Raw genomic sequence first — 57,671 nt, 5'->3', positions numbered from 1 at the left:
GGTTGCGAAAATGAATCCTGCTGAAGTCATCAAGCGGGAATAACCGATTTTATGCGTATATTTGTTACATTATTCAATAAAAACAGCTTATGAAAAACAGTACATTTGTTGCATCGGCTTTATCAGCCTTGATGCTGGCGGCTTGCCAGACAGGACCTAAAGTCGTAGAGAACCCACTGATTGAGAGTGCCAACAGCATGACACTTGATATCGCGAAAGTAGAACTGACCGACACCGCTACGGTGTTGCATGTGGATGCGTATTTCCGGCCGCATTATTGGATTCGCATCGATTCGAAAACTTATCTGCGGGCAGAAGGTAAAAACTATGCTTTGACTGATGCACAAGGTATTACACCCGATTCGCTCTTCTGGATGCCTGAGTCGGGAGAGGCTTCGTTTGTACTTTCTTTCCAGCCGTTGCCCAAACGGACAAAGTCTTTCGACTTCATCGAATCGGATTGTGCCGACTGCTTTAAGCTGTTTGGCATAGACCTGACCGGGAAGAAGAGTTATGATACTCCTGAAGGCATTCCTGCCGAAGCTTTGCAGATAGACGGGAATGCAACCATGCCTGCACCTGTCTTTAAGAGTGGGGAAACGACGGTTGAAGTCCATTTGCTTCATCACCGGAAAGAACTGGGAAAGGAACAGGCTATGTATGTCAACACTTTGACAGGCGGGCAAGAGGAATATACGGCAGCCATTGATTCGGTAACCGGAGTAGTGACATTCAAATTTAGCCAATATGGTCTGGCTGAGGCTTTGTTCCCGATGGCTGGTTCGGTATTGCTTGCTCCCGGCGAACATGTCACGGTGTATATAGACCAGCGGTTCAGTGGCCAACGTATCGTTGCCAGTCGAAAAGGTTCGGAAATACAGTCGTTCCGGACATTGTATGCAGATGGTACGTATGCCAATCTTAATAACCTGGTTAATAGCCGGACGGATTGGCCCGCATGGTCAATGAATCTGTATAGCGGCAAGTTTGGGGATTACAAGATGAGTGCGGAAGCGTATGAAACGTATGTGGTAAATCGGTATAAGGAGTTGTCGGATAGCATTGCGTCGGATAGCCTGCCATCTTTGATGAAAGAATGGATGCTGTTGTCCTTGAAAGGCGAAGCAGTTGTGGCTATGATGGATGGAGACCGGGGACGTGAGTTCAATTACCGCTACTTGCATAACGACTGGGACAGGCGGAATCCCGTGAAAGGAATCGACCCGATGAAGCCTGAAAGCATCTTAGGGCTTACCAAGTTATTCGATATAAACGACCCGCAACTGTTAATGGGGGCACGAAGCTCTGATTATATCGGTAGTGTGGCGTATGCGGATGAAGCTTGGATAAAAGCTGCCGGCATTCAGACCGGACTGGTACCTTCGTTACGGAAGTTTATTCCGCTTGTCGGGAAAGCACAGGCTGGGACGTTGACCGAAGCCGATATGAAAGTATTCGGTGCGGAAGACAATCCGTTTTATGCGGATGCATTGAGAGCGATGCAGCAAGAGACGTTAGCCCAATTAGAAGCTGTAAAGGATAAGGCGGTTGTTGAGCGGACTCCCGATGTACCGGTTGAGAAGTTGTTCGATGCCATTGTATCTCCCTATAAGGGCAAGGTGGTGTTGGTAGATTTTTGGAATACGTGGTGCGGTCCCTGCCGTGCGGCTATCAAGGCTACCGAGCCGCTGAAAGATACGGAACTGAAGAATGATAATCTGGTTTGGATTTACATTGCCAATGAGACATCGCCCATTGTTAAATACAAGACCATGATTCCTGATATCAAAGGCAAGCATTTCCGCCTGAACGATAAGCAGTGGGAGTATCTCGCCAAAAAGTTCAAGATAGACGGCATTCCTTCGTACGTATTGGTGGATAAAGACGGATCGTACCGTTTACGTAACGATTTGCGCGACCACGATTTGTTGTGCAAGACATTGGCAGAGAAAAGCCAGTCTGAATAATAAATCGGTGTAAAGAGTTGTATCTGGCGGAAAATGATGTAAAGGGAGTTCCGCAAAGTACCGGTAGATACTTGTTAAGAAACGAATATATACTTCATTTGCCGATGAAGTATATATTCGTTTGCAGTTTCAGTATATATGAAACTGCTTTCGGAGATATCTTCGTTTTTCAATCCTGCTTACTGGCAGCATGCAGCATTGTCACTTATTTTCTGTGCAATCTGTGGTGAAAGCAAAATGCCATTAGAAAGCAATGCCTTCGGGCACGATGCTTTCAATGCGGTTCTCCACTTCGTCGGGCACTTTGGAAAAGAAATCCAGTCCGGTTTCTTCTTCTACCTGGTCTACCTTGACCATATAGTTTTTCAGATTCTGGTGATGTGCTTTGTTTTCGAACAGGAAGCCCATGGCAATGGGGTTTTTCCGGTTGTAGATGAGCACGACTTTAAAGAAACGGTCGGGTACAGCCACCTGGTGCTTTCCGATTCGTTTGGGTGAAGAAGTGTCGTAGATGGGACCGCAGGCGATGTATACGGTGCCGTATTTCTTTGCCCATTTGCGGCAACTCTCTTCCAGGTCGCCCCAGTCATCGCGGTTTAGTTTGCGGTTTTGCGGGCAGATGTTGCTCATGTAGAACGATTCTTTCATTGCCTGTTTGCTCCATTTCATGTCGGCTGCCGGGGCCATGTGTCCGCGGTCGTAGCCCGAATGGGTGTAGTCGGAGGTCTCCACGCGAGGTTCAGGCAGACTGGGGTCGGGCAGGAACTGATTGGTGCGTCCTTCTTCTCCCGTCGTTTCCTGGCGCGTAAGTTCCCATGCCACCCAGTTGGGGGTTTTATAATGATGGTTGTAAGACACGGTATATCCGGTATGGGTGATGATGGTTTCGTCTCGCTGGCGGATGGTTTTCGGTATCTCCAGTTGTAAGGAGTATCTGCCATCTGGCGCTTTGGCATTTGTGTTTTCAGTGACACTTGCTTTATCCGTCAGTGTTCTGATTGTTTCGGAGCTGAATATTTTTCCATCGTTCTGGTAGAGGTAAAGAGCTCCGATAATGATTGCTGCCAGCAGGATAAAGCCTTTCAGTCCTCCTCCTGCTTGTTTTTTACGTTTTTTTGCCATATTACAGAAGTTTGAAACGCATCCGGAAGATGCCGTCTTTATAGTCGTGGCTGATGATTTTGAACATACCTATTTCGGATGTGTTGGCTACGTGCAGTCCGATGCAAAGGCATTCATCGTAATCGCCCACTTTCACAATGCGTACGGTGTCCGAAGCTCCTTCGGGCAGGCGTTTCAGGTCGAATCGTTCCTTGGCTTCTTGCTGGGTGATGAATTCGGTAGTGATGGGCAGGTGCCGGGCTATGACTTCGTTTACGGTTGTTTCGATGTGGGTTATTTCTTCATCGGTCGGGGCTTGTGGCAGGGCAAAGTCGAGTTTGCTTTTCTTGCGTTCAATGTGTGCCGATACGGCTCGGCCGCATCCGAAGAGGTTGACCATGGTACGGTTTACGATGTGTTCGCACGTGTGCATGGGCGGATATTCCGTCTTGTTGTGTTCGTTCAGTTGAGGTTGTTCCATAATTCTTTTTTTGCGTGGTGTATTTTTTGGGTGCATCATGACACACAGATTACCCGGATAGCATAAAAAATGTCAGTCTGCGTTATCTGTGTGTCATTAAAATGCACAAATAAATTATAATTACTTGTTCATGTTGCTGTTGGTCAATGTCTTGCCTTCGTATTCACCGGTCAGTGCATTGAGGAAAGCTTCTATTTTTTGTGCTTCTTCGGGCGATAGTTCTTGTCCTACCTGGTATTTTGCCATCATGGTAATTGCCTGGTTAAGTGTTTCTACACTTCCGTCGTGGTAATACGGATAGGTCAGTGCCACGTTGCGCAAGGTTGGTGTCTTGAAGCGGTATCGGTCTCGTTCTACCTTGGTTTGTGCCCATCGTCCGTTGTCTCCATCTGTCAGTCCCGACTTTTGGGTCAGTTCCCGGTCTTCAAAGTAGTTGGCGCGTTGTCCCATCAGTTCATAACTCAGCCCACCCATGCTGGCACCGGCATGGCATGTGGCGCAGCTATATTGCTTGAACAGGTTATAGCCTGCTATCTGTTCGTCGGTCATGGCAGACTTTTCACCTTTCAGATAGCGGTCGAAAGCCGAATTGGGTGTTACCAGCGTTTTTTCGAATTCGCTGATGGCGTCAGTGATGGTGGCTTGGCTCAGCCCTTCGGGATAAACCTTTATGAAGTCTTTTACGAACGCTTTGTCTTCGGAAAGTCGTGCTACGATTTCATCGAATGACTGGCATCCCATTTCTACGGGGTTCAAGGGAGGTCCTCCGGCTTGTTCTGCCAATGTCTCAGCACGTCCGTCCCAGAACTGTGCGAAATTGAAGCAGGCATTATATACCGTCGGGGCATTTACTCCGCCCAGCTGTCCTTTGATACCTTCCGAGTAGCGTTTGTTGTCTACTCCGGCGGTGTTCAGGCCGTGACAGGTAGCACACGAAACGGTTCCATCGGCAGAGAGCCGTGTGTCGTGATAGAGCAGTTTGCCTAAAGCTGCCTTTTGCGGATGATAAGCGATGCTGTCGGGCAGAGGACGTACGGGTTCGTTGACAAATTCGGGTGCTGCCAGCGGGTTGTGGAAATACCTGGCACGGATGCTTTTGATAGCTGCCAGCATCCGGTCGCGCTTTTCAGGGGTGATGGACGAGCCCCAATGTACGAGGTAATACTCTTTCATCGGCATGGAACCGTCGATGATGCATTGCTCTACTTTGTTGAGGTCTACTTCATTGGGTACCGATTCGTCTTTCATGGTGCGCATGAAAGGCAGGATGTCGAATGTGGCATAACCTTCTTGCACATGCTTGTTTATCATTCCTTTGATGACAGGGAAGTGGGCATAGAAAGGCAAATCCGGTGCCATTGAATGGCAGGAGGCGCATCCGCCGTCTGTCAACACTTGGACCACTTGCTCGTTTGCCGTTAAACTGGCAGACGGAGCATTGTTTACAGCTCGGTAGATGACGGCGAGCAGGGCTATTACCGCCACCACGGTTAAAACAATGATTGAACTTTTTTTCATGTCGTTTTTTTATGTTATTGAGTTTTTATATTTATGGGTTGTTTCCTATAGGGTAACTATTTTGTTATTCACGGGACACAGCTGGCAATCTGTTATGCTTTTGTCAAGTATATACGTGCATACTGTTTTGTGCCGAGGGCAGGTAGTTGACACCATACCAACACATCTGCATGCACAGGAAGCCGGTTGCCAATAACAGGACGTTCCACTTCTGGTGCCGGGGCTTGCCATAGAGACGGAGGTGAAGGTAAAGCAGATAGATGCTCCATGTGACGGCGGCCCATGTTTCTTTCGGGTCCCAACTCCAGAAATATCCCCATGCTTCTTTTGCCCATAGGGCACCGCTTAGCATGCCGAAGGTCAAGAAGGCCAGCCCGATACATGTCAGACGGTCGATGGTGGGTTGATAGCGGCCGGTATGTTTTATCACACCTGCCAGGGCAAGCAGGAAGGCACAGCCGAACACGGCATAGGCAAAGATGTAGACTGTTACGTGGGGCACGAACCAGTAACTTTGCAAGGCAGGCATCAGTGAGCGGTCGTGCTGTTCGGGGTTCATCAGATTCATGATGACGAATACAAGGGTGAGTAGGGTGGAAAGGGGAAGTATCCACCTGTAGTGCCAACGTCGGTAGGTAAGCAAGCCGCATAGCATCAGGAAGAAAGAATACCACAATCGGGTTTCTCCTTGGGTACGGAGCGGCGGACGTTGCAACGAAATCCAAAAGCAAATAATGAAGGCTGCATAGATACACAGTCCGGTACAGGTCAAGGCGAAAGCTTTCTTGCTGAATTCCGTGCTACGGAATGCCGCGAAGGCACCTCCCACCCATAGCAGTGTTGCACTAAGGGCAAATCCGATAAATTCGTCCCATGTCAGCATGTTTCATCACCTCCTTTCTTTGGCAGGGCAGGTATCCCTTGTGTAAATAAGAGTACGCAACCAGCTATCAGCATCCAGATTCCTGTCCATAAAGCATACTTCCAAGGCTCTTTCACCAGTTGCAACACGCAATAATGTGGTTGTTCGTTTGCCGGTACGTGTTCGTAATCTGTCAGGTAAAGATTGTCCGTCCACGAAAGTGTGTAAGGGTGATTTACTTTCAAGGTAGCACTTTTGTCTCCTATGATTACTTGGGCATTGTAGCTTTGTGGGGTTCCATCGGGATGATAGGCTATATCGAATGTCTGCAACTGCATGGAATCTTTCAGCAAAATGCTTTTTCCGTGTCTGTCGAATGCTTGCCGGGTCGGTTGGTCTTTGGTGACCAGTATCCTCCATTCATGTGTGTCGGCACTTCCCGCCATTCCACCTCCTAATGCAAGTAGCAGTCCGATGTGGGTCAAGGCAAAGCGCAGCTTGTGTGCCCGTTTTCTGCACATGCCCCGGTAAATGACGATGAGCAGGTGGGCAAGTAAGGCAATGAGGGTGAATACCGTCCACCATGAATCGGGGGTCAGTAACGTACCGAGGCCCATCAGCAGGCATGAAACAAAGGTTATCCCCAATAACAAGAATGTGGTGGCAGGTGCTGATAAAACCAGATAGCCAGCCGACTGAGGTTTTTCTTTGTGAAGAATCCACAGGCTTGTCACCCCCAATAGCAGAAGGGCGGCATTTACAGGGAAGGCGAAGAATGCTATCTGGCATTTACCGAATGTCAGCTGGCAACCGAGTGCCACGGCGAAGTATGTACCCCAATATCGATATAACGTCGCTTTTTTCATAAATCCGTCTGGCTTTATTTGTTCCGATGCAAAAGTACATATTAATGTAATAGGTTCTTTCTTTGCCGATGATTTATTTTAACGGATATCTGCCAATATCCCATGTAGGGGCGTATGCGATATGCCCTCTACCATGTGTCATATACAAAATGCTCAATTAGTACCGCAGGAAGCATAGACAGTTTCTTAGAATCTGTCGTTTAAGGTATATTTTGAAGTATTTTTCTAGTTGAAGAAAAAATTTTTTGCCGAAAATTTGTTGTGAAAGAAAAAAAGACTTACCTTTGCACCGCAATCAGGAAAATAACGGTTGCAAGACCAAGTTGGTGCCATAGCTCAGTTGGTAGAGCAAAGGACTGAAAATCCTTGTGTCACTGGTTCGATTCCCGTTGGCACCACATGATAATTGGAGAGTTACAGGTGATGTAACTCTTTTTTTTATGCTCTTTTTGAGGCTGAGTGACCCCCTTAAACAGGAAATTAAATCAAATAAAAAGCTCCCTATCATTATCCGTATTCTGAATAATGATAGGGAGTTTTTTATTGTGCGATGAAGGTTGTTGCAGATGGAATGTTCTTAGAAGCTGTTTTGAATTTCTCCAAAAAGTTTTTCTTGGCTTGATGTATCTGTTTTCGTGTGTGCTTTGGGCGATTTTTTGGTCCTTTCCGCTCCTGTTCTTCGTCAGATAGCCCGCTATCTTCCTCATCACAGAAGCGAAAATGCCTCAAAAACTCATCCCAAATCATCGCACGATAAATTCAAAACAGCTTCTTATGACGGATCAGTCTGAAGAACCAATACTGAAGAATCTGCTTGTTTTTATATTATTCATCGACATATATGGATTCTTTACCAAATGTTCACGCGTTTTTCCGGAGCTACGTAAAGTGGATCGTTCGGAGTGATGTTGAAAGCATCATACCAAGCCTGGATATGAGGCAGGGCACCGTTTACACGCCATTCGCCCAACGAGTGAGGATCGCTCTTGGTATATACACGAATCTGTTCGTCGCGGATGTTTCCTGCCCATAACGTAGCATAGGCAATGAAGAAACGTTGTGCAGGTGTAAAGCCGTTTTTATCTTCCAATGGGGCATCTTTTGTGGCGTTTTGGAATGCCAGGTATGCGATGTTCAAACCTCCGTGGTCGGCAAGGTTTTCACCCAAGGTGAGCTGGCCGTTTCCGTGTAATCCCGGAAGTACTTCGATGTTGTTGAAGAAGTCCACCATTACTTGTGCACGTTCTTTGAAGCGGTCGGCATCTCCTGCTGCCCACCAGTCTTTCAGATTGCCTTCCTTGTCGAACTGACGTCCTTGATCATCGAATCCGTGAGTCATTTCGTGTCCGATTACTACGCCGATAGCACCGTAGTTGGCAGCATCATCGGCTTCCATGTTAAAGAATGGTGGTTGAAGGATTGCTGCCGGGAAGCAGATTTCGTTAGTAGAGGGATTGTAGTAAGCATTGACAGTTTGCGGTGTCATCAGCCATTCATCGCGGTCGACTGGTTTTCCCAAACGGGATATCATGTCGTTGAAGCCCCAGGCAGCAGCACGGCATACGTTTGCCCAATACGAGTCTTTCTGGATTTCAAGTGCTGAATAGTCTTTCCACTTGTCGGGATAACCCACTTTCACGCGGAAAGCATCCAGTTTTTCATGGGCACGCATTTTGGTGCTGTCGCTCATCCATTCTTGTGCATCGATGCGCTGTCCCAGTGCTGTTTGCAGGTTTTTTACGAGGTTGACCATACGTTCCTTGGCTGCAGCGGGGAAATATTTTTCGACATACATTTCGCCTACCAGTTCACCCAATAAACCATCGACGCTATTAACGGCACGTTTCCAGCGTGGTTGATTGGCTTGTCGTCCGGACATCACTTTACCATAGAAGTCGAAGCGTGCAGTCACGAAATCATCACTCAATGTGGGAGCTGCAGCGTCAAGCAGGTTGTATTCCAAGTATGAAATGCTTTTGGAGAGCGGCAGGGTATTGATGAGCTTCGCTACTTCCTGAATGGGTTCTATTTGTTCTACGTTCAGTTCGGCAGGTGCTTCGATACCCAAAGCTTTCATAAAGGCATCCCAGTCAATGCCGGAAATCTGCTTCTTGAGTTCGGCATATGTCATTTTGTGGTAATTGGCTTCGGGGTCACGCAGTTCGGTTGCACTTTTCGATACTTTGGCAATGGCAGTTTCTATTTCCATTACGTCTGCCACCTTCTGTTGTGCATCGGTTTCAGTAAATCCGGCAAGGGTGAAAAGTTTTGCAATGTATTTTTTATATTGCTCGCGGATGTTTTGGGTGATGCTGTCATTGTCGAGGTAATATTCTTTTTCGCCCAAGTTGATGCCGCCTTGTCCCATCTGGAAGATGTTCAGCACACTGTTTTTGGGATCGGCATAAACGTAGTAGCTGAAGAAAGTGCCTATACCTGCTGTACGTCGCATCTCGACTGCCATCGGGATGACCTGGCTTTTGTCAGTAAGTGCGGCTATTTTTTCAAGCATAGGTTTCACTGGTTCGCATCCTTGCTTGTTCAGTGTCACACTGTCCATTGCCATATTATAAAGGTCACCGATTTTCTGTGCGGCGGTTCCAGGTTCGTTTTGTTTGGCTGCAAGTTCTTCAATCAGCCCGCGCAGCTGCTTCTGATTGTTTTCTGCCAGTTGGTCGAATGTGCCGTAGCGTGAATATTCAGCGGTTAGCGGGTGTGCGTCATTCCATCCTCCGCAGGCATAACGGAAGAAATCGGTACCGGCGGATACGGTAGTGTCCATATTCGCCAAATCAATGCCCGAAGTGTTCGTGGCATTCTTTTGTCCGGTGCAGCCGGCCATTGCCAGTGTGGCAAAAGCGGCTACTGCTACATAATGTTTTGTTTTCATATTGCTATTTTGTTTAAAAACTTAGTTTTGTCTTTATCATTACGAGTAAAAGAATTATGGGGGTGTTTTCCCTGTCAAGTGTAGGTTGAGAATTTATTTCAGTTCTTCCAGTTCAAGTGAAATGGTTTCCCATTCGGTCTCCGCTGCGGCTATCTGCTCTTTCAGTTTCTGATGTTCCTGGTAGAGTGACATGTCGGCTGCACCTTCGGGTGTTGCCATACGGTTTTCGAGTGCCGACACCTGCTGTTCCATTTTTTCGATAGATGTTTCCAGTTCTGCTACCTGTTTTTCCAGCTTGCGTATCTTGCGTGTTTGTTCTCGTTGGGCTTCGTAAGAAAGTTTGCCTTCACTGGGAGGGTCTTTTTCTTCCTTTTTCTTTACACCTTCGGCTGTAGATGCGGAGAGATGAAGTTCATTCAGATTTTCTATTTTTTTCTTCTGTAAGAAATCGTATATGCCGCCGATGTGTTCTTTCACCAGTCCTCCGCCGAATTCGTAGACTTTGGTCACCAGTCCGTCGAGAAACTCACGGTCGTGCGAAACGACTATCACAGTGCCGTCGAATTCGCGTATGGCTTCTTTGAGTACATCTTTCGAGCGCATATCAAGGTGGTTGGTAGGTTCGTCGAGAATAAGCAGGTTGACCGGTTCGAGCAAGAGGCGTATCATTGCCAACCGGCTTCTTTCTCCTCCCGAAAGCACTTTTACTTTTTTGTCGGAAGCTTCGCCTCCGAACATAAATGCGCCCAGGATATCGCGTATCTTCAGGCGTATGTCTCCTTTTGCCACGCGGTCGATGGTATCGAATACGGTCAGGTTCTCGTCAAGTAGTTGTGCCTGGTTTTGGGCAAAATAGCCGATTTGCACGTTGTGTCCGATGGTGAGTTTTCCTTCATAGGGTATTTCGTCCATGATGCACTTGACGAGTGTGGATTTTCCTTCGCCGTTCTTGCCCACGAATGCTATTTTTTCACCTCGATGGATGGTAAGGTTCACATCGTGGAATACCACATGGGAACCGTACGCTTTCTTCAGGTTTTCGCATATCACGGGATAATTGCCCGAGCGGATGGCGGGTGGGAACTTGAGGTGTAAGGATGAGTTGTCTTCTTCGTCCACTTCGACAGGTACGATTTTTTCGAGTTGCTTGATGCGGCTCTGCACCTGTACAGCCTTAGTCGCCTTATAACGGAAACGTTCAATGAAGTCTTCAGTGTCTTTTATTTCTTTCTGTTGGTTTTCGTAGGCACGGAGTTGCTGTTCACGTCGTTCTTTGCGGAGGACAACGAACTGGTCGTAAGGTACCCGATAATCATAGATATGTCCGCACGATATTTCGATAGTGCGATTGGTGACATTGTTGATGAAAGCCCGGTCATGGCTGACCAGTACTACGGCTCCCGGTTCCATTTTCAAGAATCCTTCCAGCCACTGAATGCTCTCGATGTCAAGATGATTGGTAGGCTCGTCAAGCAGAAGCACGTCTGGATGGCGCAAAAGCAGTTTGGCAAGCTCGATGCGCATACGCCATCCTCCGCTGAACTCACTGGTAGGACGGTCGAAATCAGAACGGGCAAAGCCCAAGCCCACCAAGGTGCGTTCCAGCTCAGCCTGGTAATTATTGCCTCCCATCATTTGAAAACGTTCGTTTTCGTGTGTAAAACGGTCTATCAGTCCGTGATAGTCTGGCGAGTCATAATCGGTACGGTCTGAAAGTTCCTGGTTCATCTGTTCCAGGTGTTTTTTCATTTCGAAGATATGTTCGAATGCCATTTCTGCTTCGGCACGTACCGTACGTGTATCGCTCAGCACCATAACCTGGGGCAGATAACCGATGGTAACTCCGCGCTGTACCGCTACTGTGCCTTCGGTGGGACGTTGCATGCCGGCAAGTATTTTCAATAAGGTAGACTTGCCTGCACCGTTCTTGCCTACTAGGGCAATGCGGTCTTTCTTGTTGATAACAAACGATACATCTTTGAACAATGGAGTTACTCCGAATTCCACTTTCAAACCTTCTATAGAAATCATATAAATGCCTAGTCCTTTAGTTCTTGAGTTTGTAAGTCCTTAAGTCTTTTCGTTTTGCAAGCTAAACTTAAAACTTCAAAAACTTAAGAACTTACAAATTCATCTACTCATTATTCAGTATAGCGTTCGATGGTCTGTTCGCGGTCGGGACCTACTGATACGATTTTGATGGGAGTACCCAACTGGTCTTCAAGGAAGGAGATGTAGGCGTTGAATTCTTCGGGGAATTCGTCTTCACTAGTCATCTTGGTCATATCGGTCTGCCAGCCGGGCATTTCTACATATACCGGCTCTACACCTTCGGTGATATCGTAGGGGAAATAGTCGATTTCTTCTCCGTTCACTTTGTATGCTACACAAGCTTTCACGATGGGGAAGGCATCGAGTACATCACTCTTCATCAGGATAAGCTGGGTGACTCCGTTGACCATAATGGCATAACGCAATGCTACGAGGTCGACCCATCCACAACGGCGTTCGCGTCCGGTCACTGCCCCATATTCATGTCCAAGGTCGCGGATAGTTTTTCCGGTTTCATCGAACAGTTCGGTAGGGAATGGTCCGGCTCCTACGCGGGTACAATAAGCTTTCATGATGCCATATACTTCGCCAATCCGGTTGGGTGCCAGTCCCAGTCCCGTGCAGGCTCCGGCGCAAATCGTATTGGAAGAAGTAACAAACGGATACGAACCGAAATCAACATCAAGCATCGTACCTTGCGCACCTTCGCACAACACACTCTTGCCTTCATTCAGGAGGCGGTTTATTTCATGTTCGCTATCCACCAAGTGGAACTGGCGCAGGTATTCGATACCTTCCATCCATTGTTTTTCGGCTTCGGTTATATCATACGAATAGTTCAGGCTTTGGAGAATTTTTTCGTGACGTGCTTTGGCAGCTGCGTATTTCTCGTCAAATCCATGCAGGATGTCGCCTACACGCAGACCGTTGCGGCTCACCTTGTCGGTATATGTCGGTCCGATACCTTTTCCGGTGGTGCCTACTTTCGATGCTCCCTTGGCAGCTTCATAAGCTGCATCCAGCACCCGGTGGGTAGGTAAGATGAGGTGTGCTTTTTTCGAAATGTGCAGGCGTTCTTTCAGCGGATGTCCGCTTGCTTCAAGTGCTTCTGCCTCGCTCTTGAATAAAGCTGGGTCCAGCACCACGCCATTACCGATGATATTGACTTTATCGCCTTGGAATATCCCTGACGGAATAGAACGGAGTACATATTTTTGACCTTCAAATTCCAGTGTATGACCGGCATTAGGTCCTCCTTGGAAACGAGCAACAACATCATAACGCGGGGTCAGTACATCTACGACCTTCCCTTTACCTTCATCGCCCCATTGCAAACCTAACAATACATCTACTTTCATATAATCTAATTTTTAAGTTTTTGAAATTTTTCTTCTTTTCGCTACCATACACTTGTTGCATAGCCCGTATATATATAAGGAGTAGTGAGAGGCATGAAAACCTTTCAGTTTGGTATCTACGATGGCTTGTTTCAAGGTTTCATCTTCGAACTCGGAAACCTTGCCGCACGAAGTGCAGATCATGTGATGGTGAGTCTCGTTGTTGTACGAACGTTCATACTGCGATGTATTGCCGAACTGGTGCTTGATGACCAGTCCTGCATCAATCAGTAAGATAATCGTATTGTATAGCGTGGCACGGCTGACACGGAAACGTTCTTTTTCTGCCATATATGAATATAGCATCTCGATGTCGAAATGTCCTTTGATGGTATAAATCGTGTCGAGAATGGCATATCGTTCGGGTGTCTTGCGATGCCCGTTCTTCTGCAAATAATCAGTCAGAATCTGTTTTACCTTTTCTTTTATATTTTCTTCCATCCGCTCAGTCTCTTTCTGGGTCAAAGGTAATCTTTTTTACGTAATTTAGAAAGGCTACAAAGAAAAATTTCTATAAGAAACTGTCTTGAATTTATCATGTGCTGATTTGGGATGAGTTTTTAAGGCATTTCCGCTTCTGTAACTGGCGTTTTCTTTACCGGCTTTAACTTCTGCAAGTCCCGTATCATTCTTCTTTGTTTTTCTGTAGAGTGAACACGAATTCCAGTCCTCCACTCGGATTGTTCTTGGCGAAAATGGTTCCTCCGTGGAAGAGTACAGCATTTTTTACGATGGCAAGTCCCAGTCCAGTGCCTCCAAGCTTGCGCGAGCGTCCCTTGTCTATCCGGTAGAAACGTTCGAAGATGCGGTTCAGGTGTTCTTCGGGTACGCCTACTCCTGTATCGGAAAAGCTGAAATAGTAGTATTTTTCGTCTTCGCGGAAACAGTTGATGCGGATGGTCACACCGGTTCCTGCGTATGCAATGGCGTTGTCCATCAGGTTACGGAAGATGGAATAGAGTAGCGAACTGTTTCCGTTGATGATAAGTCCGTAGGGCACTTTGTTGATGACCGTGATGTGTTTTTCTTCCAATGCCAGTGCCAGCTCGTTCAGCATATTCTTCAGCATCAGGCTCAGGTTTACCTGTTCGCGTTCTACCAGATTCGGGGCTTCATCCATGCGTGTCAGCACCGAGATGTCACGCAGCAGGACGGTGAGTCGGTTGCTTTGCGCATAGCTTCGTTCGAGGAATGCCTGCATTGTTGCCGGAGGCAGGTTGGGGGTGTTTAGTATTGTTTCCAGGTATCCCTGTATGCTGCTGACTGGTGTCTTCAGTTCATGGGCGATGTTTTGGGTGAGTTGCCGCTTCAGGCGTGCCTGTTGTTCTTCCTGTGAGATGTCGTTGATGGATATTTCGAATGAGTGATCTTGGAAAATGATGCATTCTACCGAAAAAGAACGTCCGTTCTTGTCCACATGAAGCGATAGTTTTTTCTCTTCTTTGCTGAAGTTTCCGTCGTTGCGGTTCAAAAAGTCGGTAATGGGATGCAGTTCGGCAATGTTGAACACTTCTTCGGTCGAGGTCAGGTTGTGGTCGGAGATCGTGTTGGCATATTGGGTAAAAAGGTTGTTTACCAGTATTTCTTTTCGCTCGCGGGTGAAGACCCCCAATCCTTCATGTGAGGTTTGCAGGTGCGATATCAGTTTCTCGCGTTCGATATACAGAGCTTCTTTGGCACGGTGCAGGCGCTGGTATATCTTGATGATGTGTTGGGAGATTTCGCCCAGTTCGTTTTTGGGGAACGATTCAGAAATGTCGATCGGTTCGTTGCGGTCGGCACGTAGGGCGAATTGTTGCAGTCGGGTGATGGACATCCCCAACTTTCGGGTGTAGCGGTAGAACAGGATGACCAGCATCAGGCTGATGGTCAGTGTAAACCATACGAATTCCGAGTCGGCTTTGAGGTGCTTGCTTAGGCTTACGTTGTAGGGCAGTGCTGAGCGGATGATGAGTTGTTGTGAAGGATAATAGTGTGCCGAATAGAAATATTCTTGCCCTTCGATGCTGGCAGAGATGCGGTTGATGTCATAGCCGCTTCCATACATCAGTGCGTCTTGCACCTCTTTACGGGTACGGTGGTTCTCAAACTTGCTTACATCGGGTTGGATGTTGTCGTATATCACTTTACCTTGGGTGGTAATGATGGTTACACGGATATCGGGAATGATATGGGTAACAACGTATTGTTGCAATGAATCGGTATCGAGGGACTTGCACGAGGTGATGAAGTCATACATCCGGTTATTGTAATTCTGTAATTGCATGTTCAGCAAATCGCTCTTGTATGCTTTTTCACGCTGGTATTGAAAAACGAGGAAGCACGTCGCGAAGATGACGAACAGCAGGATGACCGACAGGAAAAGCCGTTTACTGAACGGTAACAGACGGTATATCAGTTTAGTCATAAGCTTTTTTTTAGGTACTAGTTGACTAGGTACTAGGTAGCTAGGCTCTAGATACATCGGCAGAATTGTTTAAACCTAGTACCTGATTCCTAGTGTCTGAAAATAATTTATTCGCATTCGAAGCAATAGCCGTATCCCAGACGGGTAACGATATGTTTGCCGTATTCGCCGATTTTCTTGCGCAGGCGGGTGATGTTAACGTCTATCGTGCGGTCGAGCACGTACACCTCATCGTTCCACACCTTCGAGAGGATGTCCTCGCGAGAGAACACACGTCCTGAGTTTTGGAGCAGCAGCAGTAGGATTTCGAACTCTTTCTTGGTGAGTGAAACTTCTTCGCCGTTGATTGTCACCTTTTTCTGTGGCACATTGATGACCAGTCCCTTGTATTGCAGTTCTTCACTGTCTTTCAGCTGGAGGTTGGCGGTGCGGCGCAATACGGCTTTCACGCGCATGATGACTTCGCGTAGCGAGAATGGCTTCGAGATATAGTCGTCAGCACCTAGGTTGAAGCCCGTGATGGTATCGTTTTCCGTGTCTTTGGCGGTAATGAAAATGATGGGGATGTTGGCGGTGTCTTTGTCTGCCTTCAGCATGCGCGCCATCTTGAATCCGGAAATTTCGCCCATCATCACGTCCAGCAGCAACAGGTTGTATTGCGTAAGGTCCAGTTTCAGGGCCTCTTCTGCCGAGTTGGCAGTATCGACTTTGTAACCCTCCATTTCGAGGTTGAACTTCAGGATTTCGCACAAATCGTCTTCATCGTCTACTACAAGGATTCGGTATTCGTTCATGGTTCTGTTTTTTTAGTTAATAATTAATAGTTAATAATTAATAGGGTATAATGGCGATATTTGCCTTTATTAACTATTAATTGTTAATTATTAATTAATAGAAAATCTGTGTAATCTGTGGTGAAAAATTCACTTGCAAAGATGAGGCTTTCTTGTTTCGGTATTGTGAAATAGGTATTACAATCCGGTTACAAAGTAGGGCGGGTAAACTCTCCGGCAATGGGACGGCTCAGCTCGTTGCGCACCTGTTGCGGGGTAAGCCCGTGCCCTAACAGGAACATCAGTTTGGTGAGCACACTTTCTACAGTCGAGTCGTATCCGCTGATGACGCCCGCGTCCAGCAGGTGCAGGCCGGTTTCGTAGCGTGCCATTTCCACCATGCCTGTAGGGCATTGCGAGATGTTGACGATAATGATGCCGCGCTCCGTAGCTTCTTTCAGCAGGCGGATGAACCAGGGCTTTTGCGGGGCATTGCCCGAGCCGTAGGTCTTCAGCACCACAGCCTTCAGTCCCGGGGTGCGTAAGACGCCCTGTACGATGTTTTCCTGTATGCCGGGGAAGATGGTGAGGATGATGACATTGGTGTCGAACACGAAGTGGGGGTGCATCGGCACATCGGGATGCGCTTTGCGGATGCGGTCGTATTCATACTTGATGTGGATGCCTGCCGTAGCGAGCGGGGGATAGTTGTACGAGCGGAAAGCGTTGAAGTTCTCGGCGTTGATTTTCGTCGTGCGGTTTCCGCGCAGCAGCAGGTTTTCGAAGAAGATGCACACTTCGGGCACCACTGCCGTACCGTCGGGATGCTTTGCTGCGGCAATCTCGATAGAGGTTATCAGGTTTTCTTTTCCGTCGGTGCGCAGCACGCCGATGGGCAGCTGGCTTCCTGTCAGGATGACCGGTTTGCTCAGGTTTTCCAGCATGAAGCTTAGTGCAGATGCCGTATATGCCATGGTGTCCGTTCCGTGCAGGATGACGAATCCGTCGAAGTTATCGTAATTGTATTGGATAATCTTGACCAGTTTTGCCCACAGTGCCGGTTCCATGTCCGATGAGTCGATGGGTGGGGTGAACTGGTACGAAGATATCCGGTAGTTGAACCGCCGCAGTTCGGGCACGTTTTCCTGAAGCTGGTCGAAGTTAAAGGCTTCCAAAGCCCCTGTTTCGGGGTTTTCTATCATACCGATGGTTCCGCCGGTATATATAAGGAGTACGGATGGATAGTCGGACTTAATCATAATTCGTGTCTGTTTTGTGCATGCAAAGGTACGAAATAGCGTGCGAAATCCGAAATGTTTTCTATGGTAAATAACAAAATGTTTGCCTTTGAGTGAGGAATTGAAAGCCCAGATGGGTATTATTGTGGCTAATTGATAGCTTATATCTCAGTCAGCTAAATTTGTAAATCAGTGTAGACAAGAAATGAATTTGTAATTCCGGATAGAATCATAGCAAGGCGCATCCGGTTGCGGAAGCCTGCGGATAGAGGTGCGTCGGCAACGCATATAGGTCCATCCGCTGTAAGATTATTAATCTTCAGGCTGCAAGATTATTAATCTTACAAGCGGAAGATTATTAATCTTACACCAGACGAGGTTGTCCCGTGTCTTGGGCAAAATGCGGATATTCATTAAAAATATTTCTTTGCCTGCACACTCCACGTGCAGACAAAATCAGGATGAACCATATAACAGACCTGATAACTTGCCGGCGGAAAAGATTTGTATGCACCAGCAACAAAATCCCCTTGCTGCTGAAGATGAAAAGGCATGACACGCAAGTGTTCCCTGAAATCGACTTCTTCTTCTCCCATCAGCTTGTAGAGCGTTTCCTTTGCCGACCAGTGCAAGAGCATATAATATAAGGTGGAGGTACGTGAATCTCCGGCAAACCCTTTTACCGCTTCCGTCTCTCCGTCCAGCTCTTCGGCACACATGAAACGGCCGGCAATCCTCAATACCCGGTCTGCCACCTGCTCGATATCCACTCCTACTTCGGCAGACGGATGCAGTGCTACAGCCACATACCCCCTGGTGTGAGAAATCGAAAGCCGATAGCTCTGGTCTGTAAGGAAAGGTTTGCCCGAAGGAAAATGCCCGACCTGTTTCTCTTCACCGCACAATGCCTTAAGCAATACACGCACCGCAAGATACTCGGTACGGCGTGACTCTGCACGCAGTGCGGACAGTTCAGCATCGTAAGGCAATGAGTCCCCCAACATCGCACGCAACTCTCCGCCGGTTTCTTCCACCTTCCAGATGGCAAACACAGCGCCATCGCTTTTCCAACTCTTAAACAGCGACATTCTTCCGGGTTACTTTTACTTTCACAATACGATGGGCATCCATCTGAAGCACTTCGAACACAAAATCCTTGCAACGGATAATCTCATGCAGTGCCGGGAACTCTCCTTTCAGTTCGAGCACCAGTCCTGCCAAAGTATCGGCATCGCCAGCCAGCTCTTCGAAATCATCCGGGTCGACATCCAATATCTTATAGAAATCGGACAGCAACGTTTTCCCCTCAAAAACATACACGTTATCCGAAACCTTTACATAGCTGCGTTCTTCTTCGTCATATTCATCATTGATTTCCCCAACGATTTCCTCGATAATGTCTTCCATCGTGACCAGCCCCGATGTACCTCCAAATTCGTCCACCACAATCGCTATATGGATCTTGTTTGCCTGAAAATCACGCAACAGGTCATCAATCATCTTGGTCTCGGGCACGAAATAGGCAGGCCGTATCAAGTTCTGCCACTTGAAAGTGTCGTCTTTTTCCAAGTAGGGCAACAAATCCTTAATATACAGAATGCCCTTTATATTATCGCGCGATTCTTCATAAACAGGGATACGGGAGTATGCATTGTCCACCACACACTTGATGACTTCTGAAAACGGGGTGCCGATTTCCAAATCTACCATATCCAGCCGCGAAGTCATTACCTCTTTTGCCGTTTCCTCTCCGAAACGGATGATGCCTTCCAGCATATTGCTTTCTTCCGAAATCTCACGTTTGTCGGTCAGCTCCAAGGCTTGCGAAAGTTCGTCCACAGAAAGGCCGGTCTTTTTATGCTTCTGCGCCATCCTGTTCACAAAAAAGGCAGAACGTACCAGAATGTCTGAAAAGGGACGGAAAACCCTACGCAGGAAGACAATGAGAGGCGCTACTTTCCGGCAGAACCCCAACGAATCTTGTGCCGAATAGATGCGAGGCATAATCTCGCCGAACAATAACAGCAGGAATGTCAAGACGATGACACAAAAGACCAGCCGCAGCCCCTCTGCCTCTTCCCCACGCATCACATCGGAAAAGAAGAAAGCCCCCAGCACGACAATCGTCACATTGACGAAATGATTGGATATCAGAATCGTTGCAAGCAGACGTTCCGAGTCGTCCAGCAACTTACGGATACGCTTGTCGGCCGCCGATTTTTCTTCATCCACTTCTTCCCTGTCGTTTTCAGACAAGGAGAAGAAAGCTATCTCCGAAGCCGAGACAAGACCGGACACACACAATAACAACACAGCCAGCACAGCAGCTGCCAACGCTCCTACGGAAGGAGATGCAAACGTGAAGCCGCTACACCACTCTTCAATGATAGATAAACACGAGTCAGGATCCAAAACAAAAAATTTTAGTTAAACATCAGGTTTATATGCCATCGGTCAGAAAGGCAAATCATCAGAAGTGCCAGCCTGCTGCGCCGAAACATTCGCCTGCTGTGCCGCAGCAGGCTGGGAAGGAGCGGTTGCCGGCTGGGGAGAACGCGGAGTCAGCATCTCCATATTATCGGCAAAGATTTCCACCACATAACGCTTGATGCCGTTCTGGTCGTCATACGAGCGCGAGCGTATCTTTCCTTCAATATAAAGTTTGTCCCCCTTGTGTACATATTTCTCGGCAGTCTCCGCCAGTCCGCGCCACAACACGATGTTATGCCACTCCGTACGTTCGGGCACCTGCGTGCCGTTTGCCAATGTATAGGCTCTGTCTGTAGTGGCCAAAGGGAAAGCGGCTACCGCCACCCCATTATCCAAATAGCGTACATCCGGGTCTTTCCCGACATTTCCAATCAATTGCACTTTATTCAATGACATATCTAAATCGTTTACTGATTATTTGGTTTCAAAATTACAGAAAAAAAACGAGATATCAAACGCGGAACCGCAAATTTGTGCAAATCGCCGACCGGGACGCATTGGAACGCCCCCTGCGGCATCCCCCCCGGGGCGATGCGCACGACATAACAGTCGGCATAAATCACCCGATGTGACAAGACATGCTTCACCTGCTTTGCCACCAACCGCACAGACAAGATTTCGCATTCCGCAAAAAGCTGCCTGTATGCCGGCAGCATGCATACCTCTTCTTCTTCCATCGCCCGTCCGGTTTCTATCAACGGGAACTCATACAGGTTGTGCCAGATATCCCCCGCCTCCCGCTTGTGCAAGAAGGTATCCCCGCCGGCATCTATATAAAAATAAAGGAAATACCGGTTGCTCACTTTGGTTTTGTGCTGCTTGCGCGGAAGCACATCCACCAATCCTTTCTGCAATGCCACACAGCTGTCTGCCAACGGACAGAACATGCACGAAGGGGATGAGGGCACGCACTGCAAGGCTCCAAAGTCCATTATTGCCTGGTTGTACAGGGCAGGAACCGACTTTTCGAGCAACTCTCCAGCCAATGCCGCATAAAGTTTCTTGCCTTGCGTGGTGTCAATCGGTTCTTCTACCCCCATCCAGCGTGAAAGCACCCTGTACACATTGCCGTCGACCACGGCACAAGGCATACCGTAGGCAAACGAGCAAATGGCGGCGGCGGTATAATCGCCCACTCCTTTCAATTTACGTACCTCTTCGTAAGTATCCGGGAAAGTCCCGCGCGCAGCTATCGAACGTGCCGCCTCGTGCAGGTTCCTTGCCCGTGAATAATAGCCCAACCCCTGCCAATATTTCATCACTTCGTCTTCACCGGCCGCAGCCAAAGCAAACACGTCTGGGAACCGCCGGATAAAACGGCAGTAATAACCGTATCCCTGTACCACACGTGTCTGCTGGAGTATGATTTCAGATATCCATATTTTATAAGGGTCTTTCGTGTCCCTCCACGGCAAATCCCGCTTGTTCTCCTCATACCAATGTATCAAGGTTTCACCGAACCGATTCATAACTTTTCCATTGCTTTTGATTAAAAACACTAAAAACATCTGCAAAATTACAGGTTTTAAGGATGCTTGAAACAGTTTTTTAAAATTTTGTTCGAAAGAAATTTTTCCATAAGCGAGAAAAGCTATATATTTGCAATCCAAAAAATTAAGATAACGTATAACAATAATTATTAGCGAAATGACTAAAGCAGAGATTGTAAACGAAATTGCCAAAAGCACCGGCATTGACAAGCAAACGGTACTCACTACGCTGGAAGCATTTATGGATTCAGTAAAGACGTCATTATCAAATGATGAAAACGTATACCTCCGTGGATTCGGCAGTTTCATCGTGAAGAAAAGAGCGCAGAAGACTGCCCGGAACATTTCAAAAAATACGACCATCATCATTCCGGAACACAACATTCCGGCATTTAAGCCAGCAAAGACGTTTACTCTTTCAGTAAAGAAATAATTAACATTAGTATTAACCCTATAAAATTTTGAAGCTATGCCAAGCGGAAAGAAAAGAAAAAGACATAAAATGTCAACTCACAAACGTAAAAAAAGACTGAGAAAGAACAGACACAAAAGCAAAAAATAATTGTTAGTCTGTCCGACTTCAATAAAGAACAAACTTGCAAAGCTCCTTCATAGTCTTTCAGGTTTGTTCTTTGTGTATTGAGAATCTTTTGTTTCAAAAAAAGTATTAACCCGTAAACTAAGTATAACAAGTGACAAGCGAATTAGTAGTAGATGTACAGCCGAAGGAAATCTCCATAGCTCTGCTGGAAGACAAGAACCTGGTAGAGTTCCAGAAAGAAGAAAGAAACCTTTCCTTTTCCGTCGGCAATATGTACGTGGGCAAAGTCAGAAAGCTGATGCCCGGACTGAACGCCTGCTTCATAGATGTCGGTTTCGAAAAAGACGCTTTCCTTCATTACTTAGACCTCGGACCTCAATTTCTTTCTTACCAGAAGTATCTGAAACAAGTTATCAGCGACCGAAAGAAGCTTTATCCCATATCGAAGGCATCCATGCTGCCCGATATTGAAAAGGACGGAAGCATCTCGAACGTCCTGCAACAAGGACAAGAGGTTATCGTACAAATTGTCAAAGAACCCATTTCCACCAAAGGACCGAGACTGACCTGCGAATTGTCGTTCGCCGGCAGATACCTGGTACTGATCCCGTTCAATGATAAAGTGTCGGTATCGCAAAAAATCAAGTCGAGCGAAGAACGCGCACGCCTGAAACAATTGCTGCAAAGCATCAAGCCGAAAAACTTCGGCGTCATCGTACGCACGGTGGCAGAAGGAAAACGCGTGGCTGAACTGGACGCCGAACTGAAAGTATTGCTGAAACACTGGGAAGAGACCATCACAAAAGTACAAAAGGCAACCAAAATGCCTACACTGGTCTACGAAGAGACAAGCCGCACGGTAGCCATGCTGCGCGACCTGTTCAACCCTTCGTACGAAAACATCTACGTGAACGACGAGACCGTTTACAATGAAGTAAAGAATTATGTAGCCCTGATAGCCCCCGAACGTGTGGGTATTGTCAAGCTATACAAAGGCCAGCTTCCCATTTTTGATAACTTTGCCATCACCAAACAAATCAAGTCATCGTTTGGGAAAACCGTTTCTTATAAAAGCGGGGCTTATCTGATTATCGAACATACCGAAGCGCTGCACGTAGTGGACGTGAACAGCGGTAACCGTTCGAAATCTGCCAACGGACAAGAAGCCAATGCCCTCGATGTGAACTTGGGCGCAGCCGATGAGTTGGCGCGCCAACTCCGATTAAGAGATATGGGAGGAATCATCGTTGTCGACTTTATCGACATGAATCTTGCCGAGAACCGTCAGAAACTGTACGAGCGTATGTGCCAGAACATGCAAAAAGACCGTGCCAAGCATAATATTCTGCCCCTCAGCAAATTCGGTCTGATGCAGATAACGCGCCAGCGCGTGCGTCCGGCAATGGATGTGGCTACTGATGAAGACTGCCCCACCTGCTTCGGCAAAGGAAAGATAAAGCCTTCCATCCTGTTTACAGATACACTGGAAAGCAAAATTGACTACTTGGTCAATAAGTTGAAGGTCAAGAAATTTACATTGCACATCCACCCCTACGTGGCTGCTTACATCAACCAAGGCATCATGTCGCTCAAGCGGAAGTGGCAGATGAAATACGGCTTCGGAATCAAGATTGTCCCGAACCAAAGCCTTGCCTTCCTGCAATATAAATTTTATGACGCGCACAACGAAGAAATAGACATGAAAGAGGAGTTCGAAATCAAATAGACAAGCAAACAAAGAACCTCCAAAAAACAATTATCCCCTTGCCTGCTCCTTAACAACATAAGGAAGACAAGGGGATAATCCGTAAGATACACTTCCCGTTATTTCCGTTTCATTTTCTGCATCATGCCTGCCATCTTGCTGCCCGTTACCATCTTCATCATCTTGCGGGTCTGGTCGAACTGCTTCAAGAGGCGGTTCACTTCCTGAATGCTTGTTCCACTACCCTTGGCAATACGGTTCCGGCGGCTTCCGTTCAGGATTTCAGGATGTGTGCGCTCTTGGGGAGTCATCGAATAAATAATTGCCTCAATGCTCTTAAAGGCATTGTCATCAATATCGATATCCTTAATCGCCTTTCCTACGCCCGGAATCATCGAAGCCAGTTCTTTCAGGTTACCCATCTTCTTGATTTGCTGGATCTGTCCCAAAAAGTCGTTAAAGTCGAACTGGTTCTTCTGGATTTTCTTCTGCAAACGCTTGGCTTCTTCCTCATCGTATTGCTCTTGTGCACGCTCTACCAACGAAACGATGTCGCCCATACCCAGAATACGGTCTGCCATACGTGCCGGATGGAAAAGGTCGACGGCATCCAGTTTCTCGCCCGTACCAACAAACAGGATAGGCTTGTTTACCACCGTACGGATGGAAAGGGCGGCACCGCCACGCGTATCACCATCCAATTTGGTAAGTACCACACCGGTGAAGTCGAGACGTTCGTTAAATTCACGGGCTGTGTTCACCGCATCTTGTCCGGTCATCGCATCCACCACAAAAAGGGTAGCATCCGGAGTGATGGCATTTTTGATAGCGGCAATCTCGTTCATCATCTGTTCGTCTATCGCCAACCGGCCGGCTGTATCGACAATAACCAGGTCATACCCTTTCGCCTTGGCTTCCTGAATGGCATTCAAGGCTATCTGTACCGGATCTTTGCTGTCCGGTTCGCTATAAACCGGTACTTCCACTTGTCCGCCCAGCACTTTCAACTGGTCGATGGCAGCCGGACGGTAAACATCACATGCTACCAGCAAGGGCTTACGGTTCTTCTTCGACTTGAACATCCGTGCCAGCTTGCCCGAAAAGGTTGTCTTACCCGAACCTTGCAGACCCGACATCAGGATAACAGCAGGACGACCTTTCAACTCCAGTTCCACCGTATCGCCTCCCATCAGCTTCGCCAGCTCGTCGTGAACAATCTTCACCATCAACTGGCTGGGCTTCACGGCCGTCAGGACGTTCTGCCCCAGTGCTTTCTCTTTCACCGTATCGGTAAAGTTCTTTGCCACCTTATAGTTTACATCGGCATCCAGCAACGCACGACGTACATCTTTCAGGGTCTCCGCCACATTGATTTCGGTGATTTTGCCTTCACCTTTCAATATCTTGAACGACCGCTCCAGTCTTTCACTTAAATTATCGAACATAATTCTATTTACTATTTAGCGATTTACTATTTACTATTTAGCGATTTATTATTTAATTTTTATGCCACAGAGGCACAGAGATGTACGCCGTCTCTGCACCCAATAAAAAAGCGGCGTGCAAAAATAGTAAAAAACTTGCAGGCTTCAAATCTTTTTGTTCTGCCATTTCGCTTTTTTCAGATAAATCACACTGAAAACCAACATCAGGGTATAGTAAATCACTTCGGTAGTGAAACAAATCTCCACCGGAGCCTGCACCACCATGCCGATGATGATGATATAGAGGGCATAAAACACCTGTATGCCGATTTCGAGCACCAATGCCGCCTGTGTATTACCTGTTCCCGAAATACCGTTGAAATACACATTGGAAAGTGCCGCAATCAGCATCGCCACGCACACTACATAAAGTGCCAGTTCCGATTCATGAAGCAATGCCTCCTCGCCTGTATATACCGAAAGGATGGCATGAGGAAATGCCACGCACAACACTACACAAACCACCATGATGAGGAACGACATCCGGGCGATGCGGTTCAGCAGATGCATCACCTTCGACACACCTCCCGAACCGATAAGGTTGCTCACCAACGAGTTCGCCGTAGTAGAAAGTGCCTGCACCGGAATAAGCAAAACGACGTAGACACTACGCACAATATTGGCTATCGCCAGCTGGCGCTCGCCCAACCGCTCCAGTGCCATAAAAAATACGAACCAGATAGCCATCGAGAGGAAATACTGCACCATCGTGAAACAGGAAATATGCAAGATACGCACCACCATGTTCCAGTCGAACTGCCCGAAGCGGTGCAGCCCGTACTTATGAAGGTCTATCTTCGCATAGGTATATACAAGGTAAAACACCAGCGAAGACGCCTCGGCTATCACCGAAGCCAGTGCCGCCCCGCGCACACCCATCTCGGGGAAACCCCACTCACCGAACACCAACACATAGTCGAGTATTACATTGACCGCAGCCATGACCACAGCACTCATCGTAAGCACTTTCGTCTTAGTAATGCCTATATAAAGGGCACGGAACATCACGTTGACAAATGCAAACAGGAACCCCCAGATGCGCCACGTAAAAAACTCGTAAGTAGCATGGTAGATATTGTCTGATGTAATGAGCAGGCGTATCAGAGGCTCGGCAAACAGATACATTGCCGCCAGCAGCACTACCGCCATCCCGAAACTAAAGGCAGAGCCCTGCCACATAATCGGCCCCACGGCATGGTAGTTCCCCTCACCATTACGCCGCGCTATAAGAATCTGCGAACCCACACTGAAACCGAAAGCCACCGTATAAATGCAGATATACAGCAGTCCACCCATAGCCGAAGCTCCCAGTGCCACTTCGCTCACATGTCCCAAAAAGGCAGTATCGGTCACGTTGATGACATTCTGTGCCAGCAATCCCAAGAAAATGGGATAAGTTACATTCCATATTTCTTTGTTCGTGTACATAACAGATTGTTTGATGATATAATTCTTGAAACAAGCGCACAAAGATACGGATTTTATACATACAAACCTAATCCTACTCTTTTCCCCAGGCCTGGAAACTGTCTCTGCTATACTATAGGTATAGATATATTTACTATTTTTCGATTTACGAAGTACGATTTTAATATCAAAATAGTAAATAGTAAATTGTCAAATCGTAAATTAATAAATCTGTGGTGATAAATCGCACAAGCCGTTTTTATATCTCCAGCCCATGTAGTGCCAGGTGCACATATTTTTTTTGCATGTCGGCGGGTTTGCACACGACACCATCTATCATCAGCAGGTCAATGTCGAGTGGAATAATCCCTGTCTGCTTACTGGCAGGAGTGCGCCCGCAAGCTTTTTCTATGTCCTTGAAAAAGCTCCTCAAAGTATCTGGATCCCAAGTGGTTTCAAACAGTGCCGCCCGGTTGAGATAAGGAGCATGATGTATGCTCCCTTCGGGTGCGGTCTGTATGGTTTTCCCCCATCGGATACAAGGAAAATAATGTCTTAATACTTTCTCGGCTATATTCATATGCATTTCCGCATGGTAATTCGACCCGATACACAAGACACATTGATGCATTTTTTCCATAAATAGTTCTTTTAATCTTTCCAACCTGCCAGAAACTGCCCGGAATCCGTCCAAGAATAACGGTATAGCATCCATAAATACATGAAACCGGCATTGCCTGAAAAACAGTGCAAGTTATAAAAAAGATCATAAACCCGCAAAAAGGGAGCCGAAAACATTCACTTCAGAACGGAACAGGATGATACAGGATGATAAATACCATTCTGCAACCAGCCTGAATAACGCGCCAAACACAGACAACTTACTTTACCATACGAACCCGCCGTTTTTAAAACAAAATAACAAAGAGGCAGAAAATAATCGGGTGAAATACATGTCGGATAGTTTTTTTTCTTAACTTTGCGGTGCAACTGAGATGCAAACACTTTAAACAAAAAATATTGAGACTATGATGACTATTGACAAATTCAACTTTGCCGGAAAGAAGGCAATCGTCCGCGTGGACTTCAATGTACCTTTGGACGAAAATGGTAAGATTACCGATGACACTCGTATCCGTGGCGCTCTGCCTACCTTGAAGAAAATCTTGGCTGACGGCGGCGCTTTGATTATCATGTCGCACATGGGCAAGCCCAAAGGCAAAGTAAACGCCAAATATTCGTTGAGCCAGATTGTTGATGCTGTATCAGCAGCTCTGGGCACTCCGGTACAATTCGCTCCCGATTGCGCTAAGGCACAAGACGCTGCCGCTGCCTTGAAACCGGGCGAAGTACTGTTGCTGGAAAACCTCCGTTTCTATCCGGAAGAAGAAGGCAAACCCGTAGGCATCGAAAAAGAAGACCCCGCTTACGAAGCTGCCAAGAAAGAAATGAAGGCTCGCCAGAAAGATTTCGCCAAAACATTGGCTTCATACGCTGACTGCTACGTAATGGACGCATTCGGTACGGCTCACCGCAAACACGCTTCTACAGCCGTTATCGCCGACTATTTCGATGCAGACCACAAGATGCTGGGCTACCTGATGGAAAAAGAAGTGAAAGCCGTTGATAACGTATTGAAAGACATCAAACGCCCGTTCACCGCCATCATGGGTGGTTCGAAAGTATCTACCAAAATCGGTATCATCGAAAACCTGATGGATAAGGTAGACAACCTGATTCTGTGCGGCGGTATGACATTTACTTTCGCTAAGGCTCAAGGCGGTAAAATCGGCAAGTCTATCTGCGAAGATGACAAGCTCGACCTGGCTCTCGACATCATCAAGAAAGCAAAAGAAAAAGGTGTAAACCTGGTATTGGGTACCGACTGTATCGCAGCTGATGACTTCAAGAACGATGCCAACACACAAGTATGCCCGGCTAACAACATTCCTGACGGATGGGAAGGATTGGATGCAGGTCCTGCAAGCCGCGAAGCATTCAAGGCTGCTATCGTAAATGCCAAGACTATCCTGTGGAACGGTCCTGCCGGCGTATTCGAATTCGATAACTTCACTGGTGGTTCGAAAGCTATTGCTGAAGCCATTGCAGAAGCTACCAAGAACGGCGCGTTCTCATTGATTGGCGGTGGCGACTCTGTAGCCTGCATCAACAAGTTCGGCATGGCAGACCAGGTATCTTACATCTCTACCGGTGGCGGTGCATTGCTGGAAGCCATCGAAGGCAAAGTATTGCCGGGTGTAGCTGCTATCTGTGGCGAATAATGGTAAGAATATAAAAATAACACTTATATTATAGAATTGTCATCCTGAGCAAAGCGAAGGATCTCACATCCACAGATGTACACGAGATTCTTCACTTCGTTCAGAATGACATTTTTTTTACTTTTTTCATGGCAGGCATCTATCTACACATCCCCTTCTGCAAACGGCGGTGCATCTATTGCGATTTCTTTTCGACGACCCAAAGCGGACAGACAGACCGATACATCGAAGCATTATGCGCTGAACTGGAACAACGGAAAGATTATCTTGAAGATGAAGAAATCGAGACCGTCTACATGGGCGGAGGAACACCTTCACAATTGCAGGAGAAACATTTCGAAGCACTGTTCGACACCCTATATCATCATTACAGCATCCGCCCCGATGCCGAAATCACTATCGAAGCCAATCCGGACGATTTACACCCCACCTATATCCGGATGCTCCGGCACTTCCCCTTCAACCGCCTGAGCATGGGGATACAGACATTCAACGATGCCACCCTGTCTGTCCTGCAACGCCGGCACAATGCCCGACAAGCCTTGGAGGCATTCTGGAACTGCCGGGAAGCCGGTTTCGGAAATATCAGCATCGACCTGATGTACGGATTGCCGGGAGAAACACTCGCCGCATGGCAAGCCGACCTGAAGCAAGCCGTCACCCTGCATCCCGAACACATCTCTGCCTACCACCTGATTTACGAAGAAGGAACACCCCTCTGGAAACTCCGCGAACAGCATCGGGTAAACGAAATAGACGAAGACTTGAGCGTAAACCTATTCACCGAACTGATTCATACACTGAAAAACGCCGGATACGAACATTATGAGATATCCAACTTCTGCCTGCCCGACAAATATTCACGCCATAACTCCAGCTATTGGACAGGCAAAACATACCTAGGATGCGGAGCTTCTGCCCATTCATATAACGGCACGTCACGCCAATGGAACATCGCATCGCTTGAAAAATACATAACAGGCATCGAAAACCATAAGCCTGATTTTGAAAAAGAAGAGCTCGACCTCTATACCCGCTACAATGATTTTATCATTACCAGCCTGCGCACCATGTGGGGCATGTCCCTGACCAGGCTCAAGACCGGTTTCGGAGAAAAACTATACGATTATTGTATCCACCTTGCCACACCCCATTTACAACAACATACTTTACAACAGACCGGCGATTTCCTGAAGCTTACCGAACAAGGTATTTTCATATCCGACAGCATCATGAGCGACCTGCTTTGGGTGGACGATTGAAACAAGATTGAAACAAGATTAGTCCCCTCTGGAAGAAATTTTCGTAAAAGAGGTTGCATAGTTTCATTTTTTTACCTATTTTTGGCAAAACGTTTAAAAATGTAAGTCATTATGAGCAATAAACAGAAAAGATTCATCTTACCCGAAGACGAAATACCACGCTTCTGGTACAACATTCAGGCAGATATGATAAACAAACCGCTGCCTCCCTTAAACCCTGCTACCAAAGAACCGCTCAAACCCGAAGACCTTTACCCTATCTTCGCCAAAGAACTTTGCCAGCAGGAATTGAACCAAACAGATACATGGATCGAGATACCCGAGGAAGTGCGCGACATGTACAAATACTACCGGAGCACCCCGCTGGTACGTGCATACGGACTGGAAAAAGCATTAGACACCCCTGCCCACATCTATTTCAAAAATGAAAGTGTCAGCCCTATCGGCTCGCACAAGCTGAATTCGGCACTGGCACAAGCCTATTATTGCAAAAAAGAAGGCGTAAGCAACATCACAACCGAAACAGGAGCCGGACAATGGGGAGCAGCCCTGTCGTATGCAGCCAACGTATTCGGACTGGAAGCTGCCGTATATCAAGTAAAAATCAGCTACGAGCAGAAACCATACCGGCGCAGCATCATGCAGACCTTCGGCGCACAGGTCACTCCTTCACCTTCCATGTCAACCCGCGCAGGAAAAGACATCCTGACCAAATACCCTAACCACCAAGGTTCACTGGGTACAGCTATTTCTGAAGCAGTAGAACTGGCACGCACGACACCTAACTGCAAATACACTTTAGGCTCTGTATTAAGCCATGTCACTCTCCATCAGACCATCATCGGACTGGAAGCCGAAAAGCAGATGGAAATGGCGGGCGAATATCCCGATGCCATCATCGCCTGCTTCGGTGGAGGCTCGAACTTCGGCGGCATCGCTTTCCCGTTCATGCGCCACACCATCCTGGAAGGAAAGAAAACCCGATACATTGCAGCCGAACCGGCATCATGCCCCAAACTGACACGAGGCAAATTCGAATACGACTATGGAGACGAAGCCGGATATACCCCGCTGCTTCCGATGTACACATTGGGACACAATTTTACCCCTGCCAACATCCATGCCGGAGGCTTGCGTTATCACGGAGCTGGTGTCATCGTATCGCAGCTGATAAAAGACAACCTCATGGAAGCCGTCGACATCCAACAATTGGATTCGTTCAAAGCCGGCTGCCTTTTCGCCAAAGTAGAAGGCATCATCCCGGCACCGGAATCATGCCACGCCATCGCTGCCACCATTAATGAAGCATTGAAATGCAAAGAAAGCGGCGAAGAGAAAGTGCTTCTTTTCAACCTCTCCGGACACGGCTTGATCGACATGAGCGCTTACGACCAATACCTGGCAGGCAATCTCACCAATTATAGCCTGAGCGATGAGGAAATAAACAAGAGCCTGGCAGAAGTGAATGAACTGAATAAATAATGCCTTTAAATGAAGAACCTTCTTGAATGAAGAATGAGGAATGAAGAATGAAGAAACAACGTTCGGCGTTAGCCAATTCCATGCGGGCGGAGCAATTCTTCGTTCTTCATTCTTAATTCTTCATTTCCAAAGGTTCTTCATTTTTCTGATGCTTTTCAGCAGTTCCTGAAACTCTTTCATATCTCGGATATTATCCATGTCGTCGTCTTTTTCCATGTGTCTGATGTTTCTGTATCCGTTGTCGATAGCCTGACGAAGATAGGCTATCGCTTTATCTGTTTCTCCAAGAGCCAAATAAGCGTATTGCTTGCAAGTATTGTCGTTTATGCCTTCATCTGTCTCTATGCATTTCAGGAATGCCAAAGTTAGTCAATTTTTGCTTTCGTCTTTCATGCTTTCATTTTTTCGAAATGTTTTTTATCATAATTGGTTGTATCGTACTTATAAATATAACATAGGAAACGTACATAAAGACGATTCCTATCAAAGGCAATCCTCCAACCATCTTTATTATTGTGTTTTCATCTGTATAATCTACATTCAATAGTATCATCCCATAAAATCCTACGAACAGTATTACAGTAAAAACTCCGACACATACTCTTTCAAATACCTGCCAAGATTTGTTGCATATTTGTAGAGACGCAAGGTCTTGCGTCTCCCCATCCGTATGGCTAACCATACACACATAAAACTATCCGTGAATGCATTCGGGGACGCAAGACTACAAGAATATGACAAGTGATTTTTCGCAATTCATTTCTGATTAACTATAACTCACATACTTGTTCATTCCCATTTGTAGCTAAAATAAACGCCCTTTTCACCTTTATCTTCACCATCAACTATTTCTATTGTAACTGATAATACATAACCATCCGAATCAAGTTCGTATGTATAATTGCAAGTAGCATAAGGGTTTACTTCACTTTTAACGAGATTCTTACACGGTACGCCAAAAAGTTGTGGATGAGCTGTCAATAACATGATATATTCGTCCACCTCTTCTGTTACGGGATCCGGATATACTGGAAATTTATTTTCCAAGTCTGTGTAATAGGTATATGTGGTAGTCCCATCATGGGCATGAACTTTTGATATGTTTCCATTTTCCCATTCAAATGTAACGTCACCATATCTTACCAAATGCCCTTCTTCATCGTAGGAACAAGTCGCATCACCTGCTATCCGCATTAAATTGTCAAACATACATTCCGCTTTGTCCCCATCATTCCATGTCGTAGTCGCATAAGTATATCCGTCTCTCTTTTCGTACGTAATGGACTGGCTAGAATTATCTGATGGATCATTATGTGAAATTGCTCTAATCAGCCAGCCATCGGTACCATAATAGTAAGTGAACGAATTATCCGGATCTCCATTCTCCAATTCTTGAACCAGCCTTTTACCAGTCGTACCTAACACGGGATTTTCATTCGAAGGTTCATCATCATCACTACAAGCCGTAAAACTTGTTGCCAATGTTGCAGCCATGAAAGTCATAGCCAACCATTTCCATGTTTTCATTGTATTTCAATTTATGCTTGCTGTTCCCCCCACAAGCGTTTATACAAAAAAGGCGTGGGAACCATTGCGTATTACTATCGCGAGGCTCTGGACTGCCTAAACCGAGTAATAAACAATAGCCCACGCCAAAGGATATATAAGCTACTCGCACATGAGATAGGTATATAACATTGACGTGAGCGTTCTTGCTTATTATCCTCGGCTTATGAAATTGTCCAAATTCCACGATAGGATAATATCTTCAAAACGCTCTTTCCTAAATATATGTCATCCTTTTCTAAGGATGCGACAAATGTATGAAAAAGAAATGAAAAGCCCAACAAATGCAGAGATTTTTATTAAGCCCATACATTGGCACATTAGCACATTATTTATTCCCACATTAAAAAAAATTGCAAAAACGCTTGCAAATTCAAAAATAATGCGTACCTTTGCACCCGTGTTCGAGAAACACCTTCTCAACACGACAAAGGATGGCCCGTTCGTCTATCGGTTAGGACGCAAGATTTTCATTCTTGAAAGGGGAGTTCGATTCTCCCACGGGCTACTTCCAAAAACAACATCTGCCAAGGCAGAAAAGAAAGATGGCCCGTTCGTCTATCGGTTAGGACGCAAGATTTTCATTCTTGAAAGGGGAGTTCGATTCTCCCACGGGCTACCTAAGAAGGGTTATCCGAGAAATCGGGTAACTCTTTTTTTATTCAGGAAAAATTTCACTATCTTTGCCGGAAAGCATATATAAAATAAGGAGAAGGAGATACCCACATGAGTACCAAAAGCATCAATGCGGAACTGTTCCGCCAGTTGAGTTACATCGCCGATGATGAAAACTGCATGAAGAAAGCATTGGACTATATCAGGAAGCTTGCTATCCAAAAAGAGAAAGCAGAATTTGTCTCTACACTAAACGAAGTATGCGAACAAATCAAACAAGCCTCAACGGGACAATTACAAGGCAGACCGTTGGAGGAAGTACTGAATGAATTTATAGTATTAAGACATACCCTGCTTTTGACAAAGAATTGAAAAGATTGGCAAAGCCTCTGAAACACCTATACGACTTATGCATCAAGAAAACATACAAACACTGTACCAAACATATACCGGACATCTCCCCGAAGACATCGAACCATTGGCAGGCGCAGGCTCTAACCGCAAGTATTACCGTCTGAAAGGAACTCCGCAACTGATAGGCGTATATGGCACATCGGAAGCAGAGAACCGTGCTTTCTTGTACATGGCACAACACTTCGAGGCAAAAGGGTTGCCCGTTCCGCACGTTTATGCCCAAACCGACGATGCCATGGCTTACTTGCAAGAAGACCTGGGAGACATCTCCCTGTTTCAAGCCATTGGGCACGGACGTACAACAGGTACATTCAGCAACGAAGAAAAATCCTTGCTGAAACAAACCATCCGCCTGCTTCCACGCATACAATTCGAAGGAGCGGAAGACATGGATTTCTCCGTCTGCTACCCGCAAGCTGAATTCAACCGGCGCAGCATCCTGTGGGACTTGAATTATTTCAAATATTGCTTCCTAAAAGCCACGGGCATTGACTTTCAGGAAAATTTACTGGAAGACGATTTCGAAAACATGACGCAAGTATTGCTTGCCGATACATTTTCCACCTTCATGTACCGCGACTTCCAAAGCCGTAATGTAATGATACGGGAAGGGAAACCTTACTTCATCGACTTTCAGGGCGGACGGAAAGGACCCGTTTATTACGATGTGGCTTCATTCTTATGGCAAGCCAAAGCACGATTCCCGCAACATTTACGTGAAGAGCTGATACACGACTACTTGGACGCCCTTCATGCCTATTGCCCCATGCCCGAATCCTACTTTAGGGAACAATTAAGGCAATTCGTCCTTTTCCGCACCTTACAAGTATTGGGTGCCTACGGATTCCGTGGTTACTTCGAACAGAAGCCGCACTTCCTGCAAAGCATCCCGTATGCCATCGAAAACCTGGACCAATTATTGGAAGAGGATTTTCCGGCATATCCTTACCTATGCAAAGTGCTGAAACAATTAACCAGGCTTCCCGTATATGCCACCGAACTGAACAAGCGCAAGCTTACGGTGCGGGTCATGAGCTTTTCCTATAAGAAAGGGATTCCGGAAGACCCGTCCGGAAACGGAGGCGGATATGTATTCGATTGCCGTGCCATCCACAATCCGGGCAAATACGATGCCTACAAGCAACTGACCGGACGCGATGAGCCGGTTATCCGGTTCCTGGAAGAAGACGGAGAGATACTGACCTTCTTAGAACACGTATACGCACTGGCCGATGCCCATGTGCAACGCTTTCTGGAAAGAGGTTTTACCCACCTGAGCATCTGTTTCGGATGTACAGGCGGACAACACCGCTCGGTTTATGCAGCCGAACATGTGGCACAGCATATCCACGAAAAATTCGGAGTAAACGTAGAAGTGAACCACCGCGAACAAAATATCACTTACAAATACTAAGTAAGTATACAAAATAAATGATACTATTCGAAACACAGATTTTCGCGGATTAACGCAGATTAAGGACAGATAAATAGAATAATCATCTGCGAAAATCCGTGTTAATCCGCGTTTCTGAACTGACAGATGATATAACTAATTCTCAACATCTACTTAAACATGAAAGCCATGATATTTGCCGCCGGGCTGGGAACCCGGCTCAAGCCCTTGACCGACCGGATACCCAAAGCATTGGTTCCTGTAAACGGAATCCCCATGCTGCAACATGTCATCCTAAAGCTAAAGCAAGCCGGATTTACTGAAATCGTCATCAATATCCACCACTTTGGCGAACAAATCATCAGCTTCCTGCAAGCCCACCAGAACTTCGGCATTACGGTTCGTATCAGCGATGAAAGAGAAGAATTGCTGGATACAGGCGGAGGCATCAAGAAAGCCATTCCTTTCTTTAGCGGCAATGAGCCTTTTTTGGTGCATAATGTGGATATATTGTCAGACACCGACCTGAAAGCCTTATACGATTATCACCGGCAAAGCACAAACGATGCAACCTTATTGGTCAGCCAACGGGAAACCTCACGCTACTTGTTGTTCGATAAAGACAATGCCCGCCTTTGCGGCTGGATAAACAAACAGACTCTGCAAACCAAGCCCAACGGTTTTGCCTATCATCCCGAACAACATGAAGCGTATGCCTTCAGCGGCATCCACGTTATCTCACCTTCCCTTTTCCGGTATATGGACGGACATTGGACCGGGAAATTTTCCATTACCGACTTCTATCTTCAAACCTGCAAAGAAGCACGCATCGGTGGATACATAGCACAAAATCTTCACCTAATAGATATCGGAAAACCGGAAACATTGGCGCAAGCGGAAAAACTTTTTGAATGAAGAATGAAGAATCGTTTTCAGCCGAATGGCATTTTTCATTCTTCATTCCTAATTCTTCATTCAAAAAAGCTCCAGCTTGTTTTTCCGGGCTTCTTCCAGCGATGCAAACTTTACCTGCTTCTCTTTGTTGCCTTCACGCAGTGCCTCATATTCACCTGCCAATTCTTTTACAAAAGCATCATGCGTTGCCGGATTCAGCAAGCGGGCGGCAACGGGAGCATTCAGCGATGCATCTTTCATATAAATTACCGGTCCGTGATAGACCGGAGCTATCTTCAGTGCCGTATGAAGCTTTGAAGTCGTAGCCCCTCCAATCATCACCGGAATATGCACGCCGGCACGGTCGAGCTCGCGCACCACATGCACCATTTCCTCCAACGAAGGGGTTATCAATCCGCTTAATCCTACGATGTCGACTTTCTCACGTATCGCCGTTTCTACAATCTTCTCGGCGGGAACCATCACACCCAGGTCAATGATTTCGTAATTGTTGCACGCCATCACGACCGACACGATATTCTTCCCGATGTCGTGCACATCACCTTTTACCGTAGCTACCAGTACCTTGCCCGCCTTCTTCGCCCCTTCTTTCTTCTGCGCTTCGATGTAAGGCTGCAAGATGGCCACCGCCTTCTTCATCGTGCGTGCCGTCTTTACCACCTGAGGCAAAAACATCTTGCCCGAACCGAACAGCTCCCCTACCTGGTTCATGCCCTTCATCAGCGGTCCTTCGATGATGCTTACCGCATCGGGATAGTTTCCTAAAGCCTCTTGCAAGTCTTCTTCCAGATAATCGCCGATGCCTTTCACCAACGCATATTGCAGGCGCGCATCCACATCCGCATGGTTTCTCCATGCCAAATGAGCATCTGCCGCCTGTGCATTTCCGGCATTCTCTTTCTCTGCCTTCAGCTTTTCCGCCACCTCTATCAACCGTTCGGCAGCATCGGCACGGCGGTTCAGCACCACGTCTTCGATACGTTCCAAAATATCGGCAGGAATATCGGTATAAAGCACCGACGATGCCGGATTGACGATACCCATATCCATGCCTTGTGCTATCGCATGATACAAGAATACGGCATGCATCGCCTCGCGGATGTAATTATTCCCACGGAAGGCAAAAGACAGGTTGCTCACTCCCCCGCTGACATGTGCTCCCGGCAGGTTCTTCCGAATCCATCCGGTTGCACGGATAAAGTCGACGGCATAATTATTATGTTCTTCCATCCCCGTAGCTACCGCCAGCACGTTGGGGTCGAAGATGATGTCTTGCGGCCGGAAGCCTACTTGCTCCGTCAAAATCCGATACGCACGGCTACACACTTCTATCTTCCGCTCGTAGGTATCCGCTTGCCCTTTCTCATCAAAAGCCATGACAATAACCGCCGCGCCATATTGCTTGACCGTACGGGCATGTCCGATAAAGGCATCTTCGCCTTCTTTTAATGAAATGGAATTGACAATGCCTTTGCCCTGCACGCATTTCAGTCCGGCAAGTATCACATCCCACTTGGACGAGTCTATCATAATAGGTACGCGCGCGATATCGGGTTCCGATGCGATGAGGTTCAGGAAGGTGGTCATCTCTTGAACGGCATCCAGCAGACCGTCGTCCATATTGATGTCAATCACCAACGCTCCGTCCTCCACCTGCTTGCGGGCGATGGACAAAGCTTCCTCGTATTTTTTTTCATTAATCAACCGAAGGAACTTGCGCGAGCCTGCCACGTTACACCGCTCGCCTACGTTGACGAAATTGATTTCGGGCGTAACTTCCAGCAACTCCAAGCCCGAAAGCCATAAATACTTCGAAGCATCCACCCGTTGATGCGGTTTTCTGCCTTCCACCAGCGAAGCAAACCGCCGGATATAGGCTTCGGTCGTTCCGCAACATCCACCGATGATGTTCACCAAGCCCTCATCGATGTACTCTTTTACTTCCCCCTCCATTTCTTCGGGAGTCTGGTCGTATTGTCCCAGCGTATTGGGAAGCCCGGCATTGGGATATGCACTGATATAATAAGGCGCGCGGCGGGCAAGTTGCTCCAGGAATGGCTTCAATTGTCTGGCACCGAACGAACAGTTCAACCCAATAGAGAAGATATCGGCATGCTGCACCGAAGCCAGGAATGCGTCAAGCGTTTGTCCCGAAAGGGTACGTCCGCCCGTATCCGAGACCGTGACCGAAAGCATCAGAGGCACCTTGCGGCCGCATCGCTCCATCGCCTGTTCTGCGGCACAGATAGCCGCCTTCGCATTCAAGGTATCAAAAATGGTTTCTATCAGAATCGTGTCTACCCCTCCTTCCAGCAATGCCGTCATCTGTTCCAGATAAGCTCCGGCAAGCCCATCGAAGGTCAGAGCACGGTAAGCAGGATTGTTCACATCGGGACTCATCGAGCAGGTCTTGTTGGTAGGGCCTACCGACCCTGCCACCCAACGCGGCTTCTCCGGATTCTTTGCCGTATATTCATCGGCAAGCCGGCGTGCCAGACGTGCCGCCTCACGGTTGATTTCCGCACAATACCCTTCCAAATGATAATCTGCCATCGACACACGGGTGGCATTGAAGGTATTGGTCTCGATAATATCGGCACCTGCCTCCAAGTATTTACGGTGGATATCTGCTATCACATCCGGACGGGTCAGGCACAACACATCGTTGCACCCTTTCAACATGCCGGGCACCTCGCGGAACCGTTCTCCACGGAAATCCTCTTCTGTCAGTCCGTATTGCTGAATCATGGTTCCCATCGCCCCGTCCAGCACCAAGATACGTTCGTTTATCTGTTCTTGTATTGTTTTCATTGCTTCTTTTCTTAGGAACTAGTTGACTAGGGACTAGGTGACTAGGTTATAAATACAATTAGCGAAACTATTCAAAATCTAGTCCCTAGTACCTAGTCAACTAGTCCCTAAAATTATCGTTTAAACATCCGGTCCATCATCCGCTTGTCTTCTTTCTCCTTCAGGCTCTGGCGCTTGTCGTATTGCTTCTTTCCTTTGGCAAGGGCGATGACCACCTTTGCCAGCCCCTTCTCGTTGATATACATACGGGTAGGCACGATAGTGAATCCCGGCTCTGCCGAAGTGCGTTCCAGCTTACGAAGCTCTTTCTTCGTAAGCAGGAGCTTGCGGTCGCGCCGTGCCGCATGATTGTTGTACGAACCGTAAAAGTATTCGGCGATGTGCATGTTCTTCACCCACAACTCGCCGCGCGAAAAGAAACAGAATGTATCGACCAGGCTCGCCTTACCCTGACGGATAGACTTGATTTCGGTACCCGTCAGCACGATGCCTGCCGTATAAGTGTCGATAAACTCGTAATCGAACGAGGCACGTTTGTTTTTGATATTTATGTTGCTTGCGTTTGTTTTCATCAGTTCAAAATTACAGATAATTGATTAAACAGATATTCTATCAATGCCGGACAAATCAGTATAACAAGTGTGGCCACAATGGTAAATGCCATCTGCTGCCGTTCGGGTACTTCCAGCCAGCGACGCACTCCCTCGAACACCACCACGAGGGTATAGATTTGCAATATCCAGTGGAGCAAGTCGATGGACACCAGCCCGCTGATGATGTCGAGCACGAACGTGACCACCATCGAATAGCCCACGAACACCAGCATCTTTCCGTATGCGTCACCCCGTTTCAGCCAGCCCATGCCCAGCTTGTTGAGCAGATAGGCAGACAGAAAGAAACCGCCGAACAACGCCACCGCTACGGCACAACACCGCGTAAGTGCCAACTGGAACATCAGCGAGGAAAAATCTCTCCCGATGAACGTACCGATAAACTCCGACAACCCGCACAGCCCGATAAGCGGATAAACAAATCCCGACTGGATGTCGCGTGCACCTCCACGCTCCATTATCTTGTCCCAAGCCTCTCCCGGTGCCGAAAGCAGGGAGACGATTTGATGAAATAATCCTTTATACATAGTCACTTCTCTCTTCTTAGGATGCAAATGTACAAAAAAAGTGCTAAAAATAAAGCCGGGCACCCAAATGCCCGGCTTTATTTTTATTTCTTTGCACTTTGGGATGAAAAAATTCATCTCTTGCCGCGAAGCAACTTGGATATCCCCTTGCTTCCCGACAATGCTTCATTAAATTCGACAATCTTCTGATAGTCAAGCTCTGCCTTTCCTTCCGAAACCAGATTATCGGCATAACTTACGTCTTTCGTATTCTGTTCGAATGAAATCGTTATCTTGTCCGGACGCTTGCTGTACTTTTCCTGATAACGCGCCATGGCATCGATAATATTGAAGTGCCACCATCCTCCCGAAAGCTGGGTAAACTCATCATCCTCTTCCACATTCAGCATCTTATGACGCAGATAAAGAGTCATGCCGCTTTCCGAAAAATCCTTGTCGGCATCATAATACAAGGCAAACTCGTGTTGGGCCATCTCCGCTTCGCGTTGCTCCAAATCATTTGTGTCCACTTCTTTACGCACAAAAAGCTCTATCGGAAGGAAGATATCGTCCTGTTTATAAAAAAAGTCGTATGGCTTATTGCCAGAATCCAATACCACATCGGATATCGGTGCATTGGCATCGCCTTCAGCCGGAGACTGAGGAAGCCACTGCCCCTCCCTTATCAGCGAATAGCCATAAACATTCGCATCAATCTCTCCACCCGACATGTCCTGTCCGTAATCGTACGAATAATACAGCTGAATATAATTGGAAGCCCACGGCAGGTCTTCCAAATCCTGCGGATTTAACGGAGCAACCTTATACCCCATCTGGCTGGTATAAGTACCGGTTAAAGCATCTTTCTTTACTATTTCATAATACGACACCGTTGTACTGTTATCTCCACCATCCAAGCATGAAGTAACCCCCAACATAAGACTCAATCCTGCAACAAGCAGTCCATATTTCATGTGTTTCATATACTATTCCTTTACAAATTCAAATTCGGGTTAGCGCCTACAAAGATGCAGAAAACCCTGCACTTTTCAAAATAAAAGCCGGACAAATATTGCCCGGCTTTTAAAGTTTGGCACTTAGAATAAATTACACAAGCATTGTCCGCCTCTGAATAAGATTAGCGTTCCAGCCACGTCTTATAATTTTTCACCATATCTTCATAATTGAACTCATAAGTACGATCCGTCACCATATTATCCTCATAGCTTCCATTTGAAGAATTTTGCTCGTATGAAATAACGATTCGTGTCGGTTCTTTACCGAACATCTGCTGATATTGGGCAAATGCCGAAGCCATATTAAAATGGTACAAATTGGATACTGTCACATTGAAGTTATCATCATCTTGCAGATCCGTCACATTATGACGTAAATAGAATGTCATTGAGGAACTTGTAAAATCTTCTTCCGCATTATAATACAAACTGAACTGATGCTTGTCTATTTCCTCCAATACCTCATCATTGTCTACATTCCGACGGAAGAAGTTGATAGAAAGAATCATATCGTTCAATTGATAAAAAGCCACCGCATTTCCATCTCCTGTAGCAAAGTAATTTACCGGTGCATTGGCATCCGTATCCGTCGGACGGCGTGCAAGCACAGATCCGTCATTAACCGCAGCCAATGTCATCAATGTCACATTTATTCTATTATCGGTTGTATCAGTCACTTCCTCGGCTTCATAAGAATACATAATATAAGAAAATTCTGTAGAAGGCCAGGTTGTCACTTGCGATGCATTCAGCGGTTCGTATACGGCACCATATTGGTTGACAAATGAATGGGTACCCAAATAACTACTGTTCCGCACAATTTCAGCACCATAGCCGACACCTCCATAATCCGAATCTCCATTATCCAAGCAAGAAGTAAATCCCAACATTGTTGTCAATGCCATAGCCAGCACGCTCAATTTAAACTTTTTCATGTTCTTCCTTTTTTATTTGATTTTGCAATTAATTTGATAAACTTTTTAGCTAGAATGCAAAGATGCTGAAAATACTGCATCGGTTTACGTTTTTTAACGTATATTTTTCAACCAATCATCTTCACTGCTCCATACACCTATCTTCATCGCCCGATGAAAGTACGTGCACTGGCACTTGCACCTATATGCAACGCCCCACGAAAGCACATAGCCAATGCTTCATGCTTCACTCTTCATCCTTCACTATTTCGGCAAACTGCTCTAAGTGCTCGTCTACATACCGCGCCACCTGCCCGGTCACCTCCTCCTCCATTTCTGCAAACCGCTCTTCCAGGTCATCGAACACTTCGTAACGCTCGTACATTGCCATAAACTCATCTTCGGTACACTCGCGCTCCAGGTCCTCGCGGTTTTCCTCGTAAATCTTCCGCGCCGCGTATAGCAGTTTCGAGAACTCCTTCGCCCCCATCAGGCGCATCGCCTTCGCAAAAGGGTTGAGAAAGATGTAAGGACCGTATCCGTTCTGGATAAGTTGTACAAAACCGCCCTCGCCCACTTCTTCGCAAAACAGGCGGTATCCCAAAAGCGTATGCTGCCATCCGTTGAGCAAAGGCATCGTGCCGGCATCGATTTGCCCGCCCGTCACTTCCAGATAGCGGTCGGTAAACACTTGCAAAAACTCGTCCATCCCTTCGCCCGCCGCCCGGCGCAACGCTTCATCGCTTACTGTAATCTTCTTTTCTTCCATATCTTCTATACATTTTAAATTCACCACAAAGTACAAAGAGGTGCACGGAGGAATACATAATCTACTATTTCCCGATTAACGAAATACGATTAAAAATATGCGAATCAAGAGTTACACAGGAGTTATCACTTCGTTCAGGAGTTAAAGGTCCATAGCCTTGCTTCTGAAACCGGCGCAATAAGGTATTGGCATCTAACTCCCTTTTAACTCCTGATTGGCATTAAATAGTAAATAGTAAATTGCCCAATCGTAAATTAAAAGACCCCTGTGTGCCTCTGTGGTGAATCGAATCACGAGGCAAAGATACAGCTTTCCTCTCACATACGAAAAAGATTTTGCCAAGTTGACATTACAAAACGGCACTTCCCATAAAAAATATCATTAAAAAGCAACAAAAAGTTCGTCCCGATACGTTGCACAAATCAAGAAAACGACTAACTTTGCATGCGGATTCGGAGAAGACACTCCTCCCGAACACCGCGTTTGACTACTAATTTTTTATTACTCAATAAAACGTAACGAATATGACTTATTCACACGAAGTTGAACACATGTGTTGTGTCGCAAAAGGACCCAATCACGGTCCGGCTCCCATTCCTGAAGAAGGGAAATGGATTCAGGCAAAAGAAATCAAAGACATTTCAGGACTGACCCACGGTATCGGCTGGTGCGCTCCGCAGCAAGGAACTTGCAAGCTGACCCTGAACGTAAAAGAAGGCGTCATCGAAGAATGTCTGGTAGAAACCATCGGTTGCTCGGGCATGACTCACTCTGCTGCCATGGCATCTGAAATCCTTCCAGGCAAGACTATCCTGGAAGCATTGAACACCGACTTGGTTTGCGACGCTATCAATACGGCTATGCGTGAACTGTTCCTGCAGATTGTTTACGGCCGTACTCAGTCAGCTTTCTCAGAAGGCGGCTTGGTAATCGGCGCAGGACTGGAAGACCTGGGCAAAGGTCTCCGCAGCCAGACCGGTACATTGTATGGTACAAAAGCCAAAGGTACCCGTTATCTGGAACTGACCGAAGGTTATATCACCCGTATGGCTCTTGACAAAGACAACCAGGTTATCGGTTATGAATACGTTCACATGGGCAAGTTCATGGAACAAGTGAAGAAGGGTGTTGACGCTAACGAAGCGTTGAAAGCTGTTACCGGAACTTACGGCCGCTTCAAACCCGAACAAGGCGCAGTTAAATATATTGACCCACGTAAAGAATAATAGGAGGACACAGATTATGATTAGACCAGTACAGTTTGAAAGTCAAGACCGTCGTATGAAGCAGATTCTGGCTGCATTGAACGAAAACGGCATCAAAGACATTGAAGAAGCTAACAAGATCTGTGACGAAGCAGGCCTCGACCCCTATCTGACTTGTCAGGAAACACAAGGTATCTGTTTCGAAAATGCAAAGTGGGCTTATGTGGTAGGTTGCGCCATCGCACTGAAGAAAGGCTGCAAGAACGCTGCTGACGCAGCCGAAGCTATCGGTATCGGCTTGCAGGCATTCTGTATTCCGGGCTCTGTAGCAGACGACCGTAAGGTAGGTCTGGGTCACGGAAACCTGGCAGCCCGTCTGCTCCGCGAAGAAACACAGTGCTTTGCTTTCCTGGCAGGCCACGAATCATTCGCCGCAGCCGAAGGTGCTATCAAGATTGCCGAAATGGCAAACAAAGTCCGCAAGAACCCGTTGCGCTGCATCCTGAACGGTTTGGGTAAAGACGCCGCTATGATTATCTCTCGTATCAACGGCTTCACATACGTTCAGACGAAGTTCGATTACTTCACCGGTAAACTGAACATCGTAAACGAAACTCCGTATTCAGACGGTCCGCGTGCGAAAGTAAAATGCTACGGTGCCGACGATGTTCGTGAAGGTGTAGCTATCATGTGGCACGAAAACGTAGACGTATCTATTACAGGTAACTCTACTAACCCGACCCGCTTCCAGCATCCGGTAGCAGGTACATATAAGAAAGAACGTGTACTTGCCGGCAAGCCTTACTTCTCAGTAGCATCAGGTGGCGGTACAGGCCGTACACTTCACCCGGACAACATGGCTGCAGGTCCTGCTTCTTACGGTATGACCGACACGATGGGCCGTATGCACTCAGACGCTCAGTTCGCAGGTTCTTCATCAGTTCCCGCACACGTAGAAATGATGGGATTCCTCGGTATCGGTAACAACCCGATGGTAGGATGTACCGTAGCTTGCGCTGTGAATGTGGCTTTGGCTCTGAATAAGTAATATAAGTTACTATACATAGATAAGAGGCTGTCTCAAAAAACTAGAGATGGCCTCTTTTTCTTTTTTATATAGCTACTACAATTTTAAGAAAAACTCCCATATATAATCCCATTCGCAAAAATGTTGCAATTAAGAAGCTGTTTTGAATTTATCGTGCGATGATTTGGGATGAGTTTTTGTAGAGACGCAAAATCTTGCATCTTTACTATGGGAAGATAGCGGGCTATCTGACGAAGAACAGGAGAGAAAAAGACAAAAAAATCGCCCAAAGCACACACGAAAACGGATACATCAAGACAAGAAAAACTTTTTGGAGAAATTCAAAACAGCTTCTAAAAACATTGGGATAACCTCGTCTGTTGTAAGATTAATAATCTTCCGCTTGTAAGATTAATAATCTTGCAGCCTGAAGATTAATAATCTTACAGCGGATGAACCTATATGCGTTTGGCGCCGCACCTATATCCGCAGGCTTCCGCAACCGGCTGCGTCTTGCTATGATATTATCTGGAAGGGCGGTGGTTGGCAAGCATTTCTCAGAGTCAGAAGATGCACATTTTGATGCCGCTAAAGTACAATTATGAATTGTTTTCTTCGATGTGCCGTTTCTTGAAAACAGCAGGTGATATGCCGCAATGCCGCTTAAAGAATTTTCCGAATGCCGACTGGTCGGAGAAGTGCAGCATTTCCGCCACGTCTTGCACAGACAGTGCCGGATTGTGTAAACAGACTTTCGCTTCGGCGGCAAGCAATTCTTCCAGCATGGCACTTGCCGTCTTTCCGTGCAGCCGTTTCAAGTCGGCAGACAAGGCATCTGCCGATACGCCCAGTTGTGCGGCATACCAGCTTACTCTGTGCTGCTCGCGGCAATACGTGTGAGCTAAGTAGAAGAATTGCGAAACAACATCGTTCCAATGCGGATTTATGGTGGAACGGACATCTTGTTGGCGATGAAAAAAGATATTCCACAACTCATACTGCCAGGCACAAGCCAATGCCTGTATCAGTTCACGGCAAAACAGATGAGAATCTGCCGACAGGGTAGAGAACATCATTTCTTCCAGTCGGGACAAGTCACGGTCTTCATCTGCATTTACCGAAGTAAAAGGATGTTTGGCAAATTGTTCCATTCCTTCTGCTATTTTATTGCGTATCGGGAGAGTGGTCTCCATGAAAAAGTGTTGCTCCATTACGATGAAACAGGTGCGATATTTCCCTGCCAGCGTCACATTTGCCCATTTGCGGTTTCTCAAGAAATCCACATATACCGGAGAGTCAAATCCCAAACGTTCGCCATTGACTGTCAGCCTCAATTCACCTTCGTGCACCTGTAAGAACACATGCCATCCGTCAGGTACCCATTCGCCGGACAAGCGGAAATCTGTTCCCTCCATACGGACCATTACCAGACTATTGTTGTAGGCAGCCCAGTCCAGTTGCCCGTCAGAAGACAGATCTTTGCGAATCCAAGCTACCACTTTTTCCTTAAGACTTTCCATCATTACTTGATTTTTCGCAAAAATAACAGAACCCTGTTGTCTTCCAAAGCCTTTTTCCACTTATTAGAACTATTAAAGCAAAAAAGCCTTAAGCTCCGGATTGAAACCAACAATATGTGAATCGTAACCAAAAGCATACCGATAGTGCTGTTTACATTTGCGGCAGATTTTAAGTTAAAAAGCAAAGCAAATTAAGAATGAAAAGAATGTTAGCATGTGCAGGAATCGGTTGTCTGCTATTGGCAACGTCCTGCAAGGAAAAAACGGCAGGTGCAGGAGAGAGCACCTACAAGACCATGACTGTGGCGGTGGAAAGCCGTACGCTGACGCGCGATTATACCGCCGTCATCAACGGACGGCAAAGCGTGGAGATACGTCCGCAGGTAAGCGGCACCATCACAGATGTATGCATCGAAGAAGGAGCAAAAGTCAGCAAAGGACAAACTCTCTTCGTTATCGACCAAGTGCCTTATCAGGCGGCGTTGCAAACGGCTCTAGCCAATGTAAAGAGTACGGAAGCATCTGTTGCCACCGCTAAGATGACGGAAAACAGCAAGGAAAATCTGTTTGAGGAACACGTCGTGTCGGCTTTCGACCTGCAAACGGCACGCAACTCGTTGCTGGAAGCCGAAGCCGCATTGGAGCAGGCGCAGGCTGCCGAAACCAGCGCACGGAATGATTTGTCGTATACAGAAGTGAAAAGTCCGGTAGACGGGGTGGCAAGCATGATACCCTATCGTGTAGGCGCACTGGTAGACGCTTCCATCACCACACCGCTCACCACGGTGTCGGATGATGAAGAAATGTATGTTTATTTCTCGATGACCGAAAATCAGATACTGACACTGGTGCGCGAGAGCGGGACCTTGGAAGAGGCAATGAAGCAGATGCCGGAAGTATCGCTTCGCCTGAGCGACGGGTTGATGTACACCCACAAAGGAAAGATAGACGCGATAAGCGGCACCATTGATACCGGAACCGGAGCGGTCAGCCTGCGTGCCACTTTCCCCAACCCCGAACGGATGTTGCGGAACGGGGGAAGCGGAACCATTGTCTTCCCTTACCGGATGGACAGCGTGCTTGTTGTGCCGCAGGAGGCAACCTATGAAATACAAGACAAAGTGTTTATTTATCGCGTGGTAGACGGTAAAGCGACATCGGCTTCTGTTACCGTCTTCCCGGTCAACGACGGTAAAGAATACATCGTGACACAAGGACTGAAAGCCGGCGATGTTTTTGTAGCGGAAGGGGCAGGGATTCTGCAAGAAGGTACACCGATTGCTATCGGAAAGCAATAACTGATAACATTTGTCTAATGAATGATTTTAACGGAAAACGATTATGAAATTACAAACTTTTATAAACCGCCCCATCCTTGCCTGTGTGATATCGGTGCTTATTCTGTTGGTGGGGCTTATCGGCTTGGCCAACCTGCCGATGGAACAATACCCCGATATCGCACCGCCTACCGTCATGGTATCGACCACTTACACCGGTGCCAATGCCGAAACCGTACAGAAATCGGTTGTCGTCCCGCTGGAAGAAGCCATCAACGGCGTAGAGGATATGATTTACATGACTTCCACCTCTACTAATACCGGTGCCGGCGACATCACCGTCTACTTCAAGCAAGGTACCGACCCCGATATGGCGACCATCAACACCAAGAACCGTGTGAGCGAAGCCGAAGGACTGCTGCCTACTGAAGTGACCCAAATCGGTGTAACGGTAGAAAAGCGGCAGAACTCGATGCTGAAAATCATCGCTCTCTATTCGCCCGATGACTCGTACGACCAGACATTCATCAACAACTACTTCAAAATCAACATCGAGCCTCGGCTGTCGCGTATCAGCGGCGTGGGAAACGTCAATGTCATGGGAGATGACTACGCCATGCGCATCTGGCTCGACCCGCAAAAGATGGCGCAATACGGACTGGTGCCTGCCGATGTGACGGCTGTGCTCGACGAGCAGAACGTGGAAGCCGCTACGGGTACTTTGGGTGAGGATTCGGAAAACGCGTTCCAATATACTTTGAAATACCGCGGACGCTACGAGAAGCCCGAAGAGTTCGGCAATCTGGTCATTACATCCTTAGAAAGCGGTGAAGTGATCCGCCTGAAAGACATCGCCACCGTGGAACTGGGGACGCAAAGCTACAGCCACAGCAGTGAAGTAGACGGACATCCGGGAGCCACCGCCATGATTTCGCAAACGGCAGGCTCGAACGCCAACGAAATCATCAGCGAGATAGACAAACTGATGGAAGAAGTGCAGCAGGAACTGCCCAAAGGGCTGGTGCTGGTCGACCTGATGAGTACGAAAGAGTTTCTCGACGCTTCCATCCACGAAGTGGTGAAGACGTTGATAGAAGCCATTGTCCTTGTCGTCCTCGTAGTGTACGTTTTTCTGCAAAGCGTCCGTTCCACCATCATCCCGACCATATCCATTCTCGTGTCGCTGGTGGGAACATTTGCTTTCCTCTACGTGGCAGGATTCTCGCTGAACTTGCTGACCTTGTTTGCCCTTGTATTGGTCATCGGGACGGTGGTCGACGATGCAATTGTTGTTGTAGAAGCGGTGCAGGCACAGTTCGATGAAGGCCTACGCTCGCCCTATCAGGCAACCAACCGGGCGATGGACGGCATCGCGACGGCAATCGTTACTACCTCATTAGTCTTTATGGCGGTGTTTATCCCCACTTCGTTCATGGGTGGCACCAGCGGTACGTTCTACATGCAGTTCGGGCTGACCATGGCGGTAGCGGTAGGTATCTCCGCCGTCAATGCACTGACGCTGTGTCCTGCCCTCTGCGCCCTGCTGATGACTCCTCATGCCGATAAGGCGAGCGGACAGAAGCTGAGTTTCTCATCCCGGTTCCATCAGGCATTCGAAACCTCGTTCAACCGCCTCGTGCTGCGTTATAAGAGCGGTGTGAAATGGTTCTTCCGACGCAAGTGGCTGGTAGGCGCGGGAGTCATCGCTTCCATCGCCCTGCTTGCGGTGCTGATGAAAAACACCAAAACCGGACTGGTGCCCGATGAAGACATGGGTACCGTTTTCGTCAACGTGACCACGCCTCCGGGCAGCAGTCTGTCGCAAACCATTAAGGCTATGGAGGAAGTGGAAGCCTGCATCAAGGACATCCCACAGATAGAGCGTTACTCCAACGTGGCGGGCTACAGCATGTTGGGAGGACAGGCAGCCAGCGGCGGTATGCTCATCGTCAAGCTGAAAAATTGGGACGAACGGCAGGAGGACGAAGACTACATCACCGCCGTCATCGAGGAGATATACCGCCGTACCGCCAACGTACACAGTGCCAAACTTTTCGCCTTTGCCCAACCCACCATCATGGGATATAGCACAGGAAGCGGTGTGGAAGTCTATATCCAAGACCGTGCCGGAGGCGACATCACGACACTGAAAAGCCATGCCGACAAGTTTATCGCCGCACTAAACCAGCGTCCCGAAGTGCAAACGGCTTATTCCACTTTCGACACGAAGTTTCCCCAATACAAAGTGGAGGTGGACGCCGCACGGTGCAAGCGGATGGGCGTGTCGCCCACCGATGTATTGAGCGTGATGTCGGGGTATATCGGAGGCAGCTACTCGTCCAACTTCAACCGTTTCTCCAAGCTCTACCGCGTTTATGTGCAGGCAGACAAGAATTTCCGCCTGGACACCGATGCGCTCAACAACATGTTTGTCCGCACCGATGAGGGGGGAATGGCTCCTATCGGGCAGTTCGTTACCCTGACCAAGACGTATGGTCCCGAAACCCTGACACGCTTCAACCTGTACAGCAGCATCCAGGTAAACGCCATGATGAACGACGGCTACAGCTCGGGCGATGTCATCAAGGCGGTGGAAGAAGTGGCGCAACAGACCTTGCCCGTGGGTTATGGTTACGAATACGGAGGCATCACCCGCGAAGAGGCGGGAAGCGGTTCGAATACCATCATCGTGTTCGCCATCTGCATCGTATTCGTCTACCTCATCCTTTGCGCTCTTTACGAAAGCCTGTTCATTCCTTTGGCGGTTATGTTGAGTGTGCCGTTTGGGCTGTTGGGAAGCTTTACCCTGAGTAACCTGTGTGGGCTGGAGAACAACATCTACATGCAGACCGGACTGATTATGCTCATCGGACTGCTGGCAAAAACAGCGATTCTGGTCACCGAATATGCAGCCACACGCCGCCGGCAAGGCATGAGTCTTGCCCAGGCAGCCGTATCCGCCGCAACTGTCCGCTTGCGCCCCATCATCATGACCGTTCTCTGTATGGTCATTGGTATGCTGCCCTTGGTGTTCGCTTCGGGTGCCGGAGCCAATGGAAACATTTCGTTGGGTACCGGAGTGGTAGGCGGTATGATTGTGGGCACCCTCGCCTTACTCTTTGCGGTACCTGCACTGTTCATCGTCTTCCAAGCCATGCAGGAACGGTTGATGCCTGCAAGAAAGCACGATGATGACTAACTATTTGCTTTGCGATTTGTGGGCGCACCGCCAAACACGCTATGGTATCGCGCCCGCAAAAAGCAAGGTATGATGTTCTGATATATTTTTATTTCGACACACCTTTTATATATATATATGAGAAAACTATTATTCGCAGCCGCAACGGTATGTCTATTGGGAAGTTGCGGCATTTACAACCGATACGAACGCCCGGAACTCTCCGTTGCAGCAGACAGCCTTTACCGGACAGAAGTAAAGGCTGATACCGCTTCTTCGGTCGCAGACCTGTCGTGGAAAGAACTTTTCACCGACCCTTATCTGCAAGCCTTGATACAACAGGCATTGGAAATGAACACAGACCTGCGTATCGCTTACCTGAAAGTGAAAGAAATGCAGGCACAGCTTGTCTCTGCCAAACTTGCTTACCTCCCTTCCGTGCAGCTTGACCCTCAAGGTACACTGAGCAGCCAGGATGGCAGCAAAACCAGTAAGACTTATGAGGTAGGGGCTTCGGCAAGCTGGGAAATAGATATTTTCGGTAAACTGACCAATGCCAAACGCAGCGCACGTGCCGCACTGGAGGAAAGCGATGCTTACCGTCAAGCTGTACAAACCCAACTGATAGCCACTGTAGCAGACAGTTATTACACCCTCCTGATGCTGGACGAACAGGAGCGCATCACATCCGAAACGGTTGCAAGCTGGAAAGATTACGTCCATAGCCTCTATGTACTGATGCAGGCAGGTGAAGCCGACCGTGCCACCGTAAGCCAGGCAGAGGCGAGCCGTGCCTCGGCAGAAGCATCCCTGCTCAGCCTGCAACAACAAATAGCCGAAACAGAGAACAGTTTGTCTTCCGTCTTGGGCGAAGTGTCTCACCGTATCCAGCGCGGGAACCTGAGCAATCAGCGGTTTCCTCAACGTCTGTCTACAGGGGTACCTCTCGAACTGCTCTCCCGCCGTCCTGACATCCGGCAGGCTGAGGCAGCATTGAAACAGGCTTTTTATGCCACCAACCAGGCACGTGCCGCTTTTTATCCCAGCATTACGTTAAGCGGTTCGGCAGGCTGGACCAATAACGGAGGAGCCGTCGTTACAAACCCGGGGAGTTGGCTGCTGCAAGCCATCGGGTCTTTGGTACAGCCTATATTCAATCGTGGGCAGAACATTGCCAATCTGAAAACAGCGAAGGCACAACAGGAAGAAGCCTTGCTCACATTCCGTCAATCGCTGCTCGATGCCGGAAAAGAAGTGAATAACGCTCTTATCCAATGGCAAACCGCCCGTGAACGTATCCGGCTGGACGAGGAACAGGTGAAGCATCTGCAAACAACAGTTCACGACACTGAACTGCTGATGGAATACGGCACGACCAATTACCTGCAAGTGCTCACCGCCCGCCAGTCGCTCTTGTCTGCAAGGCTGGATTGTGCTTCAGACTGTTATCAGGAAATCCAGGGTGTCATCAACTTGTATCATGCCTTGGGTGGAGGCGCAGAGGCAGATTTATGACTTTCATGCTCTATATGCAGGGTCTGCTTGTGAAAGCCGGCCCTTCAAGCCATCCCCGACACACCGGCAGGATGGCTTGTTATCTCATAATTTATTGGCACATTATCTCATTATTTATTGACACATTGGCACATTAGCATGTCAGTTCATTGTCAATTAAGAAAACTTTATTATCTTTGTCGGCGGTATAATTTATAAAAATATTCGTACTATGGACCGCACGAACATTATCGGAGAAAAAATAAAGGATTTGCGCACCGCCAAGGAAATCAGCATCGACGAACTGGCGGAACGTACAGGGCTTACCACCGGACAGATTGAACGCATAGAAAACAACATTGACATCCCCTCGCTTGCCCCGCTGCTGAAGATAGCGCGCGCACTGGGTGTACGGCTGGGGACTTTCCTTGACGACCAGTCGGAAGAAGACGGCCCCGTGGTGTGCCGCCGCGGAGAAGCGGACGACACCATCAGCTTTTCGAACAATGCCGTCGACGCACGCCAGCACATGCACTACCATTCGCTCTCGCGCAGCAAGGCGGACCGCCACATGGAACCGTTCATCATCGACATCGATGCGAACAACGATGCCTTTACCCTGTCGGCACACGAAGGGGAGGAGTTCATCATGGTGCTGAAAGGAACGCTCGAAATCAATTACGGGAAATATACTTACCTGCTGGAAGAGGGGGACACGATTTATTACGACTCCATCGTGCCGCATCACGTGCATGCCTTCGAAGGACAGGCGGCACAGATTCTGGCGGTGATTTATACACCGGTTTGACGGTGGATGTATGTTTCACCACAGATTACACAGATTTTATCAATTAATAATTAACAATTAATAATTGGCAACGGAAACATCCGCCGTTATTCATTTTTAATTAAATCTGTGTCCTCTGTGGTGAATGAATCGATTATTTTTAATCTGTGTAATCTGTGGTGAAAACTTAAATATTATGATTCAACTTTCAGAACGGACATTGGGCGACTGGCTGGAACACTGGGCTGCCGTGTCGCCGGACAAAGAATACCTGGTTTATTCCGACCGCAACCTGCGCTTTACGTGGAGCCAGTTCAACCGCCGTGTGGACAACATGGCAAAGGGGCTGCTTGCCATCGGGGTGACCCATGGCACACATGTGGGCATCTGGGCGAAAAACGTGCCCGACTGGCTGACCTTCCTCTATGCCTGTGCCAAGATAGGTGCCGTAGCCGTTACGGTGAACACCAACTACAAGCAGGCGGAACTGGAATACCTGTGCGAGAACTCGGACATGCATACCCTCTGCATCGTAGACGGTGAGCGGGACAGCAATTTTGTGGAGATGACCTACAAGATGCTGCCCGAACTGAAGACTTTCGAGCGCGGGCACATGAAGAGCAAACGCTTCCCCTACATGCGCAACGTTATCTATATCGGGCAGGAGAAATACCGCGGGATGTATAATACGGCGGAAATCTTGCTCCTGGGGAACAACATCGAGGATGATGTGCTGGCGGAAGCCAAGAAGAAAGTGAACTGCCACGACACGGTGAACATGCAATACACGTCGGGCACTACGGGATTCCCCAAAGGCGTGATGCTGACGCATTACAACATTGCCAACAACGGTTTCCTGACGGGCGAGCACATGAAGTTTACCCAAGACGACAAATTGTGTGTATGTGTGCCCCTGTTCCATTGTTTCGGCGTGGTGCTTGCCACGATGAATTGCCTCACCCACGGCTGTACGGAGGTGATGGTGGAACGTTTCGACCCGCTGGTGGTGCTGGCATCCGTCCATAAGGAACGCTGTACGGCGCTTTACGGTGTGCCTACGATGTTCATCGCCGAGCTGAACCACCCGATGTTTGACATGTTCGACCTTTCGTGCCTGCGTACGGGCATCATGGCAGGCTCGCTCTGCCCCGTGGAGCTGATGAAGCAGGTGGAGGAGAAGATGTATATGAAGGTGACCAGCGTGTACGGGCTGACCGAAACTTCGCCGGGCATGACGCATAGCCGCATAGACGACCCTGCCGAGGTGCGCTTCAACACCGTGGGGCGTGACTTTGAGTTTACCGAGGTGAAGGTTATCGACCCCGAGACGGGCGAGGAATGTCCCGTAGGCGTGCAGGGCGAGATGTGCAACCGGGGCTACAACAACATGAAGGGTTATTACAAGAACCCGCAGGCCACCGCCGAGGTGATAGACCGGAACGGTTTCCTGCACTCGGGCGACTTGGGCGTGAAGGACGAGCACGGAAATTACCGCATCACGGGGCGCATCAAGGACATGATAATCCGCGGGGGCGAGAACATTTATCCGCGCGAGATAGAGGAGTTCCTCTACCAGATGCCGGGCATCAAGGATGTGCAGGTGGCAGGTGTGCCGTCGAAGAAATACGGCGAGGCGGTAGGTGCCTTCATCATCCTGCACGAGGGCTGCACGATGAACGAGTTCGACGTGCGCGAGTTCTGCGAGGGCAAGATTGCCCGCTACAAGATACCGAAGTATATCTTCTTCGTCAAGGAGTTCCCCATGACGGGAAGCGGAAAGATACAGAAGTTCAAGCTGAAAGAACTGAGCCTCAAGCTTTGCGCGGAGCAGGGGATTGAGGTGGTTTAGTTTTTTTTTAGGTGACTAGGTACTAGGGAACTAGGTGACTAGGTACTAGGTACTAGGTGACCCAATGGTATCTGAAACCTAGTCACCTAGTCCCTAGTCACCTAGTCCCTGGTTCCCCTACCTCATATTGCGGTATTGTTTGGGCGATACTCCGGTATAGCGCTTGAAGTATTTCCCGAAGAAAGAGATGTCGGGAAAGTTCAGCGAATAGGCAATCTCCTGTATGGTCAGTTCGGTGGAGCGTAGTTTGGCTTGTGCATCCTTGATGACGAATGCCGAGATGATGTCGGTCAGTGTCCTTCCTGTTGTTTTTTTGATGGTGGTGCTCAGGTGTTGGGGCGAAAGATGCATTTTGTCGGCATAGAACGAGATGTTCCGTTCGGTCTTGTAGTTTTCTACTACGACACGTATCAGTTCTTTCACGATTTCCTGGCTGCGTGTATAATGCTGGGCGTTTTTTGCCAGTGGTTCTTGCCTGTTGATATTTCCCAATTCAATAATCAGTCCGGTCAGAATCAGCGGAAGCTGTTCTTCCCTTATCAGCACATTGCCCAGCCTTTTTGCCTTTATCAGTACTTTGAAATAATCGCCGAACAGGTCTGCCATTTCAGGAGACAAGCTGATGACCGGTTCTTCCAGAATAGAGGGGGCATACTGTATTGTGTTGGAAAACAGGAAAGGGTGCTGTATCAGTGTGGAGGAGAATCCGACAAAGGCGAACCGGCAATCGGGGGTATCTTCTGTTATCTGTACGAACTGGTTGGGATAGATTACGGCTATCGTATTCTTTTTCAGTTCGTATTGGGTCAGGTGGATGGTGATTTTGCATTTTCCTCTTACACAAAGCAATATCAGGCACCCTGATATCTGCTCTGGAGTTTCGAAAAGTTTCTTAAGATTACCGATTACATCAATGCCTGCTATGAAGTGGGTTTCGGCGGGTATAGCGGTTAGTGAACTTACTCGTTTCATTATTTCCTTCTTAATATTAGCAAGCAAATATAGATTTTTTATGCTTCAGTTCCAAATGTGCTTCGTCTGCTTTTCCGAACTTTAAAAGAACTTTGCAGAAGTTAAGCCGGCACCAAGTGGTGCCGGGTTCTTATTTTCCGTCTTTCAATTTTTTTATCAGCCACGAAGAAGCTACAGAGGTGGCATATGGCAAGTTGTCGCCGAATCCGTGGTTTTCTCCCGGTATCAGGGTCATTTCGCTTTTCTTCATGGTCTGATGGAACCTTTCTCCGTAAGTGTAAGGTACTATCCGGTCGTCCATTCCGTGTATCACAAGTACAGGGCCGTCGTACCGGCTTGCCGTTTCATATATCGGCAGTTCGAGGGCGGTCTGGATGTAGTTTCTTCCCAGTTTGTGTCCTGAGGGCATGGTGATGTATTCAGGGGCGTGCCAGGGGTCGTATACGACTCCCATTGTGTTGCCCCGCAGGGCATCATCGCGCAATACGGCGGCAGGTGCCATCAGTACTACGCTCCGGATGGCATATTTGCCCAGTCGTCCTGCGGTCATTGCCGAAACCACCCCTCCTTGCGAATGTCCCAGCAGGGAGATGCTGGCGGTTTGCGGCAGGTTGCGTGTAAAGGCTATGACGGCCAGTGCATCGTCTATTTCATTGGGGACGGTCATATTGATGAAATCACCTTCGCTTGCTCCATGTCCGTTGAAGTCGAAACGCACTACGCCGATTCCGGCTTCTGTCAGCTTGTCGCTGATGGTGTCGAACAAGGGTCCTTGCATATTGGCGGTAAATCCGTGGCAGAGTATGACCATCGGGCATTTTTCTCCTTGTTGGAGTGCTGGGAGCTGCAGGCGTGCCGCCAGTCGTCCCATCGGCCCTTTGATGTAGAAAGTAGAGTCGGTTTGTGCCGATGCGCTGATGCAGCCCAGCATGAGGGCAAGTGTAAAGAATAGTTTTTTCAGTTTCATATTGTCTTTAGAATTTATGGATGAACGCATTTCACCTTCATCCTATTGGCATTTTGCGGATAAATTTAAACAGGCTCTTAGAAGCTGTTTTGAATTTATCGTGCGATGATTTGGGATGAGTTTTTGAGGCATTTTCGCTTCTGTGATGAGGAAGATAGCGGGCTATCTGA

Annotated in this window: 48 protein-coding genes and 3 tRNA genes (1 of these 51 running past the window's edge); 20 read left to right on the top strand and 31 right to left on the bottom strand. The window is 47.7% G+C overall.

What is annotated here, in order from left to right; genetic code table 11:
* Both B5F78_RS02510 and B5F78_RS02505 read left to right on the top strand, forming a co-directional pair.
* Positions 1-43, top strand: the 3' portion of a protein-coding gene (locus B5F78_RS02510; protein WP_087405877.1) for an ABC transporter permease. The gene continues 2,297 nt to the left of window position 1, outside the view; the window shows 43 of its 2,340 coding nt (coding positions 2,298-2,340); the start codon falls outside the window, past its left edge; the stop codon is at positions 41-43.
* 46 nt (positions 44-89) lie between these two features.
* A complete protein-coding gene (locus B5F78_RS02505; RefSeq protein ID WP_087405876.1) occupies positions 90-1,967 on the top strand; it encodes a TlpA family protein disulfide reductase in 1,878 nt (625 codons plus the stop codon).
* Positions 1,968-2,210: 243 nt separating this feature from the next.
* On the opposite strand, the gene B5F78_RS02500 is transcribed toward B5F78_RS02505, so the two are convergent.
* The 5 genes from B5F78_RS02500 to B5F78_RS02480 form a co-directional block, all read right to left on the bottom strand.
* Complete coding sequence (locus B5F78_RS02500) at positions 2,211-3,089, bottom strand: DNA/RNA non-specific endonuclease (RefSeq protein WP_087250168.1); 879 nt, start codon at positions 3,087-3,089, stop codon at positions 2,211-2,213.
* A gap of 1 nt (position 3,090) precedes the next feature.
* Positions 3,091-3,549 (bottom strand): threonyl/alanyl tRNA synthetase SAD, encoded by a 459-nt coding sequence (locus tag B5F78_RS02495; protein WP_022038756.1) that lies wholly within the window; start codon positions 3,547-3,549, stop codon positions 3,091-3,093.
* 120 nt (positions 3,550-3,669) lie between these two features.
* A complete protein-coding gene (locus B5F78_RS02490; RefSeq protein WP_022038757.1) occupies positions 3,670-5,067 on the bottom strand; it encodes a cytochrome c peroxidase in 1,398 nt (465 codons plus the stop codon).
* A gap of 103 nt (positions 5,068-5,170) precedes the next feature.
* Complete coding sequence (ccsA, locus tag B5F78_RS02485) at positions 5,171-5,950, bottom strand: cytochrome c biogenesis protein CcsA (RefSeq protein WP_087210062.1); 780 nt, start codon at positions 5,948-5,950, stop codon at positions 5,171-5,173.
* Entirely contained in the window at positions 5,944-6,795 is an 852-nt protein-coding gene (locus B5F78_RS02480) for a cytochrome c biogenesis protein ResB (protein ID WP_087250174.1), read from the bottom strand. Before B5F78_RS02480 ends, ccsA begins: the two co-directional genes overlap by 7 nt.
* A gap of 325 nt (positions 6,796-7,120) precedes the next feature.
* Between B5F78_RS02480 and B5F78_RS02475 the strand changes: the two genes are divergently transcribed.
* Positions 7,121-7,193 (top strand) — tRNA-Phe (locus tag B5F78_RS02475).
* Positions 7,194-7,335: 142 nt separating this feature from the next.
* On the opposite strand, the gene B5F78_RS02470 is transcribed toward B5F78_RS02475, so the two are convergent.
* The 12 genes from B5F78_RS02470 to mutY all read right to left on the bottom strand — a co-directional run bounded on the left by B5F78_RS02470 (position 7,336) and on the right by mutY (position 21,511).
* The gene (locus B5F78_RS02470) at positions 7,336-7,542 is read right to left on the bottom strand and encodes a hypothetical protein (protein WP_162608466.1); all 207 of its coding nucleotides are present in this window, start codon (positions 7,540-7,542) and stop codon (positions 7,336-7,338) included.
* A gap of 103 nt (positions 7,543-7,645) precedes the next feature.
* Entirely contained in the window at positions 7,646-9,685 is a 2,040-nt protein-coding gene (locus B5F78_RS02465; RefSeq protein WP_022038761.1) for a M13 family metallopeptidase, read from the bottom strand.
* Positions 9,686-9,778: 93 nt separating this feature from the next.
* A complete protein-coding gene (locus B5F78_RS02460) occupies positions 9,779-11,716 on the bottom strand; it encodes an ABC-F family ATP-binding cassette domain-containing protein (RefSeq protein ID WP_087405874.1) in 1,938 nt (645 codons plus the stop codon).
* Positions 11,717-11,826: 110 nt separating this feature from the next.
* A complete protein-coding gene (locus B5F78_RS02455; RefSeq protein WP_022038763.1) occupies positions 11,827-13,095 on the bottom strand; it encodes an adenylosuccinate synthase in 1,269 nt (422 codons plus the stop codon).
* A gap of 12 nt (positions 13,096-13,107) precedes the next feature.
* Positions 13,108-13,575: a Fur family transcriptional regulator gene (locus B5F78_RS02450; RefSeq protein WP_087208271.1), complete on the bottom strand. Its 468-nt coding sequence runs from the start codon at positions 13,573-13,575 to the stop codon at positions 13,108-13,110.
* Positions 13,576-13,759: 184 nt separating this feature from the next.
* A complete protein-coding gene (locus B5F78_RS02445) occupies positions 13,760-15,541 on the bottom strand; it encodes a sensor histidine kinase (protein ID WP_087398259.1) in 1,782 nt (593 codons plus the stop codon).
* A gap of 107 nt (positions 15,542-15,648) precedes the next feature.
* The gene (locus B5F78_RS02440; protein ID WP_022038766.1) at positions 15,649-16,335 is read right to left on the bottom strand and encodes a response regulator transcription factor; all 687 of its coding nucleotides are present in this window, start codon (positions 16,333-16,335) and stop codon (positions 15,649-15,651) included.
* 188 nt (positions 16,336-16,523) lie between these two features.
* Positions 16,524-17,573, bottom strand: a complete 1,050-nt coding sequence (locus B5F78_RS02435) for an asparaginase (protein WP_087208267.1) — start codon at positions 17,571-17,573, stop codon at positions 16,524-16,526.
* Positions 17,574-17,965: 392 nt separating this feature from the next.
* Positions 17,966-18,640, bottom strand: coding sequence for a 4'-phosphopantetheinyl transferase family protein (locus tag B5F78_RS02430; RefSeq protein ID WP_022038768.1), 675 nt, complete (start codon positions 18,638-18,640; stop codon positions 17,966-17,968).
* On the bottom strand, positions 18,627-19,964 hold the full coding sequence (gene gldE, locus B5F78_RS02425) for a gliding motility-associated protein GldE (protein ID WP_087405873.1): 1,338 nt from the start codon (positions 19,962-19,964) through the stop codon (positions 18,627-18,629). Before gldE ends, B5F78_RS02430 begins: the two co-directional genes overlap by 14 nt.
* Before the next feature lie 42 nt (positions 19,965-20,006).
* Complete coding sequence (locus B5F78_RS02420; RefSeq protein ID WP_022038770.1) at positions 20,007-20,438, bottom strand: single-stranded DNA-binding protein; 432 nt, start codon at positions 20,436-20,438, stop codon at positions 20,007-20,009.
* A gap of 11 nt (positions 20,439-20,449) precedes the next feature.
* A complete protein-coding gene (gene mutY, locus B5F78_RS02415; RefSeq protein ID WP_087405885.1) occupies positions 20,450-21,511 on the bottom strand; it encodes an A/G-specific adenine glycosylase in 1,062 nt (353 codons plus the stop codon).
* A gap of 178 nt (positions 21,512-21,689) precedes the next feature.
* On the opposite strand from mutY, the gene B5F78_RS02410 reads away from it, so the two are divergent.
* The gene (locus tag B5F78_RS02410) at positions 21,690-21,965 is read left to right on the top strand and encodes an HU family DNA-binding protein (RefSeq protein WP_022038772.1); all 276 of its coding nucleotides are present in this window, start codon (positions 21,690-21,692) and stop codon (positions 21,963-21,965) included.
* Between the two features lie 259 nt (positions 21,966-22,224).
* Positions 22,225-23,799: an Rne/Rng family ribonuclease gene (locus tag B5F78_RS02405; RefSeq protein WP_022038773.1), complete on the top strand. Its 1,575-nt coding sequence runs from the start codon at positions 22,225-22,227 to the stop codon at positions 23,797-23,799.
* Positions 23,800-23,897: 98 nt separating this feature from the next.
* Here B5F78_RS02405 and ffh read toward each other — a convergent pair whose 3' ends face one another.
* The 3 genes from ffh to B5F78_RS02390 all read right to left on the bottom strand — a co-directional run bounded on the left by ffh (position 23,898) and on the right by B5F78_RS02390 (position 27,309).
* The gene (gene ffh, locus B5F78_RS02400) at positions 23,898-25,223 is read right to left on the bottom strand and encodes a signal recognition particle protein (protein WP_087208262.1); all 1,326 of its coding nucleotides are present in this window, start codon (positions 25,221-25,223) and stop codon (positions 23,898-23,900) included.
* A gap of 144 nt (positions 25,224-25,367) precedes the next feature.
* The gene (locus tag B5F78_RS02395; protein ID WP_022038776.1) at positions 25,368-26,690 is read right to left on the bottom strand and encodes an MATE family efflux transporter; all 1,323 of its coding nucleotides are present in this window, start codon (positions 26,688-26,690) and stop codon (positions 25,368-25,370) included.
* 238 nt (positions 26,691-26,928) lie between these two features.
* Positions 26,929-27,309, bottom strand: a complete 381-nt coding sequence (locus tag B5F78_RS02390) for a 2-amino-4-hydroxy-6-hydroxymethyldihydropteridine diphosphokinase (RefSeq protein WP_087208261.1) — start codon at positions 27,307-27,309, stop codon at positions 26,929-26,931.
* Positions 27,310-27,697: 388 nt separating this feature from the next.
* Here B5F78_RS02390 and B5F78_RS02385 point away from each other — a divergent pair, with 388 nt between their 5' ends.
* The 3 genes from B5F78_RS02385 to B5F78_RS02375 all read left to right on the top strand — a co-directional run bounded on the left by B5F78_RS02385 (position 27,698) and on the right by B5F78_RS02375 (position 31,695).
* Complete coding sequence (locus B5F78_RS02385; RefSeq protein ID WP_087208259.1) at positions 27,698-28,951, top strand: phosphoglycerate kinase; 1,254 nt, start codon at positions 27,698-27,700, stop codon at positions 28,949-28,951.
* 128 nt (positions 28,952-29,079) lie between these two features.
* Positions 29,080-30,213: a radical SAM family heme chaperone HemW gene (gene hemW, locus B5F78_RS02380; RefSeq protein WP_087405872.1), complete on the top strand. Its 1,134-nt coding sequence runs from the start codon at positions 29,080-29,082 to the stop codon at positions 30,211-30,213.
* 111 nt (positions 30,214-30,324) lie between these two features.
* Positions 30,325-31,695 (top strand): TrpB-like pyridoxal phosphate-dependent enzyme, encoded by a 1,371-nt coding sequence (locus B5F78_RS02375; protein WP_022038780.1) that lies wholly within the window; start codon positions 30,325-30,327, stop codon positions 31,693-31,695.
* A 120-nt stretch (positions 31,696-31,815) separates the two neighbouring features.
* Here B5F78_RS02375 and B5F78_RS02370 read toward each other — a convergent pair whose 3' ends face one another.
* Together B5F78_RS02370 and B5F78_RS02360 are read right to left on the bottom strand one after the other, a co-directional pair.
* On the bottom strand, positions 31,816-32,058 hold the full coding sequence (locus B5F78_RS02370) for a TPR end-of-group domain-containing protein (RefSeq protein WP_087405871.1): 243 nt from the start codon (positions 32,056-32,058) through the stop codon (positions 31,816-31,818).
* A gap of 426 nt (positions 32,059-32,484) precedes the next feature.
* Positions 32,485-33,222, bottom strand: a complete 738-nt coding sequence (locus tag B5F78_RS02360) for a hypothetical protein (RefSeq protein ID WP_087405869.1) — start codon at positions 33,220-33,222, stop codon at positions 32,485-32,487.
* A gap of 475 nt (positions 33,223-33,697) precedes the next feature.
* Between B5F78_RS02360 and B5F78_RS02355 the strand changes: the two genes are divergently transcribed.
* From B5F78_RS02355 to B5F78_RS02335, 5 genes are all read left to right on the top strand, one after another.
* Positions 33,698-33,769 (top strand) — tRNA-Glu (locus B5F78_RS02355).
* Positions 33,770-33,808: 39 nt separating this feature from the next.
* A tRNA-Glu gene (locus B5F78_RS02350) sits at positions 33,809-33,880 on the top strand.
* A gap of 107 nt (positions 33,881-33,987) precedes the next feature.
* Positions 33,988-34,248 carry a hypothetical protein gene (locus tag B5F78_RS02345; protein WP_087405868.1) on the top strand — a complete coding sequence of 87 codons (261 nt, stop codon included), beginning with the start codon at positions 33,988-33,990 and terminating at the stop codon, positions 34,246-34,248.
* 37 nt (positions 34,249-34,285) lie between these two features.
* Positions 34,286-35,704, top strand: a complete 1,419-nt coding sequence (locus B5F78_RS02340; protein ID WP_087405867.1) for a RapZ C-terminal domain-containing protein — start codon at positions 34,286-34,288, stop codon at positions 35,702-35,704.
* Between the two features lie 159 nt (positions 35,705-35,863).
* On the top strand, positions 35,864-36,598 hold the full coding sequence (locus tag B5F78_RS02335) for a nucleotidyltransferase family protein (protein WP_087249599.1): 735 nt from the start codon (positions 35,864-35,866) through the stop codon (positions 36,596-36,598).
* A 60-nt stretch (positions 36,599-36,658) separates the two neighbouring features.
* Here B5F78_RS02335 and metH read toward each other — a convergent pair whose 3' ends face one another.
* The 6 genes from metH to B5F78_RS02305 form a co-directional block, all read right to left on the bottom strand.
* Positions 36,659-39,409, bottom strand: a complete 2,751-nt coding sequence (gene metH, locus B5F78_RS02330; RefSeq protein WP_087405866.1) for a methionine synthase — start codon at positions 39,407-39,409, stop codon at positions 36,659-36,661.
* Positions 39,410-39,522: 113 nt separating this feature from the next.
* Positions 39,523-39,981: an SsrA-binding protein gene (gene smpB / locus B5F78_RS02325; protein ID WP_013616098.1), complete on the bottom strand. Its 459-nt coding sequence runs from the start codon at positions 39,979-39,981 to the stop codon at positions 39,523-39,525.
* Entirely contained in the window at positions 39,981-40,547 is a 567-nt protein-coding gene (locus tag B5F78_RS02320; RefSeq protein ID WP_087249611.1) for a Yip1 family protein, read from the bottom strand. The genes smpB and B5F78_RS02320 overlap by 1 nt, the downstream gene beginning before the upstream one ends.
* 113 nt (positions 40,548-40,660) lie before the next feature.
* The gene (locus B5F78_RS02315; RefSeq protein ID WP_140400001.1) at positions 40,661-41,509 is read right to left on the bottom strand and encodes a hypothetical protein; all 849 of its coding nucleotides are present in this window, start codon (positions 41,507-41,509) and stop codon (positions 40,661-40,663) included.
* Positions 41,510-41,664: 155 nt separating this feature from the next.
* A complete protein-coding gene (locus B5F78_RS02310) occupies positions 41,665-42,477 on the bottom strand; it encodes a hypothetical protein (protein WP_087405864.1) in 813 nt (270 codons plus the stop codon).
* A 226-nt stretch (positions 42,478-42,703) separates the two neighbouring features.
* Entirely contained in the window at positions 42,704-43,225 is a 522-nt protein-coding gene (locus B5F78_RS02305; RefSeq protein ID WP_087405884.1) for a DMP19 family protein, read from the bottom strand.
* 524 nt (positions 43,226-43,749) lie between these two features.
* Between B5F78_RS02305 and B5F78_RS02300 the strand changes: the two genes are divergently transcribed.
* Complete coding sequence (locus tag B5F78_RS02300) at positions 43,750-44,451, top strand: iron-sulfur cluster assembly scaffold protein (RefSeq protein ID WP_022038790.1); 702 nt, start codon at positions 43,750-43,752, stop codon at positions 44,449-44,451.
* Between the two features lie 16 nt (positions 44,452-44,467).
* Positions 44,468-45,478: a GGGtGRT protein gene (locus B5F78_RS02295; RefSeq protein WP_087208238.1), complete on the top strand. Its 1,011-nt coding sequence runs from the start codon at positions 44,468-44,470 to the stop codon at positions 45,476-45,478.
* 578 nt (positions 45,479-46,056) lie between these two features.
* Here B5F78_RS02295 and B5F78_RS02290 read toward each other — a convergent pair.
* Positions 46,057-46,980: a helix-turn-helix domain-containing protein gene (locus tag B5F78_RS02290; protein WP_087405863.1), complete on the bottom strand. Its 924-nt coding sequence runs from the start codon at positions 46,978-46,980 to the stop codon at positions 46,057-46,059.
* 194 nt (positions 46,981-47,174) lie between these two features.
* Here B5F78_RS02290 and B5F78_RS02285 point away from each other — a divergent pair, with 194 nt between their 5' ends.
* From B5F78_RS02285 to B5F78_RS02265, 5 genes are all read left to right on the top strand, one after another.
* Positions 47,175-48,275: an efflux RND transporter periplasmic adaptor subunit gene (locus tag B5F78_RS02285; protein ID WP_164470531.1), complete on the top strand. Its 1,101-nt coding sequence runs from the start codon at positions 47,175-47,177 to the stop codon at positions 48,273-48,275.
* A gap of 43 nt (positions 48,276-48,318) precedes the next feature.
* Positions 48,319-51,453, top strand: a complete 3,135-nt coding sequence (locus tag B5F78_RS02280; protein WP_087405861.1) for an efflux RND transporter permease subunit — start codon at positions 48,319-48,321, stop codon at positions 51,451-51,453.
* Between the two features lie 117 nt (positions 51,454-51,570).
* Positions 51,571-52,947 carry an efflux transporter outer membrane subunit gene (locus tag B5F78_RS02275; RefSeq protein WP_087405860.1) on the top strand — a complete coding sequence of 459 codons (1,377 nt, stop codon included), beginning with the start codon at positions 51,571-51,573 and terminating at the stop codon, positions 52,945-52,947.
* 211 nt (positions 52,948-53,158) lie between these two features.
* Positions 53,159-53,734, top strand: a complete 576-nt coding sequence (locus tag B5F78_RS02270) for a helix-turn-helix domain-containing protein (protein ID WP_087405859.1) — start codon at positions 53,159-53,161, stop codon at positions 53,732-53,734.
* Positions 53,735-53,909: 175 nt separating this feature from the next.
* Positions 53,910-55,562: an AMP-binding protein gene (locus B5F78_RS02265; protein ID WP_022040132.1), complete on the top strand. Its 1,653-nt coding sequence runs from the start codon at positions 53,910-53,912 to the stop codon at positions 55,560-55,562.
* Positions 55,563-55,679: 117 nt separating this feature from the next.
* Here B5F78_RS02265 and B5F78_RS02260 read toward each other — a convergent pair whose 3' ends face one another.
* Positions 55,680-56,534 carry a helix-turn-helix domain-containing protein gene (locus tag B5F78_RS02260; RefSeq protein WP_087208279.1) on the bottom strand — a complete coding sequence of 285 codons (855 nt, stop codon included), beginning with the start codon at positions 56,532-56,534 and terminating at the stop codon, positions 55,680-55,682.
* Between the two features lie 130 nt (positions 56,535-56,664).
* Positions 56,665-57,501, bottom strand: coding sequence for an alpha/beta hydrolase family protein (locus tag B5F78_RS02255; RefSeq protein ID WP_087405883.1), 837 nt, complete (start codon positions 57,499-57,501; stop codon positions 56,665-56,667).
* Positions 57,502-57,671 lie beyond the last annotated feature (170 nt).

Source organism: Bacteroides sp. An279 (assembly GCF_002159615.1).
In the GTDB taxonomy this organism is placed as follows: Bacteria; Bacteroidota; Bacteroidia; order Bacteroidales; family Bacteroidaceae; genus Phocaeicola; species Phocaeicola intestinalis.
The sequence above is the reverse complement of the archived record's forward strand: the minus strand, read 5'-3'. Positions and strand labels throughout refer to the sequence as shown.

Bases quoted from the DNA above. Each gene is read 5' to 3' on its own strand.
- B5F78_RS02495 (WP_022038756.1), bottom strand. From the start codon at position 3,549: ATGGAACAACCTCAACTGAACGAACACAACAAGACGGAATATCCGCCC.
- B5F78_RS02340 (WP_087405867.1), top strand. From the start codon at position 34,286: ATGCATCAAGAAAACATACAAACACTGTACCAAACATATACCGGACAT.
- B5F78_RS02270 (WP_087405859.1), top strand. From the start codon at position 53,159: ATGGACCGCACGAACATTATCGGAGAAAAAATAAAGGATTTGCGCACC.
- B5F78_RS02285 (WP_164470531.1), top strand. From the start codon at position 47,175: ATGAAAAGAATGTTAGCATGTGCAGGAATCGGTTGTCTGCTATTGGCA.
- B5F78_RS02500 (WP_087250168.1), bottom strand. From the start codon at position 3,089: ATGGCAAAAAAACGTAAAAAACAAGCAGGAGGAGGACTGAAAGGCTTT.
- B5F78_RS02445 (WP_087398259.1), bottom strand. From the start codon at position 15,541: ATGACTAAACTGATATACCGTCTGTTACCGTTCAGTAAACGGCTTTTC.
- B5F78_RS02490 (WP_022038757.1), bottom strand. From the start codon at position 5,067: ATGAAAAAAAGTTCAATCATTGTTTTAACCGTGGTGGCGGTAATAGCC.
- B5F78_RS02455 (WP_022038763.1), bottom strand. From the start codon at position 13,095: ATGAAAGTAGATGTATTGTTAGGTTTGCAATGGGGCGATGAAGGTAAA.
- B5F78_RS02335 (WP_087249599.1), top strand. From the start codon at position 35,864: ATGAAAGCCATGATATTTGCCGCCGGGCTGGGAACCCGGCTCAAGCCC.
- smpB (WP_013616098.1), bottom strand. From the start codon at position 39,981: ATGAAAACAAACGCAAGCAACATAAATATCAAAAACAAACGTGCCTCG.
- B5F78_RS02465 (WP_022038761.1), bottom strand. From the start codon at position 9,685: ATGAAAACAAAACATTATGTAGCAGTAGCCGCTTTTGCCACACTGGCA.
- B5F78_RS02440 (WP_022038766.1), bottom strand. From the start codon at position 16,335: ATGAACGAATACCGAATCCTTGTAGTAGACGATGAAGACGATTTGTGC.
- B5F78_RS02395 (WP_022038776.1), bottom strand. From the start codon at position 26,690: ATGTACACGAACAAAGAAATATGGAATGTAACTTATCCCATTTTCTTG.
- B5F78_RS02280 (WP_087405861.1), top strand. From the start codon at position 48,319: ATGAAATTACAAACTTTTATAAACCGCCCCATCCTTGCCTGTGTGATA.
- B5F78_RS02430 (WP_022038768.1), bottom strand. From the start codon at position 18,640: ATGTCGCTGTTTAAGAGTTGGAAAAGCGATGGCGCTGTGTTTGCCATC.
- ccsA (WP_087210062.1), bottom strand. From the start codon at position 5,950: ATGCTGACATGGGACGAATTTATCGGATTTGCCCTTAGTGCAACACTG.
- B5F78_RS02420 (WP_022038770.1), bottom strand. From the start codon at position 20,438: ATGTCATTGAATAAAGTGCAATTGATTGGAAATGTCGGGAAAGACCCG.
- B5F78_RS02265 (WP_022040132.1), top strand. From the start codon at position 53,910: ATGATTCAACTTTCAGAACGGACATTGGGCGACTGGCTGGAACACTGG.
- ffh (WP_087208262.1), bottom strand. From the start codon at position 25,223: ATGTTCGATAATTTAAGTGAAAGACTGGAGCGGTCGTTCAAGATATTG.
- B5F78_RS02360 (WP_087405869.1), bottom strand. From the start codon at position 33,222: ATGAAAACATGGAAATGGTTGGCTATGACTTTCATGGCTGCAACATTG.
- B5F78_RS02375 (WP_022038780.1), top strand. From the start codon at position 30,325: ATGAGCAATAAACAGAAAAGATTCATCTTACCCGAAGACGAAATACCA.
- B5F78_RS02305 (WP_087405884.1), bottom strand. From the start codon at position 43,225: ATGGAAGAAAAGAAGATTACAGTAAGCGATGAAGCGTTGCGCCGGGCG.
- B5F78_RS02460 (WP_087405874.1), bottom strand. From the start codon at position 11,716: ATGATTTCTATAGAAGGTTTGAAAGTGGAATTCGGAGTAACTCCATTG.
- B5F78_RS02310 (WP_087405864.1), bottom strand. From the start codon at position 42,477: ATGAAAAAGTTTAAATTGAGCGTGCTGGCTATGGCATTGACAACAATG.
- B5F78_RS02255 (WP_087405883.1), bottom strand. From the start codon at position 57,501: ATGAAACTGAAAAAACTATTCTTTACACTTGCCCTCATGCTGGGCTGC.
- B5F78_RS02385 (WP_087208259.1), top strand. From the start codon at position 27,698: ATGATGACTATTGACAAATTCAACTTTGCCGGAAAGAAGGCAATCGTC.
- B5F78_RS02480 (WP_087250174.1), bottom strand. From the start codon at position 6,795: ATGAAAAAAGCGACGTTATATCGATATTGGGGTACATACTTCGCCGTG.
- hemW (WP_087405872.1), top strand. From the start codon at position 29,080: ATGGCAGGCATCTATCTACACATCCCCTTCTGCAAACGGCGGTGCATC.
- B5F78_RS02470 (WP_162608466.1), bottom strand. From the start codon at position 7,542: ATGATTTGGGATGAGTTTTTGAGGCATTTTCGCTTCTGTGATGAGGAA.
- B5F78_RS02295 (WP_087208238.1), top strand. From the start codon at position 44,468: ATGATTAGACCAGTACAGTTTGAAAGTCAAGACCGTCGTATGAAGCAG.
- B5F78_RS02315 (WP_140400001.1), bottom strand. From the start codon at position 41,509: ATGAAACACATGAAATATGGACTGCTTGTTGCAGGATTGAGTCTTATG.
- B5F78_RS02290 (WP_087405863.1), bottom strand. From the start codon at position 46,980: ATGATGGAAAGTCTTAAGGAAAAAGTGGTAGCTTGGATTCGCAAAGAT.
- B5F78_RS02435 (WP_087208267.1), bottom strand. From the start codon at position 17,573: ATGATTAAGTCCGACTATCCATCCGTACTCCTTATATATACCGGCGGA.
- B5F78_RS02275 (WP_087405860.1), top strand. From the start codon at position 51,571: ATGAGAAAACTATTATTCGCAGCCGCAACGGTATGTCTATTGGGAAGT.
- metH (WP_087405866.1), bottom strand. From the start codon at position 39,409: ATGAAAACAATACAAGAACAGATAAACGAACGTATCTTGGTGCTGGAC.
- B5F78_RS02390 (WP_087208261.1), bottom strand. From the start codon at position 27,309: ATGGAAAAAATGCATCAATGTGTCTTGTGTATCGGGTCGAATTACCAT.
- B5F78_RS02505 (WP_087405876.1), top strand. From the start codon at position 90: ATGAAAAACAGTACATTTGTTGCATCGGCTTTATCAGCCTTGATGCTG.
- B5F78_RS02450 (WP_087208271.1), bottom strand. From the start codon at position 13,575: ATGGAAGAAAATATAAAAGAAAAGGTAAAACAGATTCTGACTGATTAT.
- mutY (WP_087405885.1), bottom strand. From the start codon at position 21,511: ATGAATCGGTTCGGTGAAACCTTGATACATTGGTATGAGGAGAACAAG.
- B5F78_RS02300 (WP_022038790.1), top strand. From the start codon at position 43,750: ATGACTTATTCACACGAAGTTGAACACATGTGTTGTGTCGCAAAAGGA.
- B5F78_RS02410 (WP_022038772.1), top strand. From the start codon at position 21,690: ATGACTAAAGCAGAGATTGTAAACGAAATTGCCAAAAGCACCGGCATT.
- B5F78_RS02345 (WP_087405868.1), top strand. From the start codon at position 33,988: ATGAGTACCAAAAGCATCAATGCGGAACTGTTCCGCCAGTTGAGTTAC.
- B5F78_RS02320 (WP_087249611.1), bottom strand. From the start codon at position 40,547: ATGTATAAAGGATTATTTCATCAAATCGTCTCCCTGCTTTCGGCACCG.
- B5F78_RS02260 (WP_087208279.1), bottom strand. From the start codon at position 56,534: ATGAAACGAGTAAGTTCACTAACCGCTATACCCGCCGAAACCCACTTC.